The sequence below is a fragment of the Streptomyces coerulescens genome, assembly GCF_042657965.1.
GTDB lineage: Bacteria > Actinomycetota > Actinomycetes > Streptomycetales > Streptomycetaceae > Streptomyces > Streptomyces coerulescens.
The window spans coordinates 1-57,671 of the sequence record NZ_JBHSKM010000002.1 but is presented as its reverse complement, the minus strand read 5'-3'; the positions used below and the strand labels follow the sequence as shown (position 1 = coordinate 57,671).

General features: G+C 71.5%; 51 protein-coding genes (1 of these 51 running past the window's edge). 24 read left to right on the top strand and 27 right to left on the bottom strand.

All coding sequences use genetic code 11. The features are described 5' to 3' along the window. Nucleotides 1–262: the 3' end of a polysaccharide deacetylase family protein gene (locus ACFPQ9_RS01785; protein ID WP_380845352.1), read on the top strand. It extends 608 nt beyond the left edge of the window; 262 of the gene's 870 nt are visible here — the last part of the coding sequence; its start codon lies beyond the left edge, outside the window; it ends in the stop codon at nt 260–262. Nucleotides 263–290: 28 nt separating this feature from the next. Here ACFPQ9_RS01785 and ACFPQ9_RS01780 read toward each other — a convergent pair whose 3' ends face one another. Next, nucleotides 291–953 (bottom strand): class F sortase, encoded by a 663-nt coding sequence (locus tag ACFPQ9_RS01780; protein WP_380845349.1) that lies wholly within the window; start codon nt 951–953, stop codon nt 291–293. 332 nt (nt 954–1,285) lie between these two features. Here ACFPQ9_RS01780 and ACFPQ9_RS01775 point away from each other — a divergent pair, with 332 nt between their 5' ends. Further along, nucleotides 1,286–1,783: a hypothetical protein gene (locus tag ACFPQ9_RS01775; protein WP_380845346.1), complete on the top strand. Its 498-nt coding sequence runs from the start codon at nt 1,286–1,288 to the stop codon at nt 1,781–1,783. A gap of 159 nt (nt 1,784–1,942) precedes the next feature. Here ACFPQ9_RS01775 and ACFPQ9_RS01770 read toward each other — a convergent pair whose 3' ends face one another. The 3 genes from ACFPQ9_RS01770 to ACFPQ9_RS01760 form a co-directional block, all read right to left on the bottom strand. After that, a complete protein-coding gene (locus ACFPQ9_RS01770) occupies nt 1,943–2,455 on the bottom strand; it encodes a hypothetical protein (protein ID WP_380845343.1) in 513 nt (170 codons plus the stop codon). Between the two features lie 241 nt (nt 2,456–2,696). Beyond that, a complete protein-coding gene (locus ACFPQ9_RS01765; RefSeq protein WP_380845340.1) occupies nt 2,697–3,461 on the bottom strand; it encodes a bestrophin-like domain in 765 nt (254 codons plus the stop codon). A gap of 15 nt (nt 3,462–3,476) precedes the next feature. Then, the gene (locus tag ACFPQ9_RS01760; RefSeq protein ID WP_380845337.1) at nt 3,477–4,100 is read right to left on the bottom strand and encodes a hypothetical protein; all 624 of its coding nucleotides are present in this window, start codon (nt 4,098–4,100) and stop codon (nt 3,477–3,479) included. A 319-nt stretch (nt 4,101–4,419) separates the two neighbouring features. On the opposite strand from ACFPQ9_RS01760, the gene ACFPQ9_RS01755 reads away from it, so the two are divergent. The 6 genes from ACFPQ9_RS01755 (at nt 4,420) to ACFPQ9_RS01730 (ending at nt 11,625) form a co-directional block, all read left to right on the top strand. Beyond that, a complete protein-coding gene (locus ACFPQ9_RS01755; protein ID WP_380845334.1) occupies nt 4,420–5,388 on the top strand; it encodes an SCO0930 family lipoprotein in 969 nt (322 codons plus the stop codon). A 318-nt stretch (nt 5,389–5,706) separates the two neighbouring features. Further along, the gene (locus ACFPQ9_RS01750; RefSeq protein ID WP_380845331.1) at nt 5,707–6,519 is read left to right on the top strand and encodes an SAM-dependent methyltransferase; all 813 of its coding nucleotides are present in this window, start codon (nt 5,707–5,709) and stop codon (nt 6,517–6,519) included. Continuing rightward, on the top strand, nt 6,516–8,651 hold the full coding sequence (locus ACFPQ9_RS01745) for a putative bifunctional diguanylate cyclase/phosphodiesterase (RefSeq protein ID WP_380845328.1): 2,136 nt from the start codon (nt 6,516–6,518) through the stop codon (nt 8,649–8,651). Before ACFPQ9_RS01750 ends, ACFPQ9_RS01745 begins: the two co-directional genes overlap by 4 nt. A gap of 41 nt (nt 8,652–8,692) precedes the next feature. Next, nucleotides 8,693–9,583, top strand: coding sequence for a LysR family transcriptional regulator (locus ACFPQ9_RS01740; protein ID WP_380845325.1), 891 nt, complete (start codon nt 8,693–8,695; stop codon nt 9,581–9,583). A 131-nt stretch (nt 9,584–9,714) separates the two neighbouring features. Next, on the top strand, nt 9,715–10,725 hold the full coding sequence (locus ACFPQ9_RS01735; protein WP_380845322.1) for an alcohol dehydrogenase catalytic domain-containing protein: 1,011 nt from the start codon (nt 9,715–9,717) through the stop codon (nt 10,723–10,725). A 21-nt stretch (nt 10,726–10,746) separates the two neighbouring features. Next, nucleotides 10,747–11,625, top strand: a complete 879-nt coding sequence (locus tag ACFPQ9_RS01730; protein WP_380845319.1) for an SDR family oxidoreductase — start codon at nt 10,747–10,749, stop codon at nt 11,623–11,625. A 3-nt stretch (nt 11,626–11,628) separates the two neighbouring features. Here the strand turns inward: ACFPQ9_RS01730 and ACFPQ9_RS01725 are convergent, their stop codons facing one another. Further along, nucleotides 11,629–12,513: a LysR family transcriptional regulator gene (locus ACFPQ9_RS01725; RefSeq protein ID WP_380845316.1), complete on the bottom strand. Its 885-nt coding sequence runs from the start codon at nt 12,511–12,513 to the stop codon at nt 11,629–11,631. Nucleotides 12,514–12,633: 120 nt separating this feature from the next. Here ACFPQ9_RS01725 and ACFPQ9_RS01720 point away from each other — a divergent pair, with 120 nt between their 5' ends. From ACFPQ9_RS01720 to ACFPQ9_RS01700, 5 genes are all read left to right on the top strand, one after another. Further along, on the top strand, nt 12,634–13,305 hold the full coding sequence (locus tag ACFPQ9_RS01720) for a succinate dehydrogenase (RefSeq protein WP_380845313.1): 672 nt from the start codon (nt 12,634–12,636) through the stop codon (nt 13,303–13,305). 2 nt (nt 13,306–13,307) lie between these two features. Further along, a complete protein-coding gene (locus ACFPQ9_RS01715) occupies nt 13,308–15,257 on the top strand; it encodes a fumarate reductase/succinate dehydrogenase flavoprotein subunit (protein ID WP_380845310.1) in 1,950 nt (649 codons plus the stop codon). Beyond that, on the top strand, nt 15,254–16,000 hold the full coding sequence (locus ACFPQ9_RS01710; protein ID WP_380845307.1) for a succinate dehydrogenase/fumarate reductase iron-sulfur subunit: 747 nt from the start codon (nt 15,254–15,256) through the stop codon (nt 15,998–16,000). Before ACFPQ9_RS01715 ends, ACFPQ9_RS01710 begins: the two co-directional genes overlap by 4 nt. Nucleotides 16,001–16,293: 293 nt before the next feature. Beyond that, a complete protein-coding gene (locus ACFPQ9_RS01705) occupies nt 16,294–17,064 on the top strand; it encodes a GNAT family N-acetyltransferase (RefSeq protein ID WP_380845304.1) in 771 nt (256 codons plus the stop codon). A gap of 14 nt (nt 17,065–17,078) precedes the next feature. Further along, nucleotides 17,079–18,056, top strand: coding sequence for a lysophospholipid acyltransferase family protein (locus tag ACFPQ9_RS01700; RefSeq protein WP_380845301.1), 978 nt, complete (start codon nt 17,079–17,081; stop codon nt 18,054–18,056). Here the strand turns inward: ACFPQ9_RS01700 and ACFPQ9_RS01695 are convergent. After that, complete coding sequence (locus ACFPQ9_RS01695) at nt 18,046–20,379, bottom strand: ATP-binding cassette domain-containing protein (protein WP_380845298.1); 2,334 nt, start codon at nt 20,377–20,379, stop codon at nt 18,046–18,048. The two genes, ACFPQ9_RS01700 and ACFPQ9_RS01695, sit on opposite strands and share 11 nt — an antisense overlap. 169 nt (nt 20,380–20,548) lie before the next feature. On the opposite strand from ACFPQ9_RS01695, the gene ACFPQ9_RS01690 reads away from it, so the two are divergent. Next, entirely contained in the window at nt 20,549–21,862 is a 1,314-nt protein-coding gene (locus tag ACFPQ9_RS01690; protein WP_380845295.1) for a phytase, read from the top strand. Nucleotides 21,863–21,888: 26 nt separating this feature from the next. Here the strand turns inward: ACFPQ9_RS01690 and ACFPQ9_RS01685 are convergent, their stop codons facing one another. The 5 genes from ACFPQ9_RS01685 to ACFPQ9_RS01665 form a co-directional block, all read right to left on the bottom strand. Further along, nucleotides 21,889–22,887, bottom strand: a complete 999-nt coding sequence (locus tag ACFPQ9_RS01685) for an LLM class flavin-dependent oxidoreductase (RefSeq protein ID WP_380845292.1) — start codon at nt 22,885–22,887, stop codon at nt 21,889–21,891. A gap of 113 nt (nt 22,888–23,000) precedes the next feature. Beyond that, nucleotides 23,001–23,171, bottom strand: a complete 171-nt coding sequence (rpmF, locus tag ACFPQ9_RS01680; protein WP_380845289.1) for a 50S ribosomal protein L32 — start codon at nt 23,169–23,171, stop codon at nt 23,001–23,003. Between the two features lie 103 nt (nt 23,172–23,274). Continuing rightward, nucleotides 23,275–24,879 carry a sodium/solute symporter gene (locus ACFPQ9_RS01675; protein ID WP_380848325.1) on the bottom strand — a complete coding sequence of 535 codons (1,605 nt, stop codon included), beginning with the start codon at nt 24,877–24,879 and terminating at the stop codon, nt 23,275–23,277. Next, entirely contained in the window at nt 24,876–25,322 is a 447-nt protein-coding gene (locus ACFPQ9_RS01670; protein ID WP_380845286.1) for a DUF485 domain-containing protein, read from the bottom strand. The genes ACFPQ9_RS01675 and ACFPQ9_RS01670 overlap by 4 nt, the downstream gene beginning before the upstream one ends. A gap of 168 nt (nt 25,323–25,490) precedes the next feature. Continuing rightward, nucleotides 25,491–26,171, bottom strand: a complete 681-nt coding sequence (locus ACFPQ9_RS01665) for a class I SAM-dependent methyltransferase (protein WP_380845283.1) — start codon at nt 26,169–26,171, stop codon at nt 25,491–25,493. 114 nt (nt 26,172–26,285) lie between these two features. Between ACFPQ9_RS01665 and pgm the strand changes: the two genes are divergently transcribed. Further along, nucleotides 26,286–27,926: a phosphoglucomutase (alpha-D-glucose-1,6-bisphosphate-dependent) gene (gene pgm, locus ACFPQ9_RS01660; RefSeq protein WP_380845280.1), complete on the top strand. Its 1,641-nt coding sequence runs from the start codon at nt 26,286–26,288 to the stop codon at nt 27,924–27,926. A gap of 50 nt (nt 27,927–27,976) precedes the next feature. After that, nucleotides 27,977–28,468: a phosphatase domain-containing protein gene (locus ACFPQ9_RS01655; protein ID WP_380845277.1), complete on the top strand. Its 492-nt coding sequence runs from the start codon at nt 27,977–27,979 to the stop codon at nt 28,466–28,468. A gap of 19 nt (nt 28,469–28,487) precedes the next feature. Here ACFPQ9_RS01655 and ACFPQ9_RS01650 read toward each other — a convergent pair whose 3' ends face one another. From ACFPQ9_RS01650 to egtA, 5 genes are all read right to left on the bottom strand, one after another. Next, on the bottom strand, nt 28,488–28,703 hold the full coding sequence (locus tag ACFPQ9_RS01650) for a dodecin (protein WP_380845274.1): 216 nt from the start codon (nt 28,701–28,703) through the stop codon (nt 28,488–28,490). A gap of 66 nt (nt 28,704–28,769) precedes the next feature. Further along, on the bottom strand, nt 28,770–29,732 hold the full coding sequence (gene egtD / locus ACFPQ9_RS01645) for an L-histidine N(alpha)-methyltransferase (protein ID WP_380845271.1): 963 nt from the start codon (nt 29,730–29,732) through the stop codon (nt 28,770–28,772). Continuing rightward, nucleotides 29,729–30,520 carry an ergothioneine biosynthesis protein EgtC gene (gene egtC, locus ACFPQ9_RS01640; protein WP_380845268.1) on the bottom strand — a complete coding sequence of 264 codons (792 nt, stop codon included), beginning with the start codon at nt 30,518–30,520 and terminating at the stop codon, nt 29,729–29,731. The genes egtD and egtC overlap by 4 nt, the downstream gene beginning before the upstream one ends. Further along, a complete protein-coding gene (gene egtB / locus ACFPQ9_RS01635) occupies nt 30,520–31,860 on the bottom strand; it encodes an ergothioneine biosynthesis protein EgtB (protein ID WP_380845265.1) in 1,341 nt (446 codons plus the stop codon). Before egtB ends, egtC begins: the two co-directional genes overlap by 1 nt. After that, nucleotides 31,857–33,161 (bottom strand): ergothioneine biosynthesis glutamate--cysteine ligase EgtA, encoded by a 1,305-nt coding sequence (egtA, locus tag ACFPQ9_RS01630; RefSeq protein WP_380845262.1) that lies wholly within the window; start codon nt 33,159–33,161, stop codon nt 31,857–31,859. Before egtA ends, egtB begins: the two co-directional genes overlap by 4 nt. Before the next feature lie 310 nt (nt 33,162–33,471). Between egtA and ACFPQ9_RS01625 the strand changes: the two genes are divergently transcribed. Then, nucleotides 33,472–34,296: a TIGR02452 family protein gene (locus ACFPQ9_RS01625; protein WP_380845259.1), complete on the top strand. Its 825-nt coding sequence runs from the start codon at nt 33,472–33,474 to the stop codon at nt 34,294–34,296. Here ACFPQ9_RS01625 and ACFPQ9_RS01620 read toward each other — a convergent pair. Both ACFPQ9_RS01620 and ACFPQ9_RS01615 read right to left on the bottom strand, forming a co-directional pair. After that, complete coding sequence (locus ACFPQ9_RS01620) at nt 34,281–34,727, bottom strand: type II toxin-antitoxin system PemK/MazF family toxin (RefSeq protein ID WP_380845256.1); 447 nt, start codon at nt 34,725–34,727, stop codon at nt 34,281–34,283. The two genes, ACFPQ9_RS01625 and ACFPQ9_RS01620, sit on opposite strands and share 16 nt — an antisense overlap. 108 nt (nt 34,728–34,835) lie before the next feature. Continuing rightward, complete coding sequence (locus tag ACFPQ9_RS01615; protein ID WP_380845253.1) at nt 34,836–36,260, bottom strand: amidase; 1,425 nt, start codon at nt 36,258–36,260, stop codon at nt 34,836–34,838. A 221-nt stretch (nt 36,261–36,481) separates the two neighbouring features. Here ACFPQ9_RS01615 and ACFPQ9_RS01610 point away from each other — a divergent pair, with 221 nt between their 5' ends. From ACFPQ9_RS01610 to ACFPQ9_RS01600, 3 genes are all read left to right on the top strand, one after another. Then, on the top strand, nt 36,482–37,870 hold the full coding sequence (locus tag ACFPQ9_RS01610) for a glycoside hydrolase family 43 protein (protein WP_380845250.1): 1,389 nt from the start codon (nt 36,482–36,484) through the stop codon (nt 37,868–37,870). Between the two features lie 149 nt (nt 37,871–38,019). Beyond that, a complete protein-coding gene (locus ACFPQ9_RS01605) occupies nt 38,020–39,717 on the top strand; it encodes a stealth family protein (RefSeq protein WP_380845247.1) in 1,698 nt (565 codons plus the stop codon). A gap of 30 nt (nt 39,718–39,747) precedes the next feature. Beyond that, nucleotides 39,748–41,562, top strand: a complete 1,815-nt coding sequence (locus ACFPQ9_RS01600) for a stealth family protein (protein WP_380845244.1) — start codon at nt 39,748–39,750, stop codon at nt 41,560–41,562. 13 nt (nt 41,563–41,575) lie between these two features. Here ACFPQ9_RS01600 and ACFPQ9_RS01595 read toward each other — a convergent pair whose 3' ends face one another. Beyond that, nucleotides 41,576–42,013: a sigma-70 family RNA polymerase sigma factor family protein gene (locus tag ACFPQ9_RS01595; RefSeq protein WP_380845241.1), complete on the bottom strand. Its 438-nt coding sequence runs from the start codon at nt 42,011–42,013 to the stop codon at nt 41,576–41,578. Nucleotides 42,014–42,216: 203 nt separating this feature from the next. Between ACFPQ9_RS01595 and ACFPQ9_RS01590 the strand changes: the two genes are divergently transcribed. Continuing rightward, nucleotides 42,217–42,513: a WhiB family transcriptional regulator gene (locus tag ACFPQ9_RS01590; RefSeq protein WP_380845238.1), complete on the top strand. Its 297-nt coding sequence runs from the start codon at nt 42,217–42,219 to the stop codon at nt 42,511–42,513. Between the two features lie 60 nt (nt 42,514–42,573). After that, entirely contained in the window at nt 42,574–43,206 is a 633-nt protein-coding gene (locus ACFPQ9_RS01585) for a sigma-70 family RNA polymerase sigma factor (RefSeq protein ID WP_380845235.1), read from the top strand. 44 nt (nt 43,207–43,250) lie between these two features. On the opposite strand, the gene ACFPQ9_RS01580 is transcribed toward ACFPQ9_RS01585, so the two are convergent. The 4 genes from ACFPQ9_RS01580 to ACFPQ9_RS01565 form a co-directional block, all read right to left on the bottom strand. Further along, nucleotides 43,251–43,997, bottom strand: a complete 747-nt coding sequence (locus ACFPQ9_RS01580) for an SDR family oxidoreductase (protein ID WP_380845232.1) — start codon at nt 43,995–43,997, stop codon at nt 43,251–43,253. 129 nt (nt 43,998–44,126) lie between these two features. Further along, complete coding sequence (locus ACFPQ9_RS01575; protein WP_380848322.1) at nt 44,127–45,827, bottom strand: FAD-dependent oxidoreductase; 1,701 nt, start codon at nt 45,825–45,827, stop codon at nt 44,127–44,129. A gap of 125 nt (nt 45,828–45,952) precedes the next feature. Next, nucleotides 45,953–46,849, bottom strand: a complete 897-nt coding sequence (locus tag ACFPQ9_RS01570) for an RNA polymerase sigma-70 factor (RefSeq protein WP_380845229.1) — start codon at nt 46,847–46,849, stop codon at nt 45,953–45,955. Nucleotides 46,850–46,953: 104 nt separating this feature from the next. Continuing rightward, entirely contained in the window at nt 46,954–47,724 is a 771-nt protein-coding gene (locus tag ACFPQ9_RS01565; protein ID WP_380845226.1) for a class I SAM-dependent methyltransferase, read from the bottom strand. A gap of 139 nt (nt 47,725–47,863) precedes the next feature. On the opposite strand from ACFPQ9_RS01565, the gene ACFPQ9_RS01560 reads away from it, so the two are divergent. Beyond that, the gene (locus tag ACFPQ9_RS01560) at nt 47,864–48,763 is read left to right on the top strand and encodes a UTP--glucose-1-phosphate uridylyltransferase (RefSeq protein ID WP_380845223.1); all 900 of its coding nucleotides are present in this window, start codon (nt 47,864–47,866) and stop codon (nt 48,761–48,763) included. Nucleotides 48,764–48,772: 9 nt separating this feature from the next. Here ACFPQ9_RS01560 and ACFPQ9_RS01555 read toward each other — a convergent pair whose 3' ends face one another. From ACFPQ9_RS01555 to ACFPQ9_RS01540, 4 genes are read right to left on the bottom strand one after another with little or no spacing between them, the layout of a single operon-like run. After that, nucleotides 48,773–49,711, bottom strand: coding sequence for a hypothetical protein (locus ACFPQ9_RS01555; RefSeq protein ID WP_380845220.1), 939 nt, complete (start codon nt 49,709–49,711; stop codon nt 48,773–48,775). Continuing rightward, a complete protein-coding gene (locus ACFPQ9_RS01550; RefSeq protein WP_380845217.1) occupies nt 49,708–50,193 on the bottom strand; it encodes a hypothetical protein in 486 nt (161 codons plus the stop codon). Before ACFPQ9_RS01550 ends, ACFPQ9_RS01555 begins: the two co-directional genes overlap by 4 nt. A gap of 3 nt (nt 50,194–50,196) precedes the next feature. Beyond that, on the bottom strand, nt 50,197–51,420 hold the full coding sequence (locus ACFPQ9_RS01545) for a macrolide family glycosyltransferase (RefSeq protein WP_380845214.1): 1,224 nt from the start codon (nt 51,418–51,420) through the stop codon (nt 50,197–50,199). A gap of 48 nt (nt 51,421–51,468) precedes the next feature. Further along, nucleotides 51,469–51,942 (bottom strand): carboxymuconolactone decarboxylase family protein, encoded by a 474-nt coding sequence (locus ACFPQ9_RS01540; RefSeq protein ID WP_380845211.1) that lies wholly within the window; start codon nt 51,940–51,942, stop codon nt 51,469–51,471. A gap of 429 nt (nt 51,943–52,371) precedes the next feature. Here ACFPQ9_RS01540 and ACFPQ9_RS01535 point away from each other — a divergent pair. Continuing rightward, nucleotides 52,372–57,671: type I polyketide synthase (locus ACFPQ9_RS01535; protein WP_380845208.1), on the top strand; the 5,300-nt coding region annotated here is incomplete at its 3' end.

The window sequence follows — 57,671 nt, the reverse complement described above, 5'->3', positions numbered from 1 at the left end:
CTGGAACCGCGCCGCCTTCCAAATCGGTGCCGAACTGGGCATGGACCCGCTGGCCTGGACCGTCGACACCCTCGACTGGACCACCCCCGGCACCCGCACCATCGTCGACCGGGTCGAGAACGGCGCCGCCCCCGGCGTCGTGGTGCTCTCGCACGACGCCGGGGGCGACCGCTCCCAGAGCGTCCAGGCGCTGCGCTTCTATCTGCCGCGGCTGCTGGACTCCGGGTATCACCTCACCGTCCCGGTACGGCACTACGTGTGACGGCTTTCGCCGAGGGGTCGGGGAAAACTCAGCGGACCTCGACCAGGCTGGCGAAAACGACGACGTTCCCGTCATAACCGTTCTGCTGGGAGAAACCGCCGCCACAGGTGATGACCCGCAATTCGGCGGTTCCCTTGGAGGCGTAGACCCGGTCTCCGGGGAAGTTCTCCTTCTGGAACACCTCGACGCCGTAGATCTCGAACACGGCCGTCTTTCCGTCCTTGCGGACGACCTCGACGTGATTTCCCTTCGCCAGTGAGCCGAGACCGTAGAACACGGCGGGCCCCTGCACATTGTCGACGTGGCCGACGACCACCGCGGTGCCCTTCTCGCCGGGCGACACCGAGCCGGTGAACCAGCCCGACAGATTGGGGTCCTCCGGCGGGGGCGCACCGACCCAGCCGTCCACGTCGAGGCCGACCGGGATCATCGGCGCGTCGACGTTGATCGTGGGGATCCGCACCCGGTCCGGCAGGGCGAACGGCAGCGGCTGAGCGGCCCGGGCGAACACCCCGCCGGGCAGCTGGTGGTCCGCCGCGGCCGCCGAAGCGGGCTGCGGCGGACCCACGTCGAACTCGCCGGAGCCGTTGCGGACGAGCGCCAGACCGGTCAGCAGCACCAGCGCTATCACGCCCCAGGGGGCACGCTTCCTCCGTCGCTCCTCCTCTTCGGCCACCTCGAAACCGGACATTCGACTTCCCCTCTCGACGCGGCCGTCGCCACGTCATTCGCGCATACGAAAACGCTAAGTCCCGCACGCGGAACCGGCGACGGGGCAGATACGAACGGGTGGTGCGCACGCCTTCGGTGCGCCATCCGAGTTGCCACCGGCCGGAAAATTCTGACGGTCCGTGACCTGCGGCAATTCCGATTGTGGGGTTGTCGTCCGGCGCGTCCTCTCACCAGGACGGACCATTGCCGAAATGCGGCCTCGGGCAGGGCAACTGAGGGTTTTTCTGGGAGGCGCTTTCTCGCCGATCGATACCGGGGACGGTTCCCGGGGCGTCTTCCGCGGAGGATCACATGCGAAGCACTCGTACCCTGGCGGCCACCGCCACCGCGGTCGCCGCCCTCGGTCTGGCCGCCCCGGTGGCCGTGGCGCGCGACGGCATGCCCGTCGGCCCGAGCAACATCGTCGCCCTGCCCAGCGTCGTCGCCCGCGGCGGGCAGCTGACCATCACCGTCGACGGCTGCCCGCGCGGCGGGACCGCGACCTCGGACGCGTTCAAGCCCACGACCCTGACCCCGGTCGGCGGAAACACGGCCAAGGGCACCGCGACGATCGACAGGAACGCGAAGTCGGGTGCGCACAGCATCACGGTGCACTGCACGGGCGCGAGCCGGCCGCTGACCCACCCCAATGCCTTCACCGTCATCGGCGGCGTCCGCGGCGGCCTCGGCGGCAGCAGCTCCACGGGGGCGACACCGACCGACATGGCCATCGGCGGCGGGCTGATCGTCGTGGCCGTTGTCGGTGGCGCGGTGTTCTGGATGCGGCGCCGCGCGGAGAAGCGGATCTGACCCTCTGACCCGCTGTCCGTCGGCACGGTCGAGGCCGGCCGCCCGCGGAGCACATTCCACATGAGGTGACAGGTGAGACAGACCGCACGCGCCCAGACCTTGGCCCCGGCCCCCTCGTGGGGATCCGGGGCGAAGGTCTGAGTGCGTGGGTGCCGCCTGTCAGGCGTCGTCCTCGTCGGTGCGGCGCCGGGAGAGGTGGTACGCGGTGCCGAGCGCGGCCGTGATGAGCGCGGCGCCCAGGCCGATCTCCTTGAGGTCCAGTCCGGCGAAGGTACCGCCCTCGCCCGCGCGCACACCGTGCTCCGGGTGGTCGGGCCGATCCGGTCGGTCCGGCCGGCCGCCGGCGATGGTGAGGTCGACGCTCTGCCAGAAAGTGCCGCAGTAGAACGACACCTCGTAGACGACCCCGCGCCTGGCGTCCCGGTCGACCCTCGCCCAGGCCGTCGTCCGTCCCCGGGGGATGGTGGCCGTGTCGAAGACGCCCGACGAGACGGTCACGCTCTGCTCGCAGCCCGTGGCCCGCAGCAGGACATGCTCGCCGGGCTCGACGGTGGTCGGGCGGACGGTGGCCCGGAAACCGGAGTTGTCGTCCCGCGCCTGCGCGGCGGGGGAGGTCATGGCGAGGGCGCTGACCCCGAGCAGCGCGGCAGCAGCGACGCGTATCGCACGCATGGTGTCCTCCGGTCCCCGAGGGGCAGCCGCGGACCTCTTCCGCTCGCGCCAGAATGCACCTCGGTGACCGAAACGCTAGGAACGTGCGTACAACCGCGCGATCGGTGTCGTACGAATGGGGCATGCGGTGTGGCCCGTTCAGGGGACGGCGGTCCCGCGGGCGGGTGACGGTGGCGGCGTGGCGGCATCGAATCGAGTTCCGTCACCACGTCGCCGCCGCCGTCCCCGAGTGCGGGCCGGGTCAGCCCATGGAGTGCGGGAAGAGCGCGAGGAACGGTTCCGTCGACGCCGTCACGCCGCGGCTGTAGGGATCGTCGAAGTCCCAGATGAGGAAGAGCAGGAAGGCGATCAGCGCGGAGAACAGCCCGGCGAGGACCAGCTCACGGGCCGTACGCCGGATCTGGAGGGCGAACACCATCCCGATGGTCACCACACCGCCGGCCAGCAGCCCGAACCAGACCACGCCCGGCATGGTGTCGCCGGTCGAGTTCGCGCGTGAGTTGCGCGCCTGGTCCGCCGCGGTCACCTGGTCCAGAAGCGGCTGATAGGCCTGCGCCTCGAAGTCCGACTCGGGCACGTAGTCGGTGACGTCCTCGCGGATGCGCTGGAGAAGCTCGGTGCCGCGGTCGGTGACCTCACCGTGCTCCGTCATGTGCTTCCACTCCTTGGTGACGACGTGTCCGACATAGGCGTTGACATCGTCCCGAATGCGGTCGCGCACGTCGGCCGGATACACCCGGACCCGTTCGGAGACCTCGTGCAGCGCCACGGCCTCCGCCTGGACATGGTCCTGGGCGGCGCTGCGGGCCTCCCACACCCCGGCGATCGCCAGACCCAGCACGATGGCGTACACCACGCCGATCCACATCGTCATGTACTCGATGACGTCCGGGGTCTCGGAGGGATCCTCGTCCTCGGGGGCAGTGCGATGCCGTACGAGGGTGATGACGACCACCACGGCGCAGGCGGCCAGCATCGCGAGGGTGAGAACAAGCCATTCCGGCAAGAGAAGCCTCCAGGGTCAGCGCGGTCGGAGCGCGGCGACGGCGGCGATGGCGGGCACCGCGATGAGCAGGACGAAGGTGAGGGGCGACTGGGCACGGTGCACGGCCCGCTTGTGCGGGGTGGCGCGGTACGGCGGATAGCGCACCGGGGTCGCGGACGGACTGGGCGTGGGTTTGACCGACGGCTTCGGCTTCGGCGTCGGGGTGGGAGTGGGCGTCGGCCGCGCACGGGGCGGCGCGGGCCGGGGAGCCGGCTTCGCCGGTGGCGGCGGAGGGGGCTTCGGTTTCGGGGTGGGCGGGGGTTTCGGCGTCGGTGTCGGTGTCGGCGTCGGGTCGGGTGCCGGTGTCGTCGTCTTCGGTGGTGGCGAAGGCGTCGGGGTGGGCGTAGGGCTGGGGGTCGGCGTCGGGCAGGGCGGGGGAGTCGGCCAGGTGTCGGGGCCGGCCGCCGCGACGGCACGGGCGCCGTCCGGCCCGGTGTCGGCGACCACGACCACCGGCGTGCCGTCCGGCCCCGTGCCGACGTACGCGCAGGACGTGGCCACGGCTGCCCCGGACGGTGCCGACACCAGGAGCCAGGTCAGCGTGACCACCGTCAACACCCTTGCGGTCAGGGCGGATTGGGTCGGTTCGAGTGCATGCACGACGAAGATCTTGAGGCCACCGTGCGCACCGACGTGCCGGAGAACGGATGAAATGCCCCGAACGGGCGACGGGCGCCCCTCGAAAGGTTTGATCAGCGGGCGTGCGCGTGACCACCGGGGCGCACGCGTGTGCTACGGGAGGCGCACGGAGTCGCGGCACTGATGCGGTTGTTCACAGCTGTGACAGGGGTGCCGTCACAGGCTCCGGAAAGAAAGTTGTGTGCCGGTTGAACACGAGAGCGGCCTTCGTGCGTACCTCTTGTCGTGCGGCGGCGCAGCAGGGCGCTGCAACACCCTTGTGATGATCGGGGAGTTGACGATGAAGACCTCGTGGCGGAGCGCCTCGCTCGTGGTGAGCGCCGTGGCGGTGGCGGCGCTGACGACGGCATGCGGCTCGGAAACCGCCCCGCCGGCGAGCAGCCAGAACGTGGGTGCCACGGCCGCGGCCGGTGACTACGGAAGCGGCACCGGCCTCGGGTCCGGCTATGACGCGGGTGCGGCGGGCCAGGAGGGCGCCGCCACCCAGGCCGCCTCGGCGGGTGAACTGACCGTGGCCACCAACGCGGAACTCGGCGAGTTGCTGACCGACAGCGACGGAATGACCCTCTACCGCTTCGACAAGGACGTCGCCGAGCCGCCCAAGTCGAACTGCGACGGCGACTGCGCGGCGAAGTGGCCGCCGGTCCCCGCGAACGACGCCAAGGCCGGCGTGGGCATCGACAAGAACCTGCTCGGCTCGGTCACCCGGACCGACGGCACCAAGCAGCTGACGATCGACGGCTGGCCGGCCTACCGCTACGCCAAGGACACCAAGGCCGGTGACGTCAACGGCCAGGGCGTGGGCGGCACTTGGTACGCGCTGGCCCCCACCGGCAAGAAGGCGCAGGGCGAGGATGCCGAGCTGCCCGGTCTGTCCACACGCAAGGACTCCGAGCTCGGCGAGATCGTCATCGACAAGAACGGCCACACGGTCTACCGCTTCATGAAGGACAAGCCCTGGCCGATGTCGACGGCCTGCACCGGCGAGTGCTTGGAGAAGTGGCCCGTCATCGCGCCGGTCGACGCCGAGGACACCGAGGGCATCGACCTGAAGGGCTCCGGTCCCCGGGGCCAGGGCTACGTGGTCTTCGACCGGCCCGACGGCATCAAGCAGCAGACCATCGACTGCGTACCGATCTACACCTTCGCCGGTGACAAGAAGCCCGGCGACACCAACGGTCAGGGCGTCGGCGGCACCTGGTTCGCCATCCGTCCCGACGGCACACCGGTCGGCGCGCCGGAGAAGTAAGGATCACACCTCCCCAGGGTTGATCGCCTCACCCGGTCGAGAAGGTCCATGGAAGGGAGTCACGAGGACGCGAGATTGCCGGACGAACGGCCGGCGCGCCGACTCACCGGTCCACCCCCTGAAGCTCCACGCACAGGGGGTGGACCGGTTTGCCCGCGTCGGCATATTTTTCGTAGCGGGTACGAGGGGCGGCAATTCGGCACGTGCCACTGGCAGTGACCGGGAACGGATGGTCAATTTCCGTTTCCGCTCGCTCCTTTGGCGGGCGATCAGTAGCCTCAGCTCGAACACCGGATCGCCTACGCCTTGGAGAGATAGATGGAGCGTCCCGCCTGGGCTCCCCGGAGCATCGACATCTCGGTGCCCAGCGTCTCGCGGATCTACGACTACTACCTGGGCGGTTCGCACAACTTCGAGGTCGACCGGGAAGCGGCCCGCAAGGCCATGGACTTCATGCCGGGCCTCCCCAAGATCATGCAGGCCAACCGGGCGTTCATGCGCCGCGCGGTGCGCTTCGCCCTCGACGAGGGCATCACCCAGTTCCTGGACATCGGCTCCGGCATCCCGACCTTCGGCAATGTCCACGAGGTGGCCCAGGCGCAACACCCCGGCGCACGCGTGGTGTACGTCGACCACGACCCGGTCGCCGTCGCGCACAGCCAGGCGGTTCTCGCCGGCAACGACGACGCGGACATCGTCGCCGCGGACCTGCGCAAGCCCCAGGAGATCCTGACCAGTTCCGAGATCGAGCGCCTGATCGACCTGAACCGGCCAGTGGCGCTGCTGCTCGTTGCCATACTGCACTTCGTGGAGGACGAGGACGAACCCTATGAGGCGGTGGCCGAGCTGCGCGACGCGCTCGCGCCCGGCAGCATGCTGGTGCTCACGCACGCCTCGTACGAGGGAATCCCGCTGCCCGAGGAGCGGGCCAAGGGCACGGTCGACGTGTACAAGGACATTCGCAACCCGCTGATCATGCGTTCGCGTGACGAGATCGCGCGGTTCTTCGAGGGGTACGACATGGTGGAACCCGGACTGGTGCCGATGCCGCACTGGCGGCCCGACACCACACCGGAGGACGAGGATCCGTGGGCCTTCTCCGGGTTCGCCGGCGTGGGGCGTACCGCGTGAGCGCGGGGCCGGACGGGCCGGAGGACAGACTGCGCCGGTTCGCGACGATCTGGAGCCGGGCGGTCTTCCCGGTCACCTCGACGTCGTCGACCCGGCCGGAGTTCGAGGAGCAACTGCTGCCGCTCGCCCGACGGTTGAGCGAGGCACTCAGGGCCAGGGCGTTCGACGCGGACGAGGGCAGGTCGGTGGGCGCGGCTCTGGTCGCCTCGCACTGCACCGACCCCGAGGCGCTCAGCCGCTCGCTGGACTGCGTCGAGGCCTACCTCGTGCTGTACTGCGGCGACGGCGGTGACCAGGAGGACCTGCGGGCACGCTGCGGGCGGCTCCAGCACGCCATGGCCGCCGGGTTCGCGCAGGCGCTGCGCGAGCGGACCCTGGCCGAGCAGGAGGCGATCTCCGCGGCCGCGCTCAAGGCGCAGGGCGTGGTCGCCCAGGCCCTGCACGACACCGAGGCCCGCTTCCGCGCGGTGTTCGAGGGCGCGGCCATAGGTATCGGCATCGCCGACCTCGACGGCAACATCATCCAGGTCAACGGCGCCCTGCTGCGGATGTTCGGCAGCTCCGAACAGGCGCTGCGCACCCGCAACGTCCAGGAGTGGACCCACCCCGAGGACGCACCGCAGACCTGGAAGCTCTACGACGAACTCGTCCGTGGCGAGCGCGAGCACTACCACGTCGAAAAGGCCTTCTACCGGCCCGACGGAACGGTGCTGTGGACCAACCTCACGGTCTCCCTGCTGCGCGACGCCGACGGCGAACCCCAGTACCAGCTGGCCCTGATGGAGGACACCACCGAGCGCCGGCTGCTCAACCTGCGGCTGCGCTACGAGGCCACCCACGACGCGCTGACCGGCCTGCCCAACCGCACCTTCTTCTTCGAGCGCCTGGAGAAGGCACTGAGCGCCGGGGAAGGCCAGCGGTTCGGGCTGTGCTACCTCGACCTGGACGGCTTCAAGACCGTCAACGACAGCCTCGGCCACGCGGCCGGCGACCGGCTGCTCGTCGAGGTCGCCGACCGCCTCCAGTCCTGCGCCACCGCGCCCGGCGAGATGGTCGCCCGGCTCGGCGGTGACGAGTTCGTGGCGCTGACCACCGGCCCCGACACCGAGCGCGAGGTCGACGAGCTCGCCACCCGGATCATGAACGTGCTGGTCGCCCCGATCAGCGTCGACGGCCGCGAACTGACCGTGCGCGGCAGCATCGGCATCGTCGAGGGCCCGGCGGGCGAACGCAGCCCGGCCGAGGTGCTGCGCAGCGCCGACATCACCATGTACCGGGCCAAGTCCGCGGGCGGCAACCGCTTCGAGCTCGCCGACGAGGAGGCCGACGCCCGCGCCATCACCCGGCACGGGCTGACCACGGCACTGCCGACGGCCCTGGACCGGGGCGAGTTCTTCATCGAGTACCAGCCGCTGGTCCACCTCGGCGACGGCAGCGTGCGCGGCGCCGAGGCCCTGGTGCGGTGGCTGCATCCGCAGCACGGCGTCCTCGGCCCGGACCGGTTCATCCCGCTCGCCGAGCACACGGGGCTCATCGTGCCGCTCGGCCGCTGGGTCCTGGAGCAGTCGGTGCGCCAGGCCCGCGAGTGGCGGGAACGCCACGACGACGCCGGGCCCTTCCGCATCAACGTCAACCTCTCGCCGTGCCAGCTCACCCACCCCGGACTCGTCCAGGACACCGTCGACATCCTGGAGCGCGCGGGCATGGCACCCGATGCCCTCTGCCTGGAGGTCACCGAGTCGGCCCTCATCGGCGCCGACGACGCCCTGCTCAAGCCCCTGCGCCGACTGGCCGACATGGGCGTCGACATCGCCCTGGACGACTTCGGCACCGGCTACTCCAACCTCGCCAACCTGCGCCGGCTGCCGGTGAGCATCCTCAAGCTGGACCGCTCCTTCACGCAGAGCATGCAGCGCTTCCCGGCCGACCCCGTCGACCTGAAGATCGTCGAGGGCATCGTCTCCCTGGCGCACAGCCTGAGCCTCGCGGTGACGGTGGAGGGCGTGGAGACCGGCGCCCAGGCCGAGCAGCTGCGGATACTGGGCTGCGACACCGCCCAGGGCTGGTACTACGCCCGTCCGGGCCCGCCGGAGCGCCTGCACGAACTGGCGCTGGTGGACGCGACGGGCTGAGGGGACTGGGGCGTACGGGACGGGCCGTATAGCGTGAGGCCATGCCCGACCGGCCGATCGATCTGGATCTGCGCAAGCTGCGCTACTTCGTGGCCGTGGCCGAGCGTCGGCACTTCGGCCAGGCCGCCGTCGCCCTGCACGTCACCCAGCCCGCACTGTCCCGGCAGGTACGGCAGCTGGAGCACGAGCTGCGGGTCGAGCTGTTCACCCGCAGCACGCGCGATGTCGCGCTCACGCCGGCCGGTGAACAGTTCCTGCGGGACGCCAAGGCGCTGCTCGCCGCCTCGGAGGCAGCCCAGGAACGGGCCCGGCGCATCGCCTCCGGCGACAACGCGCTGATCGTCGGGTTCATGCTCGGCACGGACGTGGGCCTCGCTCTGAACGCGTTCTCGGCACGGTTCCCCCGCGTGTCCATCGAGCTGGTCCGGCTGCGCTGGTGGAGCCAGGCGCGGGCCCTGCTGGACGGCAGCGTCGACGTCGGCTTCGTACGGCCGCCCCTGGAGGCCGAGGGGATCGACCTGCTGCCGCTGTACCCCGAGCACATCGCCGCCGTGCTGCCCGTCGACCATCCCCGGGCACCCGACGCCAAGGTCGCCCTCGCCGCCCTGACCGACGCACCCGTCCTGGAGTACGCGGAGGCCACCGAGGCCTGGTCGGCGGTCTGGAACGCCGATCCCCGCCCCGACGGCACCCGGCCCGGCCACGGCCCCGCCTTCCACGACATGGAGGAGCTGTTGGGCTATGTCCGCAGCGGGCGCGGTATCGCCTTCGTGCCGTCCTCCGTCGCGGCCGCCTTCCCGCGGTCCGACATCGCCTACGTCCCGGTCGCCGACGTACCGCCCGGGCAGGTGTCCCTGGCCTGGAACGCCGCGCGCCCCTCGCACCTGGTGACGAGCTTCGTCGAGACGCTGCGGGCCCACGGCACGCGGTAGACCTGCACCGATGCCGTCAGGGCATCAATGGGGCCGCAACCGGCATTGGACGGGATCACCGAGGCCTCACAGACTCGGAAGTGCAAGGAATGCACCTGAGTACCGCCCCCGATCCCCCCTTGGAGCCCGCGATGCGTGCTGCTGTCGCCACCGGCCCGAACCTCCCGCTGGCCCTCGACAACCTCGACGTCCCCCAGCCCGCCGCGGGCGAGGTCCTCGTCAAGGTCACCGCCTGCGGCGTCTGCTTCTCCGATCTGAACCTGCTGCGCGGCCACTACCCCTTCGCCCGGTACCCCGTCGTCCCCGGCCACGAGATCACCGGCGTGGTGACGGCCGTGGGTGAGGGCGTGACCTTCCCGGAGGTCGGCACGGTGGTGGGCGCCCAGTTCCTCTACGACTCGTGCGGGCACTGTGACTACTGCGTGCGCGGCGACCAGATCCTGTGCCCCCGCAAGCGCATCACCGGCATCGTGGCCGACGGCGGCTACGCCGAGTACGCCCTGTTCAAGGCAGGGTTCGTCACCCCGCTGCCGGACGGCCTCGACCCGGTGGCCGCGGCGCCGCTGATGTGCGCGGGCCTCACGGCCTTCAACGGTCTGCGGCAGGGCGGTGTGCGGGCCGGTTCCCGGGTCGCCGTCGTCGGCCTGGGCGGAGTCGGCGCCCTGGCCGCGCGCTACGCCGTCGCCATGGGCGCCCGAGTCGCCGTGGTCGGCCGCTCCCGGCGCGGCGAGGACCAGGCGAAGGCGCTGGGCGCCGAACTGTTCGTCGCCACCGACGAGTCCGACCCGGCCGACGCCCTCAAGGCCTGGGACGGCGGCGCCGACCTGGTGCTGAACGCCGCCCCGTCCACCGCCGCGGCCACCGCCACCCTGGGCGGCATCGCCCCCGACGGCACCCTGCTGCTCCTCGGCTACGGCTCCGAGCCGCTCACCCTGCCCACCCAGCCCATGATCCTCAACCGGCTGCACGTGGCCGCGTCCCCGTCCGGCTCCCCGCACGACCTGCGCGACACCCTCGCCTTCTCGGCGGCCCACGGCATCCTGCCCGAGGTCACGCCCATCGGCCTGGACGAGGCACCTTCCGTACTCGACGCCATGGCCGACGGCACCGCCCACGGCCGCAGCGTGATCACCTTCGCCTGACTTTCCCCGAGGAGTCCCACCATGCCCTACGTCGCCCTCGTCACCGGTGCCTCCAGCGGCTTCGGCGCCCTGACCGCCCGCGCCCTCGCCGACGCCGGCCACACCGTCTACGCCGGCATACGCCAGACCACCGGCCGCAACGCCCCCGCCGTCGCCGACGCCCGGTCCTACGCCGACGAGCACGGCGTCGACCTGCGCACCGTCGAACTCGACGTCTCCAGCCAGGAGTCCGTGGACGCCGCGGTCGCCGAGGTGGGCCGGATCGATGTCGTCGTGCACAACGCCGGGCACATGGTGCTCGGCCCGACGGAGTCCTTCACCCCCGAGCAGATCGCCGAGATCTACGACACCAACGTGCTCTCCACCCAGCGCGTCAACCGGGCCGTCCTGCCGCAGATGCGGGCCCGCCGCGACGGCCTGCTGCTGTGGGTGGGCTCGTCCAGCACCTACGGCGGCACCCCGCCCTACCTCGGCCCGTACTTCGCCGCCAAGTCGGCCATGGACCACCTCGCCAAGAGCTACGCCGTCGAACTGAGCCGCTTCGGCATCGACACGGCCCTGGTGATCCCCGGCTCCTTCACCTCCGGCACCAACCACTTCGCCCACGCCATGCACCCCGCCGACACGGCCACCGCCGAGGCGTACGACGCCTTCTACGCCGGTCTGATGGACGACGTCGGCAAGGCCCTCGCCGCCCTGGCACCGGCCGACGCCGACGTCCGGGAGGTCGCCGACGCCATCGTGCGCATCGTCGACACCCCGAAGGGCGAGCGGCCCTTCCGCACCACCATCGACCCGGCCGACGACGGCTCGGAGCGGGTCAGCGACGTCGCCGACGCCGTCCGCGCCGGCTTCTACGAGCGCATCGGCATGCCGGACCTCCTGACCCCGCGCTCCTGACGCTCACCGCTCAAGGAGCATCCGCTGCAACTCCCGCGCGGCCCGCGGCGGCGCCACATCGCTGCGGTGGGCCAGCGCGATCGTCCGGTTCAGACCGGGCCGGGCCAGCGGGGTGACCCGCAGTCCCCGGCCCGACCGTGCCGCCACCATGCGCGGTACGACAGCCAGCCCGAGCCCCGCCCGCACGAACCCCAGCACCGCGTCCATCTCCCCGCCCTCCACCGCGAAGTCCGGCTCGAAGCCCTCGGCACGGCACGCGGCGACGGTCAGTTCCCGCAGGTCGTAGCCGTGCCGGAACATCACAAGACGCTCGCCCTCCAGATCGGCGACGCGCACGCTGCGCCGGCCGCCGCCGGGGTGGGGAGCCTCGGGGGAGGAGACGACCACGAGGTCCTCGCGCAGCAGCTCCACCGTGGTCAGGGCCGGGGACGGGGTCGGCAGGGGCAGCACGACCAGGGCCAGGTCGAGGGCGCCGCGGGCGAGCTGCCGTACGAGATCGTGCGAGCCGCCCTCCTCGATCAGCAGCTGGATGCCGGGATAGCGGTCGTGGAAGGCGCGCAGCACGTCCGGGAGCAGGCCCGTGCACAGGCTCGGCGTGGCCCCGAGGCGGACCCGGCCGCGGCGCAGCTGGACCAGCTCCTGCACCTCGTGCCGTGCGGTGTCCGCGTCGGCCAGGATGCGCCGGGCCAGCGGCAGCAGGGCCTCTCCGGCATCCGTGAGCGAGATGTTGCCGCGCGCCCGCAGGAACAGGTCCGCGCCCAACTCCCGCTCCAGCGCCTTGATCTGCTGCGACAGCGAGGGCTGCGCGACATGCACCAGGTCGGCGGCCCGGGTGAAGTGCCGGGTCTCGGCGACCGCCACGAAGTACTGGAGCTGCTGGAACTGCATACAGGCATCATAGGCACCAGCTATGGAAACGAGCCGGACCATGTCTTGGACCGATGGGGCCGTCCGGCCCTAGCGTCGTGTTCCATGGCTCTGGCAACGCGGACGGATCGACGGCCGTCCATGGCACGCACGGTGTGGGACTCCACCGTCGGCAAGAAGACCGTGATGGCGGTCAGCGGACTGATCATGCTGGCGTACCTGGTCGTCCACATGATCGGCAACCTGAAGATCTTCTTCGGGGCGGGCGAGTTCAACCACTACGCGCACTGGCTGCGCACCGTCGGCGAACCGTTCATGCACTACGAGTGGACGCTCTGGCTCGTCCGGATCGTGCTGGTCGTCGCCGTCGTCGCGCACGCCACCTCGGCGTACCAGCTCAGCCGCCGCGACATCAGGGCGCGCCCGAGCAAGTACGTGCACAAGAAGCCGCGCGCCTCCTACGCCACGCGCACCATGCGCTGGGGCGGCATCATCCTCGGCCTGTTCATCGTCTGGCACCTCCTCGACCTGACGACCGGCACCGTGCACTCCGGCGGCTTTCAGGAGGGCCGCCCGTACCAGAACGTCGTGGACACCTTCTCCACCTGGTACGGCAACGTCATCTACATCGTGGCCATGCTCGCAGTCGGCCTGCACATCCGGCACGGCTTCTGGAGCGCCGCCCAGACCCTCGGCGCGGGCAGCCGCACCCGCGACCGCGCCCTGAAGACCGTCGCCAACGTCCTCGCGCTGCTGCTCACGGCCGGGTTCATCGCCGTACCCGTGGGCGTCATGACCGGAGTGGTGAGCTGACCATGAACGCGTACACCGACTACACGAACGGCGAGCCCGTCGCCGACACCAAAGCCCCCTCGGGACCCGTGAACGAGCGCTGGGACACCCGCCGTTTCGAGGCCAAGCTCGTCAACCCCGCCAACCGGCGCAAGCACACGGTGATCGTGGTCGGCACGGGCCTGGCCGGCGGCTCCGCCGGGGCCACCCTCGCCGAACAGGGCTACCACGTCGTCCAGTTCTGCTACCAGGACTCACCGCGCCGCGCCCACTCCATCGCCGCACAGGGCGGCATCAACGCGGCGAAGAACTACCGCAACGACGGCGATTCGGTCCATCGGCTGTTCTACGACACCGTCAAGGGCGGCGACTTCCGGGCGCGGGAGTCCAACGTCCACCGGCTCGCGCAGATCTCCGTCGAGATCATCGACCAGTGCGTGGCGCAGGGCGTGCCCTTCGCGCGGGAGTACGGCGGTCTGCTGGACACCCGGTCCTTCGGCGGCGTCCAGGTCTCCCGCACCTTCTACGCCCGTGGCCAGACGGGCCAGCAGCTGCTGCTGGGCGCCTACCAGGCCCTCAGCAGGCAGATCGCCGCGGGCAATGTCGAGATGCACCCCCGTACCGAGATGCTCGACCTGATCGTCATCGACGGGAAGGCGCGCGGCATCGTGGCGCGTGACCTCATCACCGGCCGTATCGACACCTACTTCGCGGACGCCGTCGTCCTCGCCAGCGGCGGCTACGGCAACGTCTTCTACCTGTCGACGAACGCCATGAACTCCAACGCCACCGCCGTCTGGCGGGCCCACCGGCGCGGCGCATACTTCGCCAACCCGTGCTTCACCCAGATCCACCCGACCTGCATCCCGCGCACCGGCGACCACCAGTCCAAGCTGACGCTGATGAGCGAGTCGCTGCGCAACGACGGCCGGATCTGGGTGCCGAAGGCCAAGGGCGACGACCGTCCCGCGAACAGGATCCCCGAGGACGAGCGCGACTACTACCTGGAGCGCATCTACCCGTCCTTCGGCAACCTGGTGCCCCGCGACATCGCCTCCCGCGCCGCGAAGAACGTCTGCGACGAGGGGCGGGGCGTCGGCCCCGGCGGGCAGGGCGTCTACCTCGACTTCGCCGATGCCATCAAGCGGATGGGCCGCAAGGCGGTCGAGGCCAAGTACGGCAACCTCTTCGACATGTACCAGCGGATCACCGACGAGGATCCGTACCAGGTGCCGATGCGGATCTACCCGGCCGTGCACTACACGATGGGCGGCCTGTGGGTCGACTACGACCTCCAGACCACCGTCCCCGGCCTGTTCGCCATCGGTGAGGCCAACTTCTCCGACCACGGCGCGAACCGGCTCGGCGCCTCCGCCCTGATGCAGGGCCTGGCCGACGGCTATTTCGTGCTGCCGGCCACCATCAACGACTACCTCGCCCGCAACCCGCACCACGAGCAGGTCACCGACGACCACCCGGTCGTCCAGGAGACGCTGGCCGAGACCCAGGACCGGCTGAACCTGCTCCTGGCCGTGGACGGCGACCGGACACCCGACTCCTTCCACCGTGAACTCGGCGAACTGATGTGGGAGTTCTGCGGCATGGCCCGCACGGAGACCGGGCTGCGCAAGGCCCTGGAGCGGATCCCGCAGATCCGCGAGGAGTTCTGGCGCCGGATCAAGGTCCCCGGCACCGGCGAGGAGTTCAACCAGTCGCTGGAGAAGGCCAACCGCGTCGTCGACTACCTGGAGCTCGCCGAGCTGATGTGCCTCGACGCGCTGCACCGCGACGAGTCCTGCGGCGGCCACTTCCGCGAGGAGTCGCAGACGCCGGACGGCGAGGCGGCCCGCAAGGACGACGCGTTCGCCTACGCGGCGGCCTGGGAGTTCACCGACACGGGCGCCGCTCCCGTGCTGCACAAGGAAGACCTGGTCTTCGAGTACGTCCACCCCACCCAGCGGAGCTACGCATGAAGCTCACCCTGCGCGTCTGGCGCCAGAAGAACGCCGACGCCGACGGCGCCATGTCCACGTACGAGGTGGACGGCATCTCCTCCGACATGTCCTTCCTGGAGATGCTCGACACCCTCAACGAGGAGCTCATCCTCAAGGGCGAGGACCCGGTCGCCTTCGACCACGACTGCCGCGAGGGTATTTGCGGCGCGTGCTCGCTCGTCATCAACGGCGACGCCCACGGGCCCGAGCGGACGACGACCTGCCAGTTGCACATGCGGTCCTTCCAGGACGGCGACACGATCGACATCGAGCCGTGGCGGGCGTCGGCCTTCCCGGTGATCAAGGATCTCGTCGTCGATCGTTCGGCGTTCGACCGGATCATCCAGGCCGGCGGATACATCACGGCACCGACCGGTGCGGCTCCCGAGGCGCACGCCACGCCGGTGCCGAAGCCGGACGCCGACCTCGCCTTCGAGCACGCCGAGTGCATCGGGTGCGGGGCGTGTGTCGCGGCCTGTCCCAACGGTGCGGCGATGCTGTTCACTTCCGCCAAGATCAACCATCTGAACGTGCTGCCGCAGGGGGCGCCCGAGCGGGAGTCGCGGGTGCTGGACATGGTGGCGCAGATGGACGACGAGGGGTTCGGGGGATGCACGCTCACGGGCGAGTGCGCCACCGCCTGCCCGAAGGGCATCCCGCTGATGTCGATCACGAGCATGAACAAGGAGTGGCTGCGGGCCACGCGGAAGGTGAAGCGGTAACACAACAGACGTTCGCCGGCGTGTGCGGACGGGCGGGGTCGGGAGGTGCTCCCCGGCCCCGTCTCGCCGTTTCCGCACCCGCCAAGTGAACGGCACCGGACCCTCCGGCTGACCGGACGGGCACCGGAATGTGGACGACCGGTACCGGCCCGCGCCGTTCAACATCCGCACATCCGCGCTCCTGGCACAGGTCATGCGTACGCCAACCGGCATAGGAAGAACAGGGGCGGCACACAGCACCGCTCGCAACTGCCCGCCGCTCGCCGTCCCCGGCCCGTGACCAGGAGTAAGCCATGACCGGCGTACTGACCGTCGACCGTCCCCCGCAGCCCTCGGCACCCACCCGTTACACCGTGGGACTCGCCCGCAACGAGGAGGACGTGCGCGCCGCCCAGCGACTGCGGCACGACGTCTTCGCCGGCGAGATGGGGGCCCTGCTGACCACCCCGCAGCCGGGTCACGACATCGACGCCTTCGACGCGTACTGCGACCACCTGCTCGTCCGCGAGGAGGTGTCCGGACAGGTCGTCGGCACCTACCGGCTGCTCCCGCCGGAGCGGGCCGCTGTCGCGGGCCGACTCTACTCCGAGGGCGAGTTCGACCTCACCCGGATCGACTCGCTTCGTCCGAATCTGGTCGAGGTGGGCCGCAGTTGCGTCCACCCCGACCACCGCGACGGCGCCGTGATCAGCCTGATCTGGGCCGGCATCGCCCGCTACATGGTCGACCGCGGCCACGAGTGGCTGGCCGGCTGCTGCTCCATCCCGCTGGCCGACGGCGGCACCCTCGCCGCCGCGACCTGGGACCGGGTGCAGGCCAAGCACCTGGCCCCGGAGGAGTACCGGGTACGGCCGCTGCGGCCCTGGGAGCCCACCGTCCCGGTCCCCGCCACCCGCATCGAACTGCCCGCCCTGCTGCGCGGCTACATCCGGCTGGGCGCCTGGGTGTGCGGCGAGGCCGCGCACGACCCGGAGTTCGGGGTCGCCGACCTGTATGTGCTGCTGTCGATGCGCCGGGTCAACTCGCGCTATCTGCGGCACTTCCTCTCGCTCGTCCCGGCGTGAGCGACGTGGCGGCCATGAGCACCTCCTCCCTCGGTGCCGTGGGTGTCCCCACGGCGATCGCCCCCGTGGCCGGCACCCCGGCCGCGGGCAGCACGAGGCACGCGGCCGACGCGGGAACCCTGTGGCGGCCCAGCGCTCCCTGCACCCCGCGGACCTGCATCGACGCGACGGGACCGGCCAGAGCCATGCCGCTGGCCGCGCTGCGCGTCGTGGCGGTCCTGTTCCTGCTGATCGTCGGGTGCGCCGGGATGCCGTTCGGTGGGAGGATCCCCGCCGGAGCGGTCCGCCGGTGGTGCCGGTGGGTCGTACGGGCCGCGGGGGTCCGGGTACGGATCGCCGGGCCCGAAGCGCCCCGGGGCGGGCTGCTGCTGGTCGCCAACCACGTCTCCTGGCTCGACATCCCGCTGCTCGCCGCCGTGCGCCCGGCCCGGATGCTCGCCAAGTCGGAGATCCGTGACTGGCCGGTCGCCGGGTGGCTGACCGCGCGCAGTGGCGCCCTGTTCATCGACCGGGACCGGATCCGCGCCCTGCCGGAGACGGTGGCCCGGATCGCGGATGCGCTGCGGGCCGGCCAGGCGGTGACCGTCTTCCCCGAGGGCAGCACCTGGTGCGGCCGGGCCCAGGGCAGCTTCCGTCGCGCCGCCTTCCAGGCCGCCCTGGACGCGGGCGTCCCCGTGCAGCCGGTGCGCCTGCACTACGGCCTCGCGGGCGGCGCGTCCGGCACGGCCGCCGCCTTCGTCGGCGACGACTCGCTGCTGGCGTCGGTGTGGCGGGTGGTCAGAGCACGCGAACTGGTCGCGGAGGCGGAGGTGAGGGAGCCGATCGTGCCGGGCGGCCGATTCGACCGCCGCTCCCTGGCCGAGGCGGCCGAGGCGTCCGCGCTGCCGGAGGCGCGTCAGGTCCGGGTTCCCCGGCAGCAGCGCGCGGTGCCGACCGTCGGGACGGATCAGCCGGTGTCGCCTGCCCCGTCCCGCGAGCCCCTCACGGCATGACCCGGGCGAGATAGGGAGCCGTCGCGCTCCCCGTCTCCTGTGCCACCCGAGCGGGCGGACCCGCCGCCACGATGCGTCCGCCCGCGTCACCGCCGCCCGGCCCCAGGTCGATCACCCAGTCCGCGCCCGCGACGACGGACATGTCGTGCTCGACCACCACGACCGTGTGCCCGGCGTCGACCAGCCCGTGCAACTGCCGCATCAACACCTCGACATCGGCCGGGTGCAGCCCGGTCGTCGGCTCGTCGAGGAGGTAGAGCGTGTGGCCGCGCCGGCCGCGCTGCAACTCGCTCGCCAGCTTGATCCGCTGCGCCTCGCCGCCGGACAGCTCGGTGGCCGGCTGCCCCAGTCGGAGGTAGCCGAGGCCCACGTCGAGGAGGGTCGCCAGACTCCGGGCCACCGGCGCGGTGTCCGCGAAGAACTCCGCCGCGCTCTCCACCGTCAGGTCCAGCACCTGCGCGATGTTCCATCCCCGGTACGACACTTGCAGCGTCTCGGCGTTGTAGCGAGCCCCGCCGCAGTCCGGGCACGGCGCGTACGTACTCGGCAGGAACAGCAGCTCGACGCTGACGAACCCCTCACCCTGACAGGTCTCGCAGCGCCCTCCCGCGACATTGAACGAGAAGCGCCCGACGCCGTAACCACGCGCCCGCGCCTCACCGGTGTCCGCGAACACCTTGCGCACGACGTCGAAGAGGCCGGTGTAGGTGGCGAGATTGGAGCGCGGGGTGCGGCCGATCGGCTTCTGGTCGACCGAGACCAGGCGCCCCACACCCACCAGATCCTCGGTGATCTCGCCGATGAGGGTCGACTTCCCCGAGCCGGAGACGCCCGTGACGGCTGTGAACACACCGAGCGGGAACTCGGCGGTCACCCCGCGCAGGTTGTGCCGGGTCACCGGGCCGACCTTCAACTGGCCGTGCGGGGCGCGTACTTGGCGTACGGCGGTGAGGGAGTCGTCGAACAGGAAGCGTGCCGTCGCCGACTCCGCGACCGACGCCAGATCGGCCACCGGACCGCTGTGCAGCACCCGCCCGCCGTGCTCACCGGCCCGCGGCCCCACATCGACCAGCCAGTCCGCGCCCCGCATGACGTCGAGGTGGTGCTCGACCACGAACACCGTGTTCCCGGCCGCCTTCAGCCGCGCCAGCACCCGCAGCAGGGCTTCCGTGTCGGCCGGGTGCAGTCCCGCGGACGGCTCGTCGAGGACGTACACCACACCGAAGAGCCCGGACCTGAGCTGCGTCGCGAGCCGCAGGCGCTGGAGTTCGCCGGCCGAGAGGGTGGGCGTGGCCCGGTCCAGACTGAGGTAGCCGAGGCCGAGTTCGACGACGGGCCCGATACGGGACGTGAGGTCCTCGGTGAGAACACGGGCCGTCTCCGAATCGCCGCCCTCCAGGGCGCCCGCCAGTTCGACCAGCGGCAGCGCCGCGAGCTCGGCGATCGTGCGCCCCGCGAAGGTCACCGCCAGCGCTTCCGGCCGCAGCCTGCTGCCGCCGCACGCCGGACAGGGCGCGGCGGCCAGGAACCGCTCCGCCTTCGCCCGCAGGGTCGCGCTCTTGGAGTCGGAGAACGTCTTCATCACATACCGCCGGGCACTCATGTACGTGCCCTGGTACGGCCGTTGGATACGGTCGGCGTCGCGCACCGGATGGACGGTGACGACCGGCTGCTCGTCGGTGAACAGGATCCACTCCCGCTCGTCGGCCGGCAGGTCGCGCCAGGGCCGTTCGACGTCGTACCCGAGCGCGTCGAGGATGTCGCGCAGGTTCTTGCCCTGCCACGCGCCCGGCCAGGCCGCGATCGCGCCCTCCCGGATCGACAGCGCGGGATCGGGGACCAGCAACTCCTCGGTCGTCCGGTGCACCTGTCCCAGCCCGTGGCACTCCGGGCACGCCCCGGCTGCCGTGTTCGGCGAGAACGCGTCCGAGTCCAGCCGCTCCGCGCCCGGCGGATACCGACCCGCCCGCGAGTACAGCATGCGCAGGGAGTTGGAGAGATTGGTGACCGTGCCGACGGAGGAGCGCGACATCGGCGCCGAGCGGCGCTGCTGGAGGGAGACCGCGGGCGGCAGGCCGGTGATCTCGCCCACCTTCGGCGCGCCGACCTGGTGGATCAGCCGGCGGGCGTAAGGCGCGACCGACTCGAAGTAGCGGCGCTGCGCCTCGGCGTAGATCGTGCCGAAGGCGAGCGACGACTTCCCCGACCCGGACACCCCCGTGAACACGGCCAGCACATCCCGCGGAATGTCGACGTCCACGCCCTTGAGGTTGTGTTCGCGGGCGCCACGGACACGGACGTTCGGGTCGTGCGGGGAATGCATGGGGCAGACGCTCCGGAGGGTGGGCCGTCAGGGGTCGGGCAAACCCCGCGATTGTATGCGAACCAGGCACGGTACCGGCATGAGCCATCTGTTGTTCACGACGACGTCGGCTCACCCACACCGGTCGCCCATAGCGTCTCGCCAGTCTCTCTTCCTACCGAGGAGTATCGTGAGCGCTTCCGCTCTGAGCACTCTCACCGCCGCGCTGCTGATGGTCACGGGCGGCTCCGCCCCGCAGCCGGTCTCCGTCTCCGCGCGCGTGGAGACCCCCGCCGTGTACGACGACGAAGCGGGCGGCAACGCCGACGCCGACGACCCGGCCGTCTGGGTGGACCCCCGCAACCCGGGCCGCAGCTTCGTGATCGCCACGCTCAAGGAGGCCGGTCTCGACGTCTACGACCTGGACGGCCGGCGCCTTCAGCACATAGCCGCGCCCGCGGCGCCGGGCGAGGACGCCGCGCCGGGCCGCTTCAACAACGTCGATGTCGTCCACGGCTTCGAACTGGGCGGCAGGAAGACCGACTTGGCCCTGGTCAGCGACCGCGGCCGGGACCGGGTGCGGGCCTACGCCATCGACCCGGCCGCGGTGGCCGCGGGCCGGCCTCCGCTGCGGGACGTCACGGCGGCGAACGCCGCACCGGTCTTCTCCACGAGCGAGACCGAGGTGGACGACCAGCGCACCGCCTACGGCCTGGCCGCCTTCAGCGACGACGACAACGCCTACGCCGTCGTCTCGCGCCGCTCGGAGACCCGCGTACGGCTGCTGCGACTTCAGGACCGCGGCGGGCGCGTCGGCTACCGCACCGAGGACACCCTCGATCTGCCCGGCTCCTTCACCCTGCCGAACGGCAAGAGCTGGACGCCGTGCGCCGACCCGGGCGATCACGCACAGGTCGAGGGCATGGTCGTCGACCAGGAGAAGCACGTCCTGTACGCCGCCCAGGAGGACGTGGGGCTGTGGCGGGTCGAGCTCGACGACGAGGAGTTCGAGCGGCCCGAGCTGATCGACCGGGTCCGGGAGTACGGGACGCCGTGGACCTATGACGCCGAGGAGGAGTGCGTCATCGACACCGCCCACGACCCCGGCTTCGGCGGTGACCACCTAAGCGCCGACGCCGAGGGCGCCGCGATCTACCACGCCGCCGACGGCAAGGGCTACCTGCTCGCCTCCAGCCAGGGCGACAACACCTTCGCCGTGTACGAACGCCAGGGCCGTAACGCCTACCTCGGCTCCTTCGCCGTCACCGACAGCGCCGCCACCGACGGCGTCCAGCACTCCGACGGCGCGACCGTCGTCAACGTCCCGCTCGGCCGGTCCTTCCCCAAGGGTCTGCTGGTCACCCACGACGGCGAGGCCACGCCCGCGGACGGCGACCGGGAGGGCACCAACTTCAAGTTCACGCCCTGGGAGTCGGTGGCCGGCGCGTTCCCGAAGCCGCTGACGATCGACACCAAGTCCTTCGACCCGCGCGACACGCACTGACGCACCGTCCCGGTGGCCCGCCCGGATCACGCCTCTGCGATCCGGGCGAGCCGCCGGTAGGAGTCGAGCAGCGCCGCACGGTCGTACGTGCTCGTCGTGACCAGCACCTCCTGCGCCCCGGTCTCCTTCAGCACCGTCTCCAGCTCGTGCGCGACCTGCTCCTCCGTACCGGCGATGTGACCGGTCAGACCGCCCTCGTAGAAGCCGCGCTCCTTGCCCGTCATGGTGAGCGTCTCGACACGCTCGGCGGGCGGCAGCGGCGGGAAGGTGCCGTGGGTGCGCGAGTGGGCCATCGACCAGGCCTCCGGCACCAGCAGCCGCCGGGCCTCCTCGGGAGTGCCGGCCACCGCGATCGTGCCGGAGATCACGACGTACGGCTCGCTCGCCCAGGGCGAGGGCCGGAAGCGGTCGCGGTAGTGGTCGATCCCGCGCCGCATCTTCTCCGGGTTCCGCAGGTCACCGATCACCATCGGCAGCCCCGCGCGGGCCGCGATGTCCGCGCCCTCGCCCATGGCCAGCACGAACGGCGGCACGGTCAGACCCTCGGCGGGCCGGGCGTGCACCCCGGTCGGCGACGTGCCGCGGAACCAGCCGAGCAGCTCCTGGATCTGCGCCGCGAAGTCCTCCGCGTCCCCCTTGTCGCGGCCCAGCGCCCTGCGCACGCCGTCGGTGAAGCCGACGGACCGCCCGAGCCCCATGTCCATGCGTCCTGGGAAGAGGGACTCCAGCACCCCGAACTGCTCGGCCACGATCAGCGGTCGGTGGTTGGGCAGCATCACCCCGCCGGTGCCGACCCGGATGGTGTGCGTCGCACCGGCCACGGCGGCGGCGAGCACCGTCGGCGCCGAACCGGCCACACCGGGCACGCCGTGGTGCTCCGAGACCCAGAAGCGGTGATAGCCGAGTGCCTCGACCTCCCGCGCCAGCCCCACGGTGTCACGCAGCGCCTCCGCGTGCGTATGGCCCTCGCGGGTGCGGGAGCGGTCGAGGACGGAGAAGCGGGTCGCGGCGATCACGGAGCTCATACAGGGTTCAACACCTGGGAGCCCACAGGATTCCTCGGCGGTCCTCAGAGACGCCCCTGGTCTGCCACGAGGGGCGCCGTGTGCCCGTGGCGGCGGTCGTCGGGCATTGCCGGTCAGCCCTCGGGGCGCAGCAGTCCGCGCTCGTACGCCTTGACCAGGTGCTTCGGCACGAGGTGGCGCACGCCGTCGACCGTCACGGGCACGAGCGACGGCGTGACCGCCTTCCACTGGGCGCGGCGGTGGCGGGTGTTGCTGCGGGACATCTTCCGCTTGGGAACGGCCATGGGGGCATCCTCGGTGAACTCGGGGAAGGAACACCGAGGAAGCTACATGAAAATGGATCCCATTAACAATGGAGGTGTGCTCCGGCCCGCCGACACCCTGCGCTCACTCCTTGGCACCCACCAGCATCCGGACCTCGAACTCCTCGTAGGCGGCGGCGTCCTGCGGCTGCCGCCGGTCGCTCAGCACCGTGCCGAGCCAGCCGAGGAGGAAGCCCGCCGGGATGGAGACGACGCCCGGGTTCTGGAGCGGGAACCAGGCGAAGTCGGAGTCCGGATAGAAGGAGCCCGGTGTCGAGGAGACCACCGGCGAGAACAGCACCAGCAGCACCGAGCAGACCAGGCCGCCCCAGAGGCTGAGCAGCGCTCCCTCGCCCGTGAAGCGGCGCCAGAACAGGGTGTAGACGATCGTCGGCAGGATCGCGGACGCCGCGATGGCGAAGGCCAGGAACGCCAGCGTCGCGGTGTTGGCGCCCCAGGAGACCAGGGCGAGCAGCATCGCGAGGACGCCGATGACGACCGCGGAGAGCCGGGCCACCAGCAGCTCCTCGGTCTCGCTCGCGCGGCCCCGGCGGATCACCTCGCCGTACAGGTCGTGGGCGAGCGACGAGGCGGCGGCCAGGGTGAGGCCGGCGGCGACGGCGAGCAGGGTGACGAAGGCGAGGCAGGACAGCAGGGCCGTGAGGATCCCGCCGCCGAGGGCGTTGGCGAGGAGCAGGACGGCCGCGTCGCCCTTGTGGTCGGTCTCGGCGATGGTCTCCCGGCCGACGACGGCGGTGGCGCCGAGGCCGAGGACGCCGGCCGCGAGGCAGACCAGCCCCACCAGGCCCACCGCCCAGACGAGGGAGGAGCGCAGGACGTCGACCTTGCGCGGGGCGAGCAGCCGCATCAGGACGTGGGGGAGGGCGGCGAGGCCGAGGACGATCGCCAGCTCCAGGCTGAAGAAGTCGAGCTTGCTGGTGGTGCTGGCGCCGTAGCGCAGCCCCGGTTCCAGGAACCGGTCACCGGTCCCGCTGTGGTCGGCGGCCGCGGACAGCAGGGCGCCCGGATTCCAGTCGTAGCGGTGCAGCACCATGACGGCGGTGAGCGTCACGCCGGCCAGCAGCATGACGGCTTTGATGATCTGGATGACGGTGGCGCCGGGCATGCCGCCGATGGCGGCGTACACGATCACCACGGTGCCGATGACGATCACGCACAGGGTCCGGGTGGCGGGGCCGGGCTCGCCGGTGAACTGGGTCAGCAGGGCGATGCTGCCGACGAGTTGGGCGACCAGGTAGAGGGTCGTGATGGTCAGCGTGCACACGGCCAGAGCGAGCCGGGCGGGCCGTTGCAGCCGGGTCAGGCGCAGCGCCAGGGTGTCGCCGAGCGTGAACTTGCCCGCGCGGCGCAGGGGTTCGGCGATCAGCAGCAGCACCGTCATCCAGGCGACCACGGTGCCGCCGAGGTACAGCAGACCGTCGTAGCCGGTGAGGGCGACCAGTCCGGTGCTGCCGAGCAGTGTCGCGGCCGACACGTAGTCGCCGCACATCGCCAGGCCGTTGCGGAGCGGGGACATGGTGCGGTTGCCGAGGTAGAACTCGCTGATCTCGTCGCGCTGCGGGGCCGTGAGCAGTGCCATGAACAGCGTGACCACGACCACCGACAGGAACAGTACGAACGTCAGTTGCAGGCTGAACCGGTCGACGATGCCTTCGGACAGGGTCGTCACCACGTGCGGTACCCCCTGGGGCCGGGACGGACGGTCTTCTCTGCTTCGCCGTGCCGGGCGGGTGCGCGGAGCCGGCCCGTCTCGTGCTGATGCAGGCGCGAGCCCAGGCCGCGGGCGATCGGGTCGACCCGGGTGCGCATATGGCGCAGGTACCACCAGGCCGTCAGGCCCATCACGGCGAACTGCCCCAGGCCGATGGCCAGGCCGAGGGTGAGGTCACCGGTCAGGCGCTGGTTCATCAGGCCGGGAACGGCGTGCGACAGCAGCACATACAGCAGGAACCCGCCGACCGACAGGAGCGTCGCGCGGGCACCGAACCTGCGCTGGGTGCGGCGCAGGGACTGAAATTCGGGGTCTTCGGATATGCGTTTGACCGGCGCCGGTTCGCTATTCGGCGAACCGTATGTGAGGGAATTGTCGTGCCATGGTGAAAACTCGGGCACAGGCGCACCTTCTTCGCTGCGTCATGCCGAACGCGCTGATGAGCGCGGTCTGTTGGGGGACGCTTGACGGTGGGGGGGAGCGGCGGACGGAACGGCTTGAGCCGGAATCCGGAGTATGTCAGCGGCCTCTTTGAACAATCAACCGGAGTGATGAATTCGGCCCGGGCGTCAGCGTGCGGGAGTTTCTTCCCGGCGGCAATACAAAAAGAGATGGGGTTCGGGACCGGCGTCGGGATGGGACGGGGTGAAGGTGGTGTCGTGGCGGGTCAGGACCGTCAGGCCCGCTGTGTCCAGGACGTCGGTGAGGTCGTCCTCGGAGAAGCTCGTCGCCAGGGCCCGGTGGCCCAGGAACCGGACCTCGACGTCCTCCACGTCCGCGGGCACCGTGGCCAGCACCAGGTGACCGCCGGGCCTCAGGGCCCGGGCCAGCCGTCGCAGCAGGGCCGACTGCTCGGCGCGGGACATCTGGAGCAGGGAGAAGAACACGCACACGCCGTCGAACGAGTCCGCGTCGAGCGGGAGGTCCCGGATGTCGTCGCAGCGGAACTCGGCCTCGGGGACCTGGCCGGCGGCGAGTTCGACCATGACGGGGGAGACATCGACGCCCAGCACCGAGTGCCCCGCCTCGATCAGGGCGGCCGCGGTGGGCCGTCCGGTGCCGCTGCCCACGTCCAGCGTCCGAGCGGCCGGCGGCAGCCGCTCGAGCAGCCACTCCAGCGCGGCCACATGCGCGGGGGCATGGGCGAACGCCTTCTCGTAGTCCGGGCCCAGCGCGTCGAACAGCACGGCGGCGGGCGGCCGTTGGTCCTCGTGCCTCACGTCGGTGTCCCTTCGCTCGCCGACCCGCATCGTCGCATCCGCGGGACGCGTGCCACAACGGGCGCCCGGTGCGCGTCCCGGCGGGCCCGGCAGGGGAGAATGAGGGCCGTACCCAACGGTCGACCCTTGCGGAGGAGCCGGGACATGCAGGACGAGCGAGCGGGGCAGGTCGCCGGGCCCGAGGACCTCATCGATGTGGCCCGTCTGGTCACGGCGTACTACGCGCTGCACCCCGACCCGGCCGAGCCCGGGCAACGCGTGGCGTTCGGCACCTCGGGACACCGCGGATCCGCCCTCGCCACGGCGTTCAACGAGGACCACATCGCCGCCACCAGCCAGGCGATCTGCGAATACCGCACCGCCCGGGGCACCGACGGCCCCCTCTTCCTGGGCGCCGACACCCACGCCCTGTCCGAGCCGGCCCGGATCACGGCACTGGAGGTCTTCGCCGCCAACGACGTGACCGTCCTCATCGACCAGGCCGACGGCTACACGCCCACCCCGGCGGTCTCCCACGCCATCCTCACCGCCAACCGCGGCCGCACCTCCGGCCTCGCCGACGGCGTGGTGGTGACCCCCTCGCACAACCCGCCCGCCGACGGCGGCTTCAAGTACAACCCGCCCAGCGGCGGCCCCGCCGGCTCCGACGCGACGTCCTGGATCCAGGACCGCGCCAACGAGATCATCAGCGGCGGCATGAAGGACGTACGGCGCATCCCCTACACCCGCGCCCTGGCGGCACCCGGCACCCGCCGCCACGACTTCCTCGGCGCCTACGTCGCCGACCTGCCCGAGGTACTCGACCTGGACGCCATCCGGGCCGCCGACGTACGCATCGGCGCCGACCCGCTCGGCGGCGCCTCCGTCGCCTACTGGGGCCGTATCGCCGAACAGCACGGGCTCGACCTGACGGTGGTGAACCCGCTCACCGACCCCACCTGGCGCTTCATGACGCTGGACTGGGACGGCAAGATCCGCATGGACTGCTCCTCGCCGTACGCCATGGCCTCGCTCATCGAGCAGCGGGACCGGTTCGACATCGCCACCGGCAACGACGCCGACGCCGACCGGCACGGCATCGTCACCCCGGACGCGGGCCTGATGAACCCCAACCACTATCTGGCCGTGGCGATCTCGTACCTCTTCTCCCACCGGGAGCAGTGGCCCGCGGGGGCCGGGATCGGCAAGACCCTGGTGTCGTCCAGCATGATCGACCGGGTCGCGGCGGACGTCGGCCGCACGCTCGTAGAAGTCCCCGTCGGCTTCAAGTGGTTCGTGGACGGCCTGGCCGACGGCACCCTCGGCTTCGGCGGCGAGGAGTCGGCGGGCGCGTCCTTCCTGCGCCGCGACGGCTCGGTGTGGACCACCGACAAGGACGGCATCATCCTGGCCCTGCTCGCCTCCGAGATCACGGCGGTCACCGGCAAGACCCCGTCGCAGCACTACGCCGCGCTCACCGACCGCTTCGGCGCCCCCGCCTACGCCCGCGTCGACGCCCCCGCCTCCCGCGAGGAAAAGGCGCTGCTCGCCAAGCTGTCCCCGCGCCAGGTCACCGCCGACACCCTCGCCGGCGAGGCGGTCACCACGGTCCTCACCGAGGCCCCCGGCAACGGCGCCGCCCTCGGCGGCATCAAGGTCGCCACCGCCAACGCCTGGTTCGCGGCCCGCCCTTCGGGCACGGAGGACGTCTACAAGATCTACGCGGAGTCCTTCCACGGACAGGACCACCTGAGCCGGGTCCAGGAGGAGGCCAGGTCGGTGGTGCTGGCGGCGCTGGGCGCCTGACGTGGACGGGCCGCGCGGGTGACGTGGCCCGTCGATCTAAGGTGACTGCTGTGACCGACAGCAACAAGCCCCCGCTCGCGGTGTTCGACCTGGACAACACGCTCGCCGACACCGCCCACCGGCAGCGCTTCCTGGAGCGCAAGCCGCGCGACTGGGACGCCTTCTTCGCGGCCGCCCCGCAGGACCCGCCCATCGAGCAGGGGGTCGCGATGGCGCGGGAGAGCGCCGAGGAGTGCGAGGTCGTCTACCTGACCGGGCGCCCCGAGCGCTGCCGTCGTGACACGTTCGACTGGCTCGCGGCGCACGGGCTGCCGGAAGGGCGGGTGTACATGCGGCGCAACGACGACCGCAGGCCCGCCCGGCGCACCAAGCTGACGATCCTGCGCAATCTCGCCCGCACCCGTGAGATCCGGGTGCTGGTGGACGACGACGAGCTCGTGTGCGAGGACGCGGAACGGGCCGGTTTCACCGTCGTACGGGCGCGCTGGACCGCCCCCTCCGCAGCGCTGAGGACGGCGCAGGAGCGGGAGGGGCGGACCTGAGGACCTGGGGCCGGGTGTGCTACCCGGCTTCGTCCAGACGGAAGCCGACCTTCATGGTCACCTGCCAGTGCGCGATCTGCCCCTCTTCGAGCTGGCCGCGCACCTCGGTCACCTCGAACCAGTCCAGGTTGCGCAGGGTCTGCGAGGCGCGCTCGATACCGTTGCGGATGGCCTGGTCCACGCCCTCGGGCGAGGTGCCGACGATATCGGTGACCCGGTAGGTGTGGTTCGACATGTGGGTGCTCCTCTCACACGCGTCACTCCACGGTGCCCCAAGGCGGGGCAACGCGCGAGCCGTCCGTCACCGCGCCACGCTCAGTGACAGCGCGAACCTGCCCTGACCGTCCGTCCACCAGTGCGCCAGCTCGAGCCCGGCCGCCGACAGTTCCGCGCGGACACCGTCCCTGCGGAACTTCGCCGACACCTCGGTGCGCATCTCCTCACCGGCGGCGAAGTGCACGGCGAGGTCCAGCGCGGGCACCTTCACCGTCTGCTCCGTGCGGGAGCGCAGCCGCATCTCGATCCACTCGTTGTCCCGGTCCCAGACCGCCACATGCTCGAAGGCGCCGGGATCGAAGTCCGCGCCCAACTCGCGGTCGATCACCGTCAGGACGTTCTTGTTGAACGCGGCCGTCACACCGGCGGCGTCGTCGTACGCCTCGACCAGGACCTTCTCGTCCTTGACCAGATCCGTGCCGAGCAGCAGCGCGTCACCGGGGGAGAGCAGGGCGCGGACGGAGGCGAGGAACGCGGCGCGCTCGGTCGGCAGCAGATTGCCGATCGTGCCGCCGAGGAACGCCACCAGCCGGGGCCCCGGTGTGTCCGGCAGGACCAGCCCGGCGGTGAAGTCGGCGATCAGGGCGTGTACGTCCAGCCCCGGCCGCTCCTCGATCAGCGCGTGTCCCGCCTGGCTGAGCGCGCTCTCGCTGACGTCGACGGGCACGTACGTGTGCAGCCCGGTCAGCGCGTCGAGGAGGAACCGCGTCTTCTCGGAGGAGCCGGAGCCCAGTTCGACCAGGGTGCGGGCGCCGGTGGCCGCGGCGATCTCGCCGGCCCGGCCGACGAGGATCTCGCGCTCGGCCCGTGTCGGGTAGTACTCGGGCAACTCGGTGATCTTCTCGAAGAGTTCGCTGCCCTGCGCGTCGTAGAACCACTTCGGCGGCAGCGTCTTGGGCGTGCTCGTCAGGCCCTTGTGGACATCGGCGCGCAGTGCGGCGTCGGTGGCGTCCTCGGGCAGGGTGCGGGTGAGAAGGAACGGACTCACGTGCGGGGCTCCTTCGGTGGTGCGGGTACCAGGGTGTCGCTGGGGTCCTTGAGCGGGGTGAGCAGCACATCGGTGCCGCTCGCCGCGAGGAGGGTGCGGTCGGGGACCTCCTGCCAGTGCGGATCGTCGTCGTAGGGCTCGGAGGCCACGACGGTGCCGCCGTCGGGCCGGGTCAGATACCAGAGCGTGTCGCCCCAGGCCGTCGCGGCGATGCTCTCGCCGTCGGTCATCAGCAGGTTGAGCCGCGATCCGGGGGCCGCCTCGGCGACCTCCACGACCGTGTCGGCCAGCGCCTGCCCCATCTCGTCGCCGCCGCGCAGCCGCGCGAGCACCAGCGTCCACACGAACGCGGAGTCGTTGCGGGCCTCCATCGACAGCAGGTCCTCGGGCGGGACGCCGGACACGAGCGGCGCCATCGAGCCCGGCCAGCCCTTCACTGCCCCGTTGTGGCTGAACAGCCAGGCACCCGCGGCGAACGGCGCCGCCGCGGCCTCCCCGTCGGCGCCCGCCACCGTCGCGTCCCGTACGGCGGCGAGCAGCGCGGAGCTGCGTACGACCCGGGCGAGATCGGCGAAGGACAGGTCCGCCCAGATGGGTCCTGCCCGGCGGTAGCGGGCCGGCACCGGATCGCCGTCGGCGTACCAGCCGACCCCGAAACCATCGGCGTTGACGGTCCCGTACCGCTGCCGTCGAGGCGCCCACGACTGGCGGTACAGGCTGTGCGGGGGCTCCACCAGGAGCCGGCCGAGCGGCTCCTCGGGGCCGAGGTACGCGAGATGACGGCACATCAGACGTCCCCCGCGAAGCGGGCCGTACGGAATCCGGAGAAGATCTGGCGCCGGATCGGATAGTCCCAGTTGCGGAAGGTGCCCCGGCAGGCGACCGGGTCCACCGCGAACGCGCCACCGCGCAGCACCTTGTACTCGGGCCCGAAGAACACCTCCGAGTACTCCTTGTACGGGAACGCCTGGAACCCCGGGTACGGCAGGAAGTCGCTCGCCGTCCACTCCCACACGTCACCGATCAACTGCCGTATGCCGAGCGGTGATTCGCCCTTCGGGAAGCTTCCGGCGGGGGCGGGCCGCAAATGGCGCTGGCCGAGGTTGGCGTGCTCCGGCGCGGGGTCGGCGTCGCCCCACGGGTAGCGCGTGGAGCGGCCGGTCGCCGGGTCGTGCCGGGCCGCCTTCTCCCACTCGGCCTCGGTGGGCAGCCGGCGCCCGGCCCAGCGGGCGTAGGCGTCGGCCTCGTACCAGCACACGTGCAGCACGGGCTCGTCGGGCGGGACGACCTCGGTGACGCCGAAGCGGCGGCGGAGCCACTGCTTGCCGTCCCGGTGCCAGTACAGCGGCGCATGGATCGAGTGCTGCCGGATGTGCGCCCAGCCCTCCGGCGTCCACCAGCGCTCCGTGTCGTAGCCGCCGTCCGCGATGAACGCCTGGAACGCGGCGTTCGTCACGGGCGTGGTGTCCATGTAGAACGCCGGGACCTCCCGCCGGTGCGCCGGGCGTTCGTTGTCCAGCGCCCATGGCTCGGTGGACGTGCCCATGGTGAACGGGCCGCCGGGGACGAGGACTTCGGGCGGTCCGGTGAACAGGGGCACCGGGTCCGGGTCCGGGGCGGTCAGGGCCTGCGGGCCCTTGCGGAGCTGATGCGTGATCAGCATCGTCTCGTCGTGCTGCTGCTCGTGCTGCGCGATCATTCCGAAGGCGAAGCCCGCCTCGGTCAGCCGGGTTCCGTGGAACGCGGTGCTCTCCAGGATGTCCAGCACCCGGCCGCGCACCTCGGAGGCGTAGTGCCGGGCCTCGGCCGGCGGCAGCAGCGGCAGCGAGGGGCGTTCGGAGCGCGGGTGCTCGAAGGCGTCGTACAGGCCGTCGATCTCGGGGCGCATCGCCTCCCGCCCCGCGACCGCCCGCAGGAGCCACATCTCCTCCTGGTTGCCGATGTGGGCGAGGTCCCACACCAGCGGGGACATCAGCGGTGAGTGCTGCGCGGTGAGGTCGGGCTCCTCCACGCAGGAGGTGAGCAGGGTCGTGCGGGCACGGGCGGTGGTCAGGGTGGTCAGCGCCCGCTCGCGGAGCGTTTCGGCGTCGAAGTGGAGCGCGTCGGCGTCGATGGCGGGGTCGGTCATGTGCGGATGTCCTTCCCGTGCAGGGTGCGGTCCGTGCCGTAGAGCTCGTCCAGCAGATCGTCGGCGGGGCAGCGGCCCCGGGCGACATAGCGGTCCAGGTACGCGGCCACCGCGTCCGTGACCTCGGTCGTGGCGCCCAGCCGGGGCAGCGCCTCAAGGGCCGCCGCGAAACAGGTGACCGCCACCTCCCGCAACTCGGGATCGGCGAGACCCGAACGGGCCGCGTCGAGCCACAGCGGATTGTGCGGCGCCGGCCGCGACAGGGCGCGTTCGGCCAGCGGCTTCACGGCCCGGTAGGCGGTCTCGGCGGCCTCCGGGTCGTCGAAGAGCGCGGTCGTCACGGCGAGCGGCACGATCCAGCCGTCCTCGCCGGGCTGCGCGTCGATCATGCGCAGCTCCAGATGGCCACGCGGTCTGACCGGCGGGAACAGCGTGGTGAGGTGGTAGTCGAGATCCTCCTGCGTCGGCGGCCTGGGCGCCCCCGATCTGGTCCACTCCCGAAACGACAGCCCGTCCGGCACGTCCCACGCGCCGCCGTCCTGCCGTACGCACATCACCGGTGCGTCCACGACGTGCCGCGCCCAGGCGGCCCGTGGATCGCCGTCCAGCGGGGGAGCGCCCGCCCGGCCCGTGCCGATCTCCATCCAGAACAGCTGCCGGGTGGAGAGCCAGCCGGTGGGTTCGCGCCCGGCCAGCGGGGAGTTGGCGAACGCGGCGACCAGGACCGCGCCCAGCTGGTGCGCCAGCCACCAGCGGCGCCCGTGCCCGAGCGGTCCCGGCTCCTCGTAGCCGGCGTCCAGGCACACCTGTACCGAGGCCGAGGTGCACATCATGGCGCGACCGGCGGGGCCGGCCCGGTCCAGATACGCCTCCATCGCGTCGTAACGCGGCTGGCGAAGGAACCGGCGGGGCGAGTGCCAAGGGTCGTTGCCGAGGCCGACGAGGCCGAGATCGTGCTCACGCAGGACCGCGCGGGTGGCGTCGAGGTCGGCGGAGACGGTACCGATGCACTCCATCAGCGAGGTGGCGGGTGGCGAGCTCAGCTCCAGCTGGCCGCCGGGCTCGACGGTGAGCGCCGACCTCAGGGGCACGGTCCGCAGTGCGGCGTAGGCCGCTTCGAGTCGTTCGGACGGGACGGGGAGCCGCGGGCTGCGCAGCTCATGGACGAGCCATTCCACTTCGACGCCGAGGGTGCGGGGCGGGCCGGTCTTGAAGCAGATGCCCCGGACCAGGGCCTCCACCTCGGCTTCGGTGACTGCGGTACGGGGCTGCTCCGTACAGTCACTTACCGAATCGGACATGTCGGGATCCTCCTGAGAGTCCAGAGTGCCGTCGGCCCGGATCTTGTGGGGCCGGGTCGACACACTCGTCCCACCCAAGACCTTTGCGTCGCTTCGCACAAGAGTGCGTACCGGCACGTTCCGGGTCGGTAATCTTTGCTCTCCGGGCGTTAGCAGGGGCTTTCCCGGTCGTTCTCGGTCGGCTGCGGGGCCCCGGAATTCTGTTGCACCGCATCACCAGCATCGCTCACGATGGCCGGGTGAGCACGACGGGGGAGATCGCGGGCGGCCGGCACGGCCGCAAGTTCATGGCGTCCACGGGGGTGGTGCCATGAGCGCCCGCCTCCGTGGGATCGCGCAGCAGACGGAAGAGATCGTGGCGGCGGGGGCCTATCGCGCGCCGGGCGGCCACGAGGTGGCCATCGGAGCGGCGATCGAGGCGGCACGGGCCGGTACGCGCCTGTACGGGCCGGAGCCGGTGACGGTGCCGCAGGCCCCTGCCGGGGAGACGTTCTTCGAGGTCACGGGCGAGAGCAGCCTGGAGGCGGCCCGCCGCCTCGGCGCCGGGACGGCCGTACTGAACTTCGCCTCGGCCCGCAATCCGGGCGGCGGCTTCCTGAACGGCGCCCAGGCCCAGGAGGAGGCCCTGTGCCGGGCCTCCGCGCTGTACACCTGCCTGCGCGAGGTGCGCGGGTTCTACGACCATCACCGCGCCCACCGCGACGCGTTCTACACGGACCGTGTCATCCACTCACCCGGCGTGCCCGTCTTCCGGGACGACCGGGGCGGCCTGCTGGACGAGCCGTACTCCGTCGGTTTCCTGACGGCCGCCGCTCCGAACGCCGGCGTCGTGCGTCGTACGGCACCCGAGCGCACGGCCGAGTTGCCGCGGGCTCTCGCCGTGCGCGCCGAGCGCGTGCTGGAGACGGCCGCCGCGCACGGATACCGGCGGCTGGTGCTCGGCGCGTGGGGCTGCGGCGTGTTCCAGAACGACCCCGCGCAGGTGGCGGGGGCGTTCCAGGAGCTGCTCGGGCCCGGCGGACGGTTCGCCGGCACCTTCGAGCGTGTGGTGTTCGGGATCCTGGACCGCAGGCCCGACAGCCCGGTGCGAGCGGCGTTCGACCGGGCGTTCCGGGCGCGTCAGGTCCAGCCGTAGCGCTCGTGCAGCCGGTGCCTGACCAGGTTGAACCGCCCCCGGTCCAAGGCGCACGCCTCCCGGCGCATGCCCTGCTCGTGCAGGCGCAGGATGCGGTCCACATCGACCCAGGAGTCGCGGCCCGACTTGTCCCACGGTCCGCTGCCGATGGCGACCCACTCACGGTCCCCGTCGTGCCGCTTGCTGGAGAGCTGTACGGCGAGGAATGTCCCGCCGCCCTCCCGCGCGACCACGAGCACCGGGCGGTCCTTGCCCCGTCCGTCGTTCTCTTCGAAGGGAACCCAGGTCCAGACGATCTCGCCGGGATCGGGGTCGCCGTCGTGCGCGGGGGAGTACTCGGTGCGCACCTTTCCGACCGCGCGCGGGTCGGCCTCGGTGGTGGCGGTGGGGCCGAAGCGGCCCGGAACGTTCTCGTCGGTGTACGTGCTCACGGAGGCACCCTAGGGGCTGCCCCCGTGAGCCGGGCGTGAAGGGTCGGTCTTCGTGCGAAAAGCCTCCGGGCCCGGAGCCGGGGCCTGGGGGCGGGGAGTTGGTGCGGCTCAGGCGACCGCGCTCGGCGCCGTCTCGTCCTGCTGCGGCGGCCACAGCTCGTGCCACCTCAGCTCCGCCTCCAGCTGTGCGGCCAGCGAGATCAGCAGCGGCTCGCTGTGCGCGGGCCCGAGCAGCTGGCCGCCGACGGGCAGCCCGCCCACGAAGCCGGCGGGGACGTTGACCCCGGGCCAGCCCAGCACGTTCCACGGCCAGGCGTAGGGACAGGCGGCGATCATCGCGCGGTCGGTGGCGAATCCACCGAGGCCGAGCATGGCGCCGATCCGGGGCGGGGGAGCGGCCGTCGTGGGCGCGAGGACGACGTCGTACGACTCGTAGAACCTGCCGATACGACGGTGCAGAACCGCCTCCGCGCGCCGGGCCGCCCGCAGCGGGGCCCCGCCCAGGAGCCGGCCCAGGCGGGCGGCGCTCCTGGTGCGCGGGTCGAGCAGCGCGGGGAACGGCACCTCGTCGGCCCACTCGGCGATACCGGCCGTCGCGCGTGGGATGAACGTCAGCCCGATCTGGCCGTAGGGCAGGTCGGCCTCCTCGACGTGATGCCCCAACGCGCCCAGTTTCTCGCCGAGTTCGACGATCCGTGCCCGCACCTGCGGGTCCAGCCGGGCGGGCAGGGCGGTGAACGGCGGTTTGAGGGCGAGCGCGATGCGCAGTCGGCCCGGGTCGCGGCCCACGGCCCGGGAGGCGTCGATCGACGGCGGCCGGTGCGGGTCGAGTTCGTGATTGCCGGCGGCGGCGTCCAGCAGCAGGGCCGCGTCGGCCACCGTGCGGGCGAGGGTGCCGTTGACCGTGATGCCCTTGAAGGACTCGCCGCGCGGCCAGGTCGAGACACGGCCGCGCTGCGGCTTGATGCCGATCAGGTTCGTCCACGATGCCGGGATCCGCACCGAGCCGGCGCCGTCCGAACCGAGCGCGGCGGGCACGAGTCCGGCGGCGACGGCGGCGGCCGAACCGCCGGACGAGCCGCCCGGAGTGTGGTCCCGGTGCCACGGATTACGGGTCGCGCCGAACGCGGGCCCCTCGGTGAACGGCCATTGCCCCAGCTCACAGGTGTTGGTCTTGCCGACGATCACGGCACCGGCCGCGCGCAGCCGCCGTACCGCCTCGGCGTCCTCCGCGACGGGCGGGAACTGGCCCGAACAGCCGAACGCGGTGGGTTCGCCCGCGACATCCGTGTCGTCCTTCACCGCGATCGGCACGCCGAGGAGCGGCCGGCGCTCTCCGGCGGCGAGTTCCCGGTCGGCGGCCTCCGCCTCGGCGAGCGCGGCCTCGGCCCGCACCACCCGGAAGGCGTTGAGGGAGCCCTGCGTCGCCTCGATCCGCGCGAGCGCCTCCTCGACCAGGGCCCGCGACGTCACCTCCCCGTCGGCCAGCGCACGGGCGGACTCGGCGAGGCCTGCGGCACGGTCGGGCGTCATACGGGGCACCTCCGGGACGACGTTGTCTACCGAACGGTAACCTCCGGTGGGGCGACGGCGGAACGTTTTCGCCCGGTGCGCTCCGAGGTTCACCACAGGTTTCTCCCAGGTCCCGCTTCCTCGTGCGCGGACCATTGACGCGCCCGGACCCCACCCCTACCTTCTGATCGAATTTCCGAACTGCGTTCGAAATTGCGAACACCTCGTAGGGAGAGCCGCACGTGACCAGACGCCCCCACACCCCGTCCCGCCGCACCCTGCTCCGCGCGATGGCCGCCCTGCCCGCCTCGGCGCTGGTCCTGGGCGAAGTCCCCGGCCTGCTCGGCACGGCATCGGCGGCCGCACCGCCGAGCGGCTCGGCCACCCGGTACACGATCGTGCCGTTCCTGAACAGCGACGACGGGACCGTGAACGTCTACCAGTCGGACGACGCGAGCGACTTCCGCCTGGCCCGCGCCTCCGCCTACACGCCGCCGAGCAACCGCATCCGCGACGCGAGCATCTTCAAGCACACCAACGGCTACTACTACATCACCTACACGACCCACACCTGGCAGGACCCCAGCACCACCATCGGCTTCGCGCGCAGCACCGACCGGGTCAACTGGACGTTCCTGTACGACCACCCGGTCCCGATCGCCGGCCTCTCCCGCGCCTGGGCGCCGGAGTGGTTCGTCGACAGCGACGGCAGTGTGAACGTCATCCTGTCCTGCTCCACCACCGACGACGAGTGGATCTTCACGCCGTACCTGCTGAAGGCCACCAACTCCGCGCTGACCGCGTGGACTTCACCGGTCGCTCTGTCCGGCATCGGCGAGAACCACATCGACACCTTCCTCGTGAAGATCGGCTCCACCTACCACGCCTTCACCAAGAACGAGACGACGAAGTACATCGAGTACGCCACGGCCGGCTCACTCACCGGCCCCTACACGATCTCCAGGACCGGCGACTGGGCGGGCTGGGGCAGCTACCGCGAGGGCCCCGCCCTCATCCAGCTCGACAACGGCGGCCGGCGCATCTTCTTCGACGGCTACGGCGACGGCACGTACTACTACAGCGACAGCTACGACACCTTCGCCACCTGGTCCGCCCCGGCCGCCCTGCCCGCCGTCTCCGGAACGGCCCGCCACTTCACGGTCGTCAAGGAGACCGTCTCCGGCGGCCCGACCCTGGCGAGGAACGTCACCCGCTCCTTCCGGTCCGGCAACTACACCACCCGCTACTGGCAGACCCAGTCCTCCCTGCTCAACCTCCCCGTGGTCAGCGGTTCCAGCACCACCGCCGAGAAGCAGGCCGCCACCTTCACCGTCGTGGCCGGCCTCGCCGACGCGAACGGCTACTCCTTCCGCGACTCGTCCGGCAAGTACCTGCGCCACTACGACTTCCGCGCCCGCTTCGACACCCACGACGGCACGTCGACGTTCGCCGAGGACGCCACGTTCATCGCCCGCACGGGCACCGCGAGCGGCTCGATCCGCTGGGAGTCGTACAACTACCCCGGCTCCTACCTGCGGCACTACAACTACCAACTGCGGGTGGACCGGGCGGACGGCACGGATCTGTTCCGGGCGGACAGCTCGTTCGTGCCGGTCGGGGCGTGGGCGTGACGATGCATTACCACACGCAGATGTAGGGCTGTCGTGTGAACGGGCCCTTGCTCGTTAATTCTCGGAGAACTCTTCTACAACCTTCTGTCGCATGCGTCTGTCTGGCTAACGCAGGGATGTTCAGGGGTTGATGAAGAGGAGCTCAGAACGTGACCGTGCGTTCCTTTGCCCGGCGGATGAGACCGCGAGTGGAGCGGAGAGCCGCTGAGCAGGTCTGGCAGCTGCGCACCATGCGGCGGCGCCGCAGGGCCGCGGTCACGGACCCGGTGCTCCGCCCGGTGGCGGTGCGCGGCCAGCGGCTCTACGGACGGGTGGTGACCCGGTTCAGCGCCGCCGAGGCCGCCGCCGCCAACCTGGGCCTGGTCGTCGCCGCGCTGGAGCAGGCAGGTGTCCCGTACTTCCTCGTCCCGGCCTCGCGCATCCGCCACACGGTCGGCGTGAACACCGTCGACCGGGAGCGCCTGCTCGCCAGCCTGGAGGAGCAGAACGCGGGGAAGGCGGTGTTCATCGGCAGACCGCTGCCCGGCGGCAAGCTCAAGAACCCCGCACTGTTCCTGGACGGTGTACTGCCGGCCCCGCTGCGCACGGCCCCCGTACTGCGGATCGGGGAGAACCACCTCGGACCCTCGGGCCAGTTGCTCGCCGGACCGGAACTCGCCTGCGACGTCGAGTTCTGGGACGACGGGGCACACCTCCTCGCCTCCGACGACGGGCCCCGCCGACTGGCCAAGGTACAGCCGCAGGCGTCCGAGGACGTCTTCGCCGAGTCCCTCGTCGCACCGCGCAACAACGGCATCACGGACGTACTGCCGACCGCCGAGCAGCAGCCGGTCGCGGTGCGGGTCGGCGAGCGGGAACTGCCGAGCTTCGCCCCCCTCACCCTGCCGACCGTGAACGACGTGACCTTCCCCGTCGACATCGTCTACACCTGGGTGGACGGTGAGGAACCGCGGATGCGGGCCAAGCGGGCCCGCCACCAGGAGCACGGCATCGCGGAGATCCTGGACAAGGAGACGGGCGCCTCCCGCTACACCAGCCATGACGAGCTGAAGTACTCGCTGCGGTCGCTCGCGATGTACGCCGACTTCGTCCGGCACATCTACCTCGTGACCGACGGCCAGAAGCCGCACTGGCTCGACGACAGCGCCCCGGGAATCACCGTCGTCGACCACCGCGACATCTTTCCCGAGGGTGTCCTGCCGGTGTTCAACTCGCACGCGATCGAGACCCGGCTGCACCACATCCCGGGCCTGTCGGAGCACTATCTGTACTTCAACGACGACGTGTTCGTCGGCCGCCGGGTCACCGCGGAGCACTTCTTCCACGGCAGCGGCCTGATGAAGATCCCGGTGTCCCCGCTCAAGATAGGCGTCGGCAAGCCGCACGCCGAGGAGACGGCCACCAACTCCGCGAACAAGAACGTCCGCCGACTGCTGCTGGAGAAGTTCGGGCGGATGACCACGAACAACTTCATGCACACCCCGCTGCCGCAGCACCGTCAGACGCTTCAGACCCTGGAGGAGCTCTTCCGCGAGGACATCGCCCGCACCACGGCGTCCCGCTTCCGCTCCCCGCAGGACCTGGCCATGACGGCTCCACTGCTCTACCAGTACGCACTGATGACCGGCCGCGGCGTGCCGGGGAAGTACAGCTTCCGGTATGTCAACATCAGCCGCCCGGACGCCGAAGGACGCCTGGCGGACCTGCGTCGCAACCGCCGTTTCGACTTCTTCTGCCTCAACGACGTCGATGTGCCGCCCGAGGAACGGGAGCGGGTCGGCGTCCGGATGAACGAGTTCCTCGAGGACTACTTCCCCTTCGCGAGTCCCTTCGAGAAGCAGAAGTGACGGGGGCTGGGGGGCATGGACATGGGGGGCATGGACATCCGTCACCGCGTTGCCGCGCTCGGGGGCGTGCGGGGAGTGCGGAACATTCTGGTACGCCTGAGGCTCTGGCTGTCGGCCCGGCTGTGGGCGCTGCGTGCGGCCCGGCCCCGACGACGCCTGCGGGCCGCCGACCCGGGACTGCGCCGGGTCACCTTCGGACCGATGCGGCTGTACGGCCGTACGGTCGCCGGTTACACCGCCGCGGACGCCGTTGAAGCCGATCTCGACAGGGTGTGCGCCCTGCTGGAAGAGCTCGGCGTCCCGTACTTCCTCGTCCCCGCCGACCTCGGGCAGGGCGGGCCGCGGCAGATCGTCGGCGTCGCAGAGACCTACCGCGGCCGTGTCCTCTCGCAGGCCGCCCGGCGCTTCGCCGGCACCGTCGGGTATGTCGGCGCCGTCAGCCCCGACGGGGCCGTGACGAACGTGGCGCTGTGGGCGGACCGGAAGCTGCCGCGAGCGCTGCGGCGGGCCGCGGTGTTGCGCACCGGCGTGGTGCGCCTCGGCCCGGGGAAGCAGGTGCTCACCGGCCTCGAAACGGGGTGCGACATCGAATTCTGGCGGCACGGCCGGGACTTCGGCACCGCTTCGGGGGATCCGTCCTGGCTCACCGTGCCCGGCAGCCGGCTGCCGGACACCTACGGCACGGCGCTCGTCGCCCCGCGCCGCAACCCCGTCTCGGAGGTGCTGCCGGTGGCTGCGCAGCAGCCGGCCGTGGTGGCGTCCCGCGGCCGCAGCGTGCCGACGTTCGCCCCGTTCGCCGAGCCGGGCATCGACGAGGTGTGCTTCCCCGTCGACGCCGTGTACACCTGGGTCGACGGGAACGACCCCGCACTGGCCGCGAAGCGGCGCGCCCACCAGGCGCTCTCCGACAACGTCATCGCCCCGCGCGAGACCGGCGCCTCCCGCTACACCGACCATGACGAGCTGAAGTACGCGCTGCGCTCGCTGGAGATGTACGCGGGCTTCGTCCGGCACGTGTACCTCGTCACCGACTCCCAGCTCCCGGCGTGGCTGGACCCGGAGGCGGAGGGCCTGACGGTGGTCGACCACCGGGAGATCCTCCCGGCCGACGCGCTCCCCGTCTTCAACTCGCACGCGATAGAGAGCAGGCTGCACCACATCCGTGGCCTGTCGGACCACTACCTCTACTTCAACGACGACGTCTTCATCAACCGCCCGGTACGCGCCGAGCACTTCTTCCACGGCAACGGCATCGCCCGCATCCCACTGTCACCGCTGAAACTCGGCGTCGGTGCCCCGCATCCGCTGGAGCCGGCCCCGAACTCCGCAGGCAAGAACGCCCGCGAGGTGATCAGACGCCTCCACGGCAGACACATCACCCACAAGTCGCTGCACACCCCGCACCCTCAACTGCTGTCGGTCATGCGGGAGATGGAGAACCTCGGCATCGAGGAGCTCGAACGGACCTCCTACTCGCGGTTCCGCTCCACCTCGGACGTCGCTCCGGCGTCCACACTCCACCATCACTGGGCGATCATGACGGGCCGGGCCGTCCCCGCCGACTACCGGTTCCGCTACGTCCAACTGGGCACACCGGACATGCGGCGCCGCCTGGCCCGTCTCGCGGCCGGTGAGGACATCGACTTCTTCTGCCTCAACGACGTGGACACCGACCCGGCCGCGAGATCGGCGGCGCAGGCCGTCATCCACGACTTCCTGGAGCGGAAGTACCCGTTCCCGAGCCGATTCGAAGGGCAGGGCGGGACCGCCCCGTGCACGGTCGCGCCGCTGGTGGCCAGGCTCCCGCCCCAGCCGACCCGGGAGGAGGCACAGCTTCGCGATTGACATGGCCCGGCAGTCAGCGGGATCGAACCGTGTGATTCCAGGTCCGCAGCTTGTCGGGGTTGAGGGTGACCCAGACGTGCACCACATGCCGGCCGACGACGTCGAGGCTGATGACCGCGGCGACCTGACGCCCGTAGCGCAGCACCAGCCCCGTCCGGCCGTTGACCGCATGCGTGTCCAGCGTGGTCCGTGGATGCCGCGCCAGCAGCGTCAGCAGACTCCGAGCCACCGGCACATCCCCCTCCACCGGCCTGACCGGCGCCCGTACCTTCCCGCCACCGTCGAAGAACGCCGCCGCGTCCGCCGCGAGCAACGACGCCAGCGCCCTCTCGTCCTCACGCACACACGCCTGACGCACCGCCCGCACCACCGCGTCGTGCTCTCCCACCGACGTCGGCCGCCCCCGCCGGGCCCGCAGAACCATCGGCACCGCATCGTCCGCACCCGTCACAGCGTTACCTCCCTCGCGCGCAGTTCCCTACGACAACCACCGCGTCGGCCGTGTGACACGTCCGCTCGTCAGGTGTGACCGGACAGGCCCGCGCCCTGTGACAGGTGCCCGCCTGTCACAGAAACGGCGGTCATCCGGTCTCAGCAGTGACAGACCGTGCCGCGCCCCATGCGGCAGGCAGTCGTTCGCCGAGGAGGTCCTGCGTGGAATGGCGTGACAGGGCGATCTGCCGGACCGAGGATCCTGATCTGTTCTTTCCCGTCGGCAACAGCGGCAGTGTTCCGACGCTGATCCAGACCGACGAGGCGAAGGCCGTGTGCCGGCGCTGCCCGGTGCGCGAGCAGTGCCTCGACTGGGCCGTCGACGCCGGGCCGATGGACGGCATCTGGGGCGGCACCACGGCACAGGAACGCGACCGGTCCGGGCGGCGCGGCGGGATCACACCGTCCCGCCCCCGCCGCGAGGTGCGGTCTGTGGTCCGTGGCGAGATGTTGGAGTAGGGCGAGATGGTGGAGTAGGCGCCTTTGGGGCCGCCAAGCCAGCGAGCTAGGGAGCCGGTCGTGGAGACACAGCTCGTGCCGGACGACGGGACATCGGTGTTCGTGCAGGCCAGACCCGGGCTCTTCAAGATCGCCCATCGGATCGTCGGAGACACGAGCGAGGCGGAGGACGTCCTCCAGGAAGCCTGGCTGAGGTGGCAGCGGGCGGACCGTACCGTCGTCCGCAACCCGTCGGCTCTGCTCAGGACGACCACCGCCCGACTGGCGATCAACCTCGCCCGGTCCGCCCGGAAGCGCCGGGAATCCTGTGCCAGCCCCTGGCTCCCGGAATCGACGGACCTCGACGCCACGCCGGAAGCGGTGGCGGAACGGCACGATGCCGCCGAGGGAGCGGTGCTGCTGCTGATGCAGACGCTGACGCCGAGGCAGCGTGCGGTGTACGTCCTGCGGGAGGGCTTCGACTATCCGTACGACCGGATCGCCGGGCTCCTGGGCATCGGCGTCGCCAACACGCGGCAGCAGATCTCAAGGGCGCAGGAGCGGCTCGCCGCGGACCGCCCCCGGCGTCCCGTGGACAGCGTCGCCCACCGTCGTCTCGTACAGGCCTTTCTCGCGGCGGCCCAGTACGGGGACCTCGCACACCTGGAAGCGGTCCTCGCGACGGAGGCGGGGGCGGAAAGGGAAAACGCATGAGACGAAATGGCCCCTGCCGATGGCAGGGGCCATTTGGTGGTTTTCTACTGCTGCCGCGCCATCCAGTCGGACAGCTTGGTTTCCGCGATGTCCGCGTCCGGACCCGGCACGAGAGTCGTCTCCTGAAGCTGGGCACCCGAGTAGGCGGCCTTCGGGTCCGTGGCGACCGTGCGGGGGTCGTTCGCGTCGGCGAGCGTCTGCCGGATCAATTCGTCGAGCTGGAACACCTCGGGGCCCGCGATCTCCACGACGCCGTTGACGGGCGCGCCGACCGCGGTGCGGCAGACGGCCGCGGCCACGTCGTCGGAGTAGATCGGCTGGAACTTGACGGGGGCCAGGTGCACGGTGTCGCCGTCGGTGGAGATGTCCGCGATCCCCTTGATGAACTCGAAGAACTGGGTGGCGTGGACGATGGAGTAGGGCATGCCGGACGCCTTGATCAGCTCTTCCTGCGCCTGCTTGGCCCGGAAGTAGCCGCTCTCCTGGAGCCGGTCGGTGCCGACCACGGACAGCGCGACATGGTGCGTCACCCCGGCCTCGGCCTCCGCCTTGAGGAGGTTGGCCGTCGAGGTCCGGAAGAAGGTCAGGACGGCGTCGTCCTCCCACGAGGGCGAGTTGGACACGTCGACCACGACCGAAGCGCCCTTCAGAGCCTCGGCGAGACCCTCCCCCGTCAGGGTGTTGACGCCCGTGTTCGGCGCGGCCGCGACCGCCTCGTGCCCGAGCTCTTCGAGCTTGCCGACCAGCTTCGAGCCGATGAGCCCGGTTCCACCGATCACTACGACCTTCATGACGGATTCCTCTCGGAGTAAATTCGCTCTGCACCAGAAGAGACCGGGCAGGGGCGCTGTCTGTGACAGGCCGCGGGCGGAAATCCGGAAGGAATGTCCGCCGAAGGAATGCCCGCCCGGCGCCTCGGCTCATTCGACAAGCTTTCCTTCGGTCGAGACTTCCTGCATAAGAGCGGAAATCTCGTCCGGGACATCCGGGATGCTCTCGTGGGTCACACCGGTCGTCGGGGACCACACGAGATTGACGCGCAGGGCGGGATCCTGGTCCGGGTGGTCGCTGCGGTTGTGACAGCCACGAGTCTCGCGGCGCTCCAGCGCCGATTCGAGGGTGGCCCGCGCGGCCATGGCCGCCGACTTCAGATCGAAGGCGTGCGCGAGGTCCTGATAGCCGGCGATGTCCGGGTGCACGCCGACGTCCGCCATCCGCTTCTCGATCACCGAGAGCTCCGCGAGACCCGCACGCAGTCCCTCCTCGTCGCGTACGACACCCGCGTGCTCCGTCATGGTGTTACGGATGGCGCGTTGCAGTGCGCGCACGTTCTCCGGACCGTCGGCGGCGAGCAGGTCGTCGACCTCGGCGCGGGCCTCGGCGACGGCTGCCGCCGAACGCCGCTGCGCGGTCAGGGACTGCGAGTAGGCGGCCGCCGCCTGCCCCGTGATCCGGCCGAAGACCAGCAGCTCGATGAGGCTGTTCCCGCCGAGCCGGTTCGCCCCGTGCAGCCCGCTCGACGCCTCACCGATGGCGTACAGCCCCGCCACATCGGTGCTGTGGTCCTCGGGACGCACCCACACCCCGCCCATCGAATAGTGCGCGGTGGGCGCGATCTCGATGGGCTCGCGGGTGATGTCCAGCATCTGGAGGTCCAGCAGCGTCTGGTAGACGCGGGGGAGCCGCGTCATGATCGTCTGCCGGGGCAGATGGGACACGTCCAGCCACACGCCCCCGTTCGGGGTGCCCCGCCCTTCCTTGATCTCCGTGTAGGAGGCCAGCGCCACCCGGTCACGGGTCGACAGCTCCATCCGCTCGGGGTCGTAGCGGGCCATGAACCGCTCCCCGAGGGCGTTGCGCAGGATCCCGCCCTCACCGCGGGCCGCCTCGCTGACCAGGGTCCCGGCCGCGTTCTCCGGCTCGATGATCCCGGAGGGGTGGAACTGCACCAGCTCGGCGTCACGCAGCCGGGCGCCGGCCTCCACGGCCAGCCGGAAGGAGTCGCCGGTGTTCTCGTCACGCCGTGAGGAGGTGCGCCGCCAGATCCGGGTGTGGCCGCCCGCGGCGAGGATGACCGCGTCCGCGTGGATCAGACAGCGCCGCCCGCTCGCGAGGTCGAAGCCGTAAGCACCGAACACCGCGCCGTCGTGCACCAGCAGCCGGGTGATGTAGACACCGTCGAGCACGGGGATGTCGAGCTGCTGGGCGCGCCTGATGAGAGTGCGCTGGATCTCCAGACCCGTGTAGTCGCCGGCGAACGCGGTCCGCCGGAACCTGTGCGCACCGAAGAACCGCTGGGAGATACGGCCGTCCTCCTCACGGGCGAAGGCCATGCCGTACCGCTCCAGGTCGTCGATGCCCCGGGCCGCGCCCCGGGTGACGATTTCGACGGTGCGGGGGTCGGCGAGCAGATAGCTCTCCTTGATCGTGTCCGCCGCGTGCTGCTGCCAGCTGTCCTCGGGGTCCATCGTGGCCAGCGCCGCGTTGATGCCGCCGGCGGCCAGCGCCGTGTGAGCGTCCTCCTTGGGCCGCTTGCCGACCGCGAGGACGTCGACACCGGCCTCGGCCAGTTCGATCGCCGCGCGCAGACCGGCACCGCCGGTGCCGATCACCAGCACCATGGTGGAAAGACGTTGTTCGGTGATAGCCACGGTCTTCTCCGATCGGGGGATGTCACCCCTTACGACCGGGCTGTCCGTCCGTCTGTGACAGCGTTCCGGCCTGATGGCCCCCGCAGCCGTCGGCCTCAGTCGGCCAGGGACGCCACGTAAGGAGTCAGCTTCGCCGGGTTCATGACCCACATGATGCGTTCGATGCCCTGCTCGGACACGTCGACGCAGAGCAGGGCGACCGGGTCTCCATCGGCCGAGACGAGGACGGCGGGCCCGCCGTTGGCCTCCACCCAGCGGACCTGAGCCTGCGTCCAGAACCGCGGGGCGAACGCGACGAGGTACTTGGAGACGTGCGTACGGCCGACGACCGGGATCTTGGACGCCCCGCGGATGCCGCCGCCGTCGGCGTAGCTGACCACGTCGTCCGCGAGGACGTTCTCCAGCACCGAAAGGCTGCCGGTCCGTGCCGCGTCGAGGAACACCTCCAGCAGACGCCGGTGATCGGTCGCACTGACCGGCTCCTTGCGTTCCGCCGCCAGGTGCTTGCGGGCCCGCGTCACCAACTGGCGGGTATTGGCCTCGCTCGTCTCCAGGATCTCCGCGATCCGCTTGTACGGGTAGTCGAAGGCCTCCCGCAGCACATAGGCGGCCCGTTCCACCGGATTGAGCCGCTCCAGGAGCATCAGCACCGCCATGTCGAGCGCCTCGGCCCGCTCCGCCCCCAGCTGCGGATCCGCCCGGGTGTCGACCGGTTCGGGCAGCCAGGGCCCGGTGTACGACTCACGCCGCATCCTGGCGGACTGCGCCACGTTGATCGCCAGCCGGGCGGTGACGGTGGCGAGGAACGCGGCCGGCTCCTTGATCTCGGTGCGGTCGGTCTTCTGCCACCGCAACCACGCGTCCTGGACCACGTCCTCGGCCTCCGCGGCGCTGCCGAGGACGCGGTAGGCGATACCGAAGAGCTGGGGGCGCGCCGCCATGAACTGCTGTGCTGCCCGGTCGAGGGAGTCTGTGCCGTCCTCGGCGCGCATGGATCTCCTCCAGTCCTGGACGACCAGGCTACAAGCGGGCGGGGCGTGACGCGCGGCCGGGGAGGCCCGCTCTGACACCCCCCTCGACGCCGCCCGAGACCCCCTCAGCGCCGCCCGAGCCGCACGGCCAGCACGGCGGAATCGGCCCGTCGGGGCAGCGGACCGAACCCGGAACCCGCGAGCTCCGCGATCACCTCCGCACGCGAGGCCGGCCACATCCAGAACGTCTCCGTGTACTCGCGCAGGACACCCCGCGCCCCGCGCACCCAGTAGTCGAAACGCGTGCGGATCCGGTCCCCGTCGGCCGACATCACCATGCGCCCCCCGTACACGTGCTGGCCGACCTTCTGGGCCGGCAGGACGTGCGTGGCCTCGTCATGGGGGAGGCGGTCGGGCGGCAGGTGGACGAGGAGCACCCCGCCGGGCACGAGGGCGTCGGCCACGGCCGGCCACAGGGCGTGGCGCGCCGCCGGCGGGAGACAGCCGATCGTGTTGTGGCATATCGCCACGTCCGCGACCTCCCGCAGCCCGGCCTCACTCAGCCGGTAGGGGTGTACCGTGACACGCTCCCTCATGTCGGCCGGCAGGGCCGCCAGGCGCGTCATCAGCAGGGACCGCATGGAGCGCGTGGGTTCGACCGCGTGCACCGGAACCCGAGATCCGGCGAGGCACATGAGCGTGACCCGCCCGGTGCCCGCACCCACGTCCAGCACGCCCCGGCGGGCGGTACGTACGTCGCGGGCGTAGAACCGGTGCACCCGGGCCCTGTCCTGGTCCGCCTGAAGGATGTCGTAGAACTCGGCACTGACCTCGTAGGCGTCCCGTGGCTCCGGGTGCGGAGGATCAACGATGACATCTGGCAGGAAAGGGAGCATATAGAGATAGACAGGTCGGGCGGCCCATTTGTGACAGTGGACTCCGCGGGGCACGCCCCGCAGGGCCACGACACGCGTTGGTAGCGTCGACCGTGCCGCGCCTGCCGGTGCGATGCGACGACCGACCGAGAGAGATGCGATGTCCCCGACGATCCGCAGGGCTGTGATCCCCGCCGCCGGACTCGGCTCCCGACTGCTGCCCCTGACGAAGGCGACACCCAAGGAGATGCTCCCGGTCGGCGACAAGCCGGTCATCGAGCACACCGTGCGCGAGCTGGTGGACTCCGGAATCACCGACATCACCATCGTGGTCTCCGGCGGCAAGAGCCTCATCCAGGACCACTTCCGCCCCAACCCCGCCCTCGTCGAACAGCTCCGCGCCGACGGCAAGACGGCCTACGCCGACGCCGTCGAGGAGGTCGCCGAGCTGGCCCGCAAGGGCCACATCACCTACCTCGACCAGTACGGCCCGTACGGCAACGGCACCCCGGTGCTGAACGCCGCCCGCTCCTTCGGCGACGAGCCCGTGCTCGTGCTGTGGCCCGACGACGTCTTCGTGGCCGAGGTGCCCCGCGCCCAGCAGCTGATCCGGGCCTACGAGCAGACCGGCTGCCCGGTCCTTGCCCTGCTGCCGATGGACCCGACCGAGTCCCAGCGCTACGGCGTCCCGATAGTCAAGGAGGACCTCGGGGACGGCCAGCTGCGCATCACCGGTCTCGTCGAGAAGCCCGAGCCCGCCGCCGCCCCGTCGTCGTACGCGGCCATCGGCGGCTATGTCGTCACCCCCGGCATCATCGACGAACTGCGCGAGCAGACCCGCCGCTGGTACGAGCACCGGACGGGCGAGGTCTATCTGACCGACGCGATCAACGCCTACGCCGCCAGCCGCGCGGTGTACGGGCAGGTCATCAAGGGCCGCTGGTACGACACGGGCAACCCTGCCGACTACCTGGTCGCCCAGATGGCGTCCGCCCTCGCCCACCCCGAGTACGGCCCCCTCCTGCGCGGTCTGGTCGCCGGACTCGACGACGACAGCTGACCGGCCCCCTCACGGCACGGGCCGGTCCGACGCCGCCGACGCGTCCTGCCGTGCGCGGATGAGGGAGATCACCGTGTCCGTCGTGCGGTCGAGAAGACTGCGCCCGTCGGGCAGCCTCTGCTCCGCACTGATGTAGCCGCGCGGGCCGAGGTGGGTCGCCGGATCCAGCCGATGCACGGTGATCTTCCCGGCGCGACGGGCACGGTTCCACCCGCTCCCGCGGAACAGACGCCAGCGTTGCGGGAAGATCCAGGCACCGACCCGCTCGATCCGGTCGTACGCACTGGTGAGCCGGTGCAGCCGCTCGACCCGCGAGAGGTCGTTGGCGCCGTTGTGGAACCCGCCGAGCGTGATCACCACGAGAGGGCAGCGCAGCCGGGTGTGCAGCTCGCCGACCGCGCCGGTGGCGACCTGCGCGCCGCCGCTGTAGCTGAGCAGCACGACGGGCACCCCGCTGCCGGGGCGGTAGCCGGCGAGCCGCAACTGCGTGGCGATCTGGGAGCCGACGGCCCGGTTGTACAGCGGGCGGTAGCGGCGGTCGGCGGCGACGAAGATCTGCATGACGTTGTGCAGGAACAGCAGCAGACCGATGTGGCGGCGCAGCCACGCCCACACCGGACGGTCGGCCAGCGGGTCGGCCAGCGGCGAGTACGGCTGCACCTGGCCCAGCACCCGCAGCTCGGGCGCCCCGGCCAGCACCGCCTTGACCAGCTGACCGCCGTCCCGGGTGTCGCGGACGCGGCGCTTGCCGATGCCGTCCAGGTAGACCAGGTAGGCCGCCGGGGGAGCGTCGGCGGCCGCGCCCCGGGCGTAGGGCACCCCCTCGGGGAGCGCGGTCGTGGGTGTCCGGAAGCCGGCGCTGTAGGCCAGCACCTCGTAGCGGGCCAGCAGCCCTTCCGCGAGCAGGACGGGCCCCAGCACGCAGGCCCAGAGCAGGAAGTCGGTCATGAGATCGGCTCCGGTGCACGGGGCGTACTGAGCCGCACGACCAGGCGCCGCACGGCCTCCACGGCGACGCCGAGTCCGGCCCCGGCGACGGCCACGCAGCCGGCGGCGCCCCACCAGCCGAGCTCGGTCGCCGCCGCGAGCGGTCCGGCCAGACCGCTCCCGACCCCCACGAACAGCAGCAGGTGGAGCAGCGGTCCGAGGAGCGGGAACGCCAGCACGGCGCACAGCAGCAGCGGGGCGACCAGGCCCGGTGTCCACTCCAGGGTGTCGCCCGCCGGAGGGGACGACGTCACCCGTTCGGCCAGGGTCCACGCGGTCAGCGGCCACAGGGTGAGCACGGCGGCCTCGACCAGGCCCGCGCCGATCAGCAGCCCGACCACCAGGGTCCGGGGCATGCCGGGCCGGCGCGCCAGCAGCGGCAGGATGCGCCCGGCGGCCTCCGAGAGCCCGGCGAACAGCAGGAGCACCATGACGAGGGGCACGACTCAGCCCCCTTGGGCGGGATCGGCGGTGAACGGCCGTCGGACAGAGCCGGCCGCGTGCATGTACCGCTCCAGTTCGTCGGCGGCCCTCCGGTAGCCGCCCGCCTCGTGCTGGGCGGCCTTCAGGGCGTTCGCTGCCTTCCGGAATTCGGGCTCGTGCAGCAGGCGTCGGGCGAGTGCGCGGACGGAGCCCTTGTCGACATCCCCGGCACGGATCGACAGGCCCGCGCCGAGCTCGACCACACGGGCCGCGGTCATCGGCTGGTCGGCGCCCTGCGGGACCACCAGCATCGGGACCCCCGCGTGCAGGGCCTCATTGACACTGTTCATCCCGCCATGGGTGATGAACAGCGCCGCACGGTCCAGGACTTCCAACTGGGGGACGAAACGGAGAGGGACGACATGGGCGGGCAGCGGGCCCAGTGTGTCGGGGTCCGTCTGCCCGGTGGACACGATCACCGTGCCTCCCAGCGGGGCGAGCGCGGTGGCGAACGTGCGCAGCAGCCCGGGGTCGGCGCCGAACACCGTGCCGAGCGAGGCGTACAGCACCGGACCCCGGAACCGATCGGCGTCGAACGACGGATCGGCCGGGCGGGCGCCGATGCTCGGGCCGACGAAACGGTAGGACTCGTCGAAGTGCTCCACGGCGGGCTGGAACGCACGTGAGGTGTACACCAGATTGAGCCCCTGACGGATGTTCAGCAGGTCGACCAGCGGCACTCCGCGCGTGTCGAACCGGCGGCGCAGCTCCCCGCGGGCCCGCACATACCCCCGGACGCTGCCGAGTTGACCGCGCGCCTCCGCCAGCAGATCCCACGAGGCGCGCGTGGGGCTGGGGACCTGCCGGTCGAACGCGAACGTGGTGAACGACGAGGCCGCGGGCACGCCCAGTTCGCGAGCCGCGACCGCACCCCACGGACACGAACTGTCGTGGACGATCAGGTCCGGCCCGTCGCGACGCAGGTCGCCCAGCACAGAGGGCAGCAGACGCAGACTCGTGGTCGCGAGCGACTCCAGCAGGGTGACCGGCGTCGGCGGATCGGGCAACGGCAGCTCGCCGCCCGGGTAGAGGCGCACCGTCGCACCGGTGGCCTCGATCTCCTGACGGAACGCCGGAGACGTGTGGTAGGTGACGGTGTGCCCGCGCCGGACGAGCTCGGCCACCACCGGCAGAGTCGGATTGATGTGCCCGTGCATGCCGATATTGAGGAACGCGATGGTACTCACAGCCCGGCCTCCCCTACCACGACGGCTCATACGGGGGTGGCGTGCCGGTCAGCCGAACTGGCCGGGCTGGTAGTCCCCGGCGGGCTGCTGGTTGATGACGTTGATGCGGTTGTAGGCGTTGATGACGCCGAGCAGCGAGATCAGCGCCACGAGCTGCTCCTCGTCGAAGTGCTTCGCCGCGTCGGCCCAGGCCTCGTCGGTGACGCCGCCCGCCGCGTCGGCGATACGGGTGCCCTGCTCCGCCAGCTCCAGGGCGGCGCGCTCGGCCTCCGTGAAGACCTTGGCCTCCCGCCACGCCGCCACCAGGTGCAGGCGCTGCGCGGTCTCACCGGCCTCGGCGGCGTCCTTGGTGTGCATGTCCGTGCAGAAGCCGCAGCCGTTGATCTGGCTGGCGCGGATCTTCACCAGTTCCTGGACCGTGATCGGCAGGGACGAGTCCGCGAGCAGCTTGCTCGCCGAGTTGATGTGTCGCAGCACCTTGCCCGCGAGGGGGTTCGCGAAGTAGTCGACACGCGGTTCCACGGTGTTCTCTCCTTGCCGTTGGGATGGGCTACACACCACTGACCGGACGGGGTCGAAGGATGTGACAGCACGGCATGTGTGAACCACGTTTCACCACTGTCCGCCGAGAACCGTCAGCGGGCGGAGCAGCTGTCGGCTCTCCGTGTTACTAGGGTTTTTCCCGTCCTGGCCGATCGAGACTCTCAGCGTGCCGCATCCGAGAGAACCCGCAGAACACGCCGTCTGACCTGAGCCGACGCCCCGCGTCCCGACCGGGTCCCGGCCCAGGTCGTTCCGGCGGGGCGGCCGCCCGTTCCCCGGGGCGGCCGCTCTCTGCGTGCACTCGCGCGCCCGTGCCCCGCGTCGGACAGACGCCTCGCCCGTGACCACACCGGCCGGGGCGCGGCCGACGACATCCCGCATCGGTAACCGCTGTCGAGGTGACTTGAGATGGACAACGAACACAAGCTCAGGGACTACCTGAAGCGGGCCACCGCCGACCTGCGGCACAGCCGGCAGCGGGTCCAGGAGCTCGAGGCCGCCGCCCACGAACCCATCGCCGTCATCGGGATGGCCTGCCACTACCCGGGCGGCGTGACCGACCCCGACGGTCTCTGGGACCTGCTCGTCGACGGCAGACACGGCATCGGCCCCTTCCCCGACGACCGCGGCTGGGACCTCGAGGCGGTCTCGGCCGCCGCCTCCGGCGGAGGCTTCCTCCATGACGCCACCGACTTCGACGCCGAGTTCTTCGGCATCAGCGCCCGCGAAGCGGTCGCCATGGACCCCCAACAGCGCATCGTGCTCGAAGCCACCTGGGAGGCCATCGAGTCCGCGCACATCGACCCCACCGCACTACGCGGCAGCGAGACCGCCGTCTTCATGGGCGCCATGGCCCAGGAATACCGCGCAGGCGCCGAGGACGGCGCCCGCGGCCTGCACCTGACCGGCAACGCCGGCAGCGTCCTGTCCGGCCGGATCGCCTACACCCTCGGCCTCACCGGCCCGGCCCTGACCGTCGACACCGCCTGCTCCTCCTCCCTCGTCGCCCTCCACCTCGCCTCCCACGCCCTGCGCACCGGCGAGTGCTCCCTCGCCCTCGCCGGCGGCGTCACCGTCATGTCGACCCCCTCCACCCACCTGGAGTTCGGCCGCCAGGGCGGCCTGTCGACCGACGGGCTGTGCCGCTCCTTCGACGACTCCGCCGACGGCACCGGATGGTCCGAGGGCGTCGGCGTCCTGCTGCTGGAGCGCCTGTCCGACGCCCGCAGGAGCGGCCACCGCGTCCTCGCCGTCGTCCGCGGCTCCGCCGTCAACCAGGACGGCGCCAGCAACGGCCTCACCGCACCCAACGGCCCCTCCCAGCAACGCGTCATCGAACAGGCCCTGATCAACGCCCGCCTCTCCGCCGACCAGATCGACGCCGTCGAGGCCCACGGCACCGCCACCACCCTCGGCGACCCCGTCGAGGCCCAGGCCCTCCTCGCCACCTACGGCCGCGCCCGCACCGCCGAACACCCGCTGCTGCTCGGCTCGGTGAAGTCCAACCTCAGCCACACCCAGGCCGCGGCGGGCGTCGCCGGCGTCATCAAGATGGTGCAGGCCGTCCGCCACGGCGTCGTGCCCCGCACCCTGCACGTCGACGCGCCCAACAGCCACGTCGACTGGTCGGACGGCACCGTACGCCTCGTCACCGACAACACCCCCTGGCCCGACACCGGCCGGCCCCGCCGTGCCGCCGTCTCCTCCTTCGGCATCAGCGGCACCAACGCCCACGCCGTCATCGAACAGGCCCCCGCCGACCCGTCCGACGAGGCCACGCCCGCCCCGGCACCCGTCACCTCCGTACCGCTCGTCCTGTCGGCCCGTACCCCACAGGCCCTCGCCGCCCAGGCTTCCCGGCTGCGCACCGCGCTCGACCGCCCCGGAGAACCGCCGCGACTCGACGTCCTGGCCCGCGCCCTCGCCACCACCCGCACCGGCTTCGAGCACCGCGCCGCCCTCGTCACCGCCGACACCGCCACCCTCACCGCCGGCCTCACCGCCCTCGCGGACGGCACCCCCGCCCCCGGCCTGCTGCGACACACCGCGACCGACGCCCCCAGCGCCTTCCTCTTCTCCGGCCAGGGCGCCCAACGCCTCGGCATGGGCCGCGAGTTGTACGACACCTACCCGGCCTTCCGCGCCGCCCTCGACGAGACCCTCGCGCTGCTGCCACCCGGCGTACGCGACGCCATGTGGGGCACCGACGCATCCGCCCTGAACCACACCGGCACCGCCCAGCCCGCCCTGTTCGCCGTGGAGGTGGCACTCTTCCGCCTCCTCGCATCATGGGGCGTACGGCCCGACTTCGTGACCGGGCACTCCATCGGCGAGGTCGCCGCCGCCCACGTCGCCGGCGTACTGTCCCTCGCGGACGCCTGCACCCTCGTCACCGCCCGCGCCGCGCTGATGGCCGACCTCCCCCAGGGCGGCGCCATGACCGCCGTACGGGCCTCCGAGGAACAGATACGCCCGTATCTCACCGCCGACCTCGCCGTGGCCGCCGTCAACGGCCCGACCTCCGTGGTCATCTCCGGACCGGCCGGGGCGGTGGCCGAAGCCGCCGCGCGACTCTCCGCCGACGGCCACCGCACCACACCGCTGCGGGTCTCGCACGCCTTCCACTCGCCGCTGATGGACCCGATGCTGGCCGACTTCGCCCAGGCCCTGTCCGGCATCACCTTCCACCCGCCCCGCATCCCGCTCGTCTCCGACCTCACCGGCACCCTCGCCACCGCCGAGGACGTATGCGAGCCGGAGTACTGGGTCCGCCACGTCCGCGAGACCGTCCGCTTCGCCGACTGCCTGCGCACCCTGGACGGGCACGGCGTACGCACCTTCCTCGAACTCGGCCCCGACGGTGTCCTCACCGGCCTCGTCCCCGAGACGGCATCCGAAGGCAGCGTCACTCTCGCCGCCCTCCGCACGGACACCCCCGAGACCACGGCCCTCACCACGGCACTCGCGGCCCTGCACTCCACCGGCGCGCCCGTCGACTGGACGTGCTACTTCGCCGACACCCCCGCCCACCCCGTCGACCTCCCCACCTACGCCTTCCAGCGCCGCCGCCACTGGCCGGCCGCCGGCGTCGGCGGCGCCGGCGACATCCGCGCCGTCGGCCTCGCCCCCGCCGAACACGGCCTCCTCGGCGCCGCCGTGTCCCTCGCCGACTCCGACGGCGCCCTGCTCTCCGGCCGGCTCTCCTTCGCCACCCACCGCTGGCTGGCCGACCACCGCATCGCCGGCCGCGTCCTCCTGCCCGGCGCCGCGTTCGTCGAACTCGCCCTGCGCGCCGGCGACGAGTTCGGCTGCGACCACGTGACCGAACTCGCCCTCCCGGCCCCGCTCGAACTCCCCGAACACGGCGCCGTCCAGATCCAGACGTTCGTCGGCGCCACCGACGCCTCCGGCAACCGCCCGGTGACGATCTACGCCCGCCCCGACGGCCGGCACGGCGAGCAGGGCCAGGACGGTCATGACGAGCACGCCTGGACGCTGCACGCCACCGGACGCCTCAGCCCCGGCACGGACACCGGCACACCCGCCGTACCCGACACCACCCCATGGCCCCCCGTCGGCGCCGAACCGGTCCCGGTCGACGGCGCCTACGAGACCCTCGCCGGCCATGACTTCGTCTACGGTCCCGCCTTCCGCGGCCTCAGCGCCGTCTGGCGACAGGACGGCGACCTGTACGTAGAGGCCGAACTCCCCGAGGGAACCCGCACCACCGGCTTCGCCCTCCACCCCGTCCTGCTGGACGCCCTCCTCCACGCCGTGGCCCACGCGGGCGACGGCCGCCTCGGTGTGCCGTTCGCGTGGGAGGGCGTCAGCCTGTACGCCACCGGCGCCACCAAGGTCCGCGCCCGCATCGTCGCGCAGGGCGAGGACACCTTCGCCATCGACGTCACGGACACCATGGGCGCGCCCGTCCTGTCCGTGGACGCGCTCACCACACGCCCGCTCGACGCCACACGCGCCGCCGCCTCGACGGCCGACGACACCCTGTACCGGGTCGACCGGACCCCGGCGCCCGAGGCGACGCCCTACGACGGTCCCCTCGCCCTGCTCACCGACTTCGCCGACGGCTCCTACGCCCAGGAGCTCAGCGAGGCCCTCGACGGCGCCGACCTCACCGAACTCGCCGACACCGCACCCCTCCCCGATCTGGTCCTGGCTCCGCTCATGGCCGACCCCGACGAGACGAACCCCCTCGGCGAACTGCACACGCTGACCGCCCGCGCCCTCGATCTGGTCCAGAGCCGGCAGCACAACGAGCGCCTCCGCACCACCCGCCTGGTCGTCGTCCTCCGAGACGACCGGCCCGCGACCGCCGCGGTGCGCGGCCTGCTCCGCGCCGCCGAGTCCGAACACCCCGGCGCCATCGGCCTGTTGACCCTCGGCACCGAACCCCTGGACGGGACTCTCCTCCGCCGAGCCCTGGCCGTCGATGAACGGGAGACCGCGCTCACGGACGGGCGCGTGAGTGTGCCTCGGCTGGTGCGTGTGGGTGGGGGGAGTGGTGTGGGGGTGGGGGTGGAGTGGGCTTCCGGTCCGGGTGCGGTGGTGGTGACGGGTGGTCTGGGTGGTCTGGGTGTGGTGGTGGCTCGGCATCTGGTGCGGGTGCATGGGGTGCGGGAGTTGGTGTTGCTGTCGCGGCGGGGTGGGGATGCGCCGGGTGCGGGTGAGCTTGTTGCCGAGTTGGGCGGTTTGGGTGCTCGGGTTGAGGTGGTGGCGTGTGATGTGGCGGATCGTGGGGCGTTGGCGGATGTGCTGGCGGGGCGGTCGGTACGGGGTGTGGTGCATGCCGCGGGTGTTCTGGACGACGGGCTCGTCGGCAGTCTGACGCCCGAGCGCGTCGAAGCCGTCCTGCGGCCCAAGGCCGACGCGGCCTGGCACCTGCACGAACTCCTCCCCGAGGTCGAGACGTTCGTGCTCGTCTCCTCCGCCGCCGGCACCTTCGGCTCCGTGGGACAGGCCGCCTACGCCGCCGCCAACGCCTTCCTCGACGCCCTCGCCGAACACCGCCGCGCCCAGGGCCTGCACGCGATCTCCCTGGCCTGGGGGCCATGGGGGCTCGACGGCGCCGGAATGGCGGCCGGACAACCGCCCACCGACACGAACGACGATCTCGCGCTCATCCGCCCGGTGACCGCGGAGGAGGGCCTCACCCTCTTCGACGCGGCGCTCGCGAGTGATGAGGAAGCGGTCCTCCCCATCCCCCTGGACCTGCGCGCGGCACGGGCGCGCACCGAGATTCCCCCACTCCTCCGAGGACTCGTACGACCCCGCCGCCGCACCGCGAGCAGCGGCACCGGCGCGCCCGACCTCGTCCGCAGGCTCGCACCGCTCGACGAGGTGGAGCGGTGCGAGGTGCTGCTGGACCTCGTGCGGGGACAGGTGGCGCTGGTGCTGGGGCACGAGGGTGCCTTGGGCGTGGATTCGTCGCGGTCGTTCCGGGATCTGGGTTTTGACTCGCTGCTGGCGGTCGAGCTGCGCAATGGCCTGCAGTCGGTGACGGGGCTGCGGTTGCCGGCGACGTTGGTGTTCGACTATCCGACGGTCGCGGTCCTGGCCGACTTCCTGCTGGGCGAGGTGCTGGGGTCGCAGACGGCGGCTCCGGTCGCGTCGGTGGTGGCTGTTGCCGATGACCCGGTGGTGATCGTGGGTATGGCCTGCCGGTTCCCCGGTGGTGTGTCGTCGCCGGAGGA

Coding starts and splice junctions, on each gene's coding strand:
- ACFPQ9_RS01780 (WP_380845349.1), bottom strand. CDS start 953: ATGTCCGGTTTCGAGGTGGCCGAAGAGGAGGAGCGACGGAGGAAGCGT.
- ACFPQ9_RS01775 (WP_380845346.1), top strand. CDS start 1,286: ATGCGAAGCACTCGTACCCTGGCGGCCACCGCCACCGCGGTCGCCGCC.
- ACFPQ9_RS01770 (WP_380845343.1), bottom strand. CDS start 2,455: ATGCGTGCGATACGCGTCGCTGCTGCCGCGCTGCTCGGGGTCAGCGCC.
- ACFPQ9_RS01755 (WP_380845334.1), top strand. CDS start 4,420: ATGAAGACCTCGTGGCGGAGCGCCTCGCTCGTGGTGAGCGCCGTGGCG.
- ACFPQ9_RS01750 (WP_380845331.1), top strand. CDS start 5,707: ATGGAGCGTCCCGCCTGGGCTCCCCGGAGCATCGACATCTCGGTGCCC.
- ACFPQ9_RS01740 (WP_380845325.1), top strand. CDS start 8,693: ATGCCCGACCGGCCGATCGATCTGGATCTGCGCAAGCTGCGCTACTTC.
- ACFPQ9_RS01735 (WP_380845322.1), top strand. CDS start 9,715: ATGCGTGCTGCTGTCGCCACCGGCCCGAACCTCCCGCTGGCCCTCGAC.
- ACFPQ9_RS01730 (WP_380845319.1), top strand. CDS start 10,747: ATGCCCTACGTCGCCCTCGTCACCGGTGCCTCCAGCGGCTTCGGCGCC.
- ACFPQ9_RS01725 (WP_380845316.1), bottom strand. CDS start 12,513: ATGCAGTTCCAGCAGCTCCAGTACTTCGTGGCGGTCGCCGAGACCCGG.
- ACFPQ9_RS01720 (WP_380845313.1), top strand. CDS start 12,634: ATGGCACGCACGGTGTGGGACTCCACCGTCGGCAAGAAGACCGTGATG.
- ACFPQ9_RS01715 (WP_380845310.1), top strand. CDS start 13,308: ATGAACGCGTACACCGACTACACGAACGGCGAGCCCGTCGCCGACACC.
- ACFPQ9_RS01710 (WP_380845307.1), top strand. CDS start 15,254: ATGAAGCTCACCCTGCGCGTCTGGCGCCAGAAGAACGCCGACGCCGAC.
- ACFPQ9_RS01705 (WP_380845304.1), top strand. CDS start 16,294: ATGACCGGCGTACTGACCGTCGACCGTCCCCCGCAGCCCTCGGCACCC.
- ACFPQ9_RS01700 (WP_380845301.1), top strand. CDS start 17,079: ATGAGCACCTCCTCCCTCGGTGCCGTGGGTGTCCCCACGGCGATCGCC.
- ACFPQ9_RS01695 (WP_380845298.1), bottom strand. CDS start 20,379: ATGCATTCCCCGCACGACCCGAACGTCCGTGTCCGTGGCGCCCGCGAA.
- ACFPQ9_RS01685 (WP_380845292.1), bottom strand. CDS start 22,887: ATGAGCTCCGTGATCGCCGCGACCCGCTTCTCCGTCCTCGACCGCTCC.
- rpmF (WP_380845289.1), bottom strand. CDS start 23,171: ATGGCCGTTCCCAAGCGGAAGATGTCCCGCAGCAACACCCGCCACCGC.
- ACFPQ9_RS01665 (WP_380845283.1), bottom strand. CDS start 26,171: ATGCGGGTCGGCGAGCGAAGGGACACCGACGTGAGGCACGAGGACCAA.
- pgm (WP_380845280.1), top strand. CDS start 26,286: ATGCAGGACGAGCGAGCGGGGCAGGTCGCCGGGCCCGAGGACCTCATC.
- ACFPQ9_RS01650 (WP_380845274.1), bottom strand. CDS start 28,703: ATGTCGAACCACACCTACCGGGTCACCGATATCGTCGGCACCTCGCCC.
- egtC (WP_380845268.1), bottom strand. CDS start 30,520: ATGTGCCGTCATCTCGCGTACCTCGGCCCCGAGGAGCCGCTCGGCCGG.
- egtB (WP_380845265.1), bottom strand. CDS start 31,860: ATGACCGACCCCGCCATCGACGCCGACGCGCTCCACTTCGACGCCGAA.
- egtA (WP_380845262.1), bottom strand. CDS start 33,161: ATGTCCGATTCGGTAAGTGACTGTACGGAGCAGCCCCGTACCGCAGTC.
- ACFPQ9_RS01625 (WP_380845259.1), top strand. CDS start 33,472: ATGAGCGCCCGCCTCCGTGGGATCGCGCAGCAGACGGAAGAGATCGTG.
- ACFPQ9_RS01615 (WP_380845253.1), bottom strand. CDS start 36,260: ATGACGCCCGACCGTGCCGCAGGCCTCGCCGAGTCCGCCCGTGCGCTG.
- ACFPQ9_RS01600 (WP_380845244.1), top strand. CDS start 39,748: ATGGACATCCGTCACCGCGTTGCCGCGCTCGGGGGCGTGCGGGGAGTG.
- ACFPQ9_RS01580 (WP_380845232.1), bottom strand. CDS start 43,997: ATGAAGGTCGTAGTGATCGGTGGAACCGGGCTCATCGGCTCGAAGCTG.
- ACFPQ9_RS01575 (WP_380848322.1), bottom strand. CDS start 45,827: ATGGTGCTGGTGATCGGCACCGGCGGTGCCGGTCTGCGCGCGGCGATC.
- ACFPQ9_RS01570 (WP_380845229.1), bottom strand. CDS start 46,849: ATGCGCGCCGAGGACGGCACAGACTCCCTCGACCGGGCAGCACAGCAG.
- ACFPQ9_RS01565 (WP_380845226.1), bottom strand. CDS start 47,724: ATGCTCCCTTTCCTGCCAGATGTCATCGTTGATCCTCCGCACCCGGAG.
- ACFPQ9_RS01560 (WP_380845223.1), top strand. CDS start 47,864: ATGTCCCCGACGATCCGCAGGGCTGTGATCCCCGCCGCCGGACTCGGC.
- ACFPQ9_RS01555 (WP_380845220.1), bottom strand. CDS start 49,711: ATGACCGACTTCCTGCTCTGGGCCTGCGTGCTGGGGCCCGTCCTGCTC.